This is a genomic window from Priestia sp. HNGD-A6, from assembly GCF_045784335.1.
Lineage (GTDB): Bacteria > Bacillota > Bacilli > Bacillales > Bacillaceae_H > Priestia > Priestia zanthoxyli.
This window is the reverse complement of sequence record NZ_CP138621.1, coordinates 4740431-4796936: the sequence shown is the minus strand read 5'-3', so window position 1 is coordinate 4796936 and position 56506 is coordinate 4740431. Positions and strand designations below refer to the sequence as shown.

Annotated in this window: 63 protein-coding genes and 2 pseudogenes; 27 read left to right on the top strand and 38 right to left on the bottom strand. The window is 38.6% G+C overall.

Going from position 1 to position 56506, the window contains the following annotated elements; all coding sequences use genetic code 11:
- Positions 1-3 precede the first annotated feature (3 nt).
- The 5 genes from SCI76_RS24920 to SCI76_RS24900 all read left to right on the top strand — a co-directional run bounded on the left by SCI76_RS24920 (position 4) and on the right by SCI76_RS24900 (position 4000).
- On the top strand, positions 4-318 hold the full coding sequence (locus SCI76_RS24920; RefSeq protein WP_013083854.1) for a helix-turn-helix transcriptional regulator: 315 nt from the start codon (positions 4-6) through the stop codon (positions 316-318).
- 70 nt (positions 319-388) lie between these two features.
- Positions 389-817, top strand: coding sequence for a DMT family transporter (locus SCI76_RS24915; protein ID WP_028409192.1), 429 nt, complete (start codon positions 389-391; stop codon positions 815-817).
- A gap of 12 nt (positions 818-829) precedes the next feature.
- Entirely contained in the window at positions 830-1282 is a 453-nt protein-coding gene (locus SCI76_RS24910; RefSeq protein ID WP_013057779.1) for a DMT family transporter, read from the top strand.
- 238 nt (positions 1283-1520) lie between these two features.
- Positions 1521-1976, top strand: coding sequence for a hypothetical protein (locus tag SCI76_RS24905; RefSeq protein WP_048018968.1), 456 nt, complete (start codon positions 1521-1523; stop codon positions 1974-1976).
- Positions 1977-2377: 401 nt separating this feature from the next.
- The gene (locus tag SCI76_RS24900) at positions 2378-4000 is read left to right on the top strand and encodes an APC family permease (RefSeq protein ID WP_168760991.1); all 1623 of its coding nucleotides are present in this window, start codon (positions 2378-2380) and stop codon (positions 3998-4000) included.
- 30 nt (positions 4001-4030) lie between these two features.
- Here SCI76_RS24900 and SCI76_RS24895 read toward each other — a convergent pair whose 3' ends face one another.
- The 6 genes from SCI76_RS24895 to SCI76_RS24870 form a co-directional block, all read right to left on the bottom strand.
- Positions 4031-4450, bottom strand: a complete 420-nt coding sequence (locus SCI76_RS24895) for an Rrf2 family transcriptional regulator (RefSeq protein WP_028414393.1) — start codon at positions 4448-4450, stop codon at positions 4031-4033.
- Positions 4451-4549: 99 nt separating this feature from the next.
- Complete coding sequence (locus SCI76_RS24890) at positions 4550-5194, bottom strand: hypothetical protein (protein WP_168760992.1); 645 nt, start codon at positions 5192-5194, stop codon at positions 4550-4552.
- Between the two features lie 190 nt (positions 5195-5384).
- The gene (locus SCI76_RS24885) at positions 5385-5750 is read right to left on the bottom strand and encodes a hypothetical protein (RefSeq protein ID WP_025751140.1); all 366 of its coding nucleotides are present in this window, start codon (positions 5748-5750) and stop codon (positions 5385-5387) included.
- Positions 5747-6052, bottom strand: coding sequence for an antibiotic biosynthesis monooxygenase (locus SCI76_RS24880; RefSeq protein WP_013057785.1), 306 nt, complete (start codon positions 6050-6052; stop codon positions 5747-5749). Before SCI76_RS24880 ends, SCI76_RS24885 begins: the two co-directional genes overlap by 4 nt.
- A 163-nt stretch (positions 6053-6215) precedes the next feature.
- The gene (locus SCI76_RS24875) at positions 6216-7448 is read right to left on the bottom strand and encodes an NADP-dependent malic enzyme (protein ID WP_033580580.1); all 1233 of its coding nucleotides are present in this window, start codon (positions 7446-7448) and stop codon (positions 6216-6218) included.
- A gap of 270 nt (positions 7449-7718) precedes the next feature.
- On the bottom strand, positions 7719-8513 hold the full coding sequence (locus tag SCI76_RS24870; RefSeq protein WP_168760994.1) for an aminoglycoside N(3)-acetyltransferase: 795 nt from the start codon (positions 8511-8513) through the stop codon (positions 7719-7721).
- Positions 8514-8830: 317 nt separating this feature from the next.
- On the opposite strand from SCI76_RS24870, the gene SCI76_RS24865 reads away from it, so the two are divergent.
- Together SCI76_RS24865 and SCI76_RS24860 are read left to right on the top strand one after the other, a co-directional pair.
- Positions 8831-9835 carry a DUF3231 family protein gene (locus SCI76_RS24865; RefSeq protein ID WP_045293334.1) on the top strand — a complete coding sequence of 335 codons (1005 nt, stop codon included), beginning with the start codon at positions 8831-8833 and terminating at the stop codon, positions 9833-9835.
- A 236-nt stretch (positions 9836-10071) separates the two neighbouring features.
- Entirely contained in the window at positions 10072-10605 is a 534-nt protein-coding gene (locus SCI76_RS24860; protein WP_407544645.1) for a GNAT family N-acetyltransferase, read from the top strand.
- Between the two features lie 38 nt (positions 10606-10643).
- Here SCI76_RS24860 and SCI76_RS24855 read toward each other — a convergent pair whose 3' ends face one another.
- The gene (locus tag SCI76_RS24855; protein ID WP_407544643.1) at positions 10644-11393 is read right to left on the bottom strand and encodes an SDR family NAD(P)-dependent oxidoreductase; all 750 of its coding nucleotides are present in this window, start codon (positions 11391-11393) and stop codon (positions 10644-10646) included.
- A gap of 198 nt (positions 11394-11591) precedes the next feature.
- Here SCI76_RS24855 and SCI76_RS24850 point away from each other — a divergent pair, with 198 nt between their 5' ends.
- On the top strand, positions 11592-11858 hold the full coding sequence (locus tag SCI76_RS24850) for a hypothetical protein (RefSeq protein ID WP_033580575.1): 267 nt from the start codon (positions 11592-11594) through the stop codon (positions 11856-11858).
- 49 nt (positions 11859-11907) lie between these two features.
- Here SCI76_RS24850 and cysI read toward each other — a convergent pair whose 3' ends face one another.
- Complete coding sequence (gene cysI / locus SCI76_RS24845; protein WP_048018962.1) at positions 11908-13629, bottom strand: assimilatory sulfite reductase (NADPH) hemoprotein subunit; 1722 nt, start codon at positions 13627-13629, stop codon at positions 11908-11910.
- Between the two features lie 22 nt (positions 13630-13651).
- Positions 13652-15460: an assimilatory sulfite reductase (NADPH) flavoprotein subunit gene (locus tag SCI76_RS24840; protein ID WP_047750521.1), complete on the bottom strand. Its 1809-nt coding sequence runs from the start codon at positions 15458-15460 to the stop codon at positions 13652-13654.
- A 613-nt stretch (positions 15461-16073) separates the two neighbouring features.
- Between SCI76_RS24840 and SCI76_RS24835 the strand changes: the two genes are divergently transcribed.
- Together SCI76_RS24835 and SCI76_RS24830 are read left to right on the top strand one after the other, a co-directional pair.
- Positions 16074-16256 (top strand): YolD-like family protein, encoded by a 183-nt coding sequence (locus SCI76_RS24835; RefSeq protein ID WP_013083869.1) that lies wholly within the window; start codon positions 16074-16076, stop codon positions 16254-16256.
- 25 nt (positions 16257-16281) lie between these two features.
- A complete protein-coding gene (locus SCI76_RS24830; protein WP_168760996.1) occupies positions 16282-16434 on the top strand; it encodes a hypothetical protein in 153 nt (50 codons plus the stop codon).
- Positions 16435-16469: 35 nt separating this feature from the next.
- On the opposite strand, the gene SCI76_RS24825 is transcribed toward SCI76_RS24830, so the two are convergent.
- Together SCI76_RS24825 and SCI76_RS24820 are read right to left on the bottom strand one after the other, a co-directional pair.
- Positions 16470-18077: an MDR family MFS transporter gene (locus SCI76_RS24825; protein WP_221832593.1), complete on the bottom strand. Its 1608-nt coding sequence runs from the start codon at positions 18075-18077 to the stop codon at positions 16470-16472.
- A gap of 22 nt (positions 18078-18099) precedes the next feature.
- Positions 18100-18552 (bottom strand): MarR family winged helix-turn-helix transcriptional regulator, encoded by a 453-nt coding sequence (locus tag SCI76_RS24820; protein WP_048018960.1) that lies wholly within the window; start codon positions 18550-18552, stop codon positions 18100-18102.
- 158 nt (positions 18553-18710) lie between these two features.
- On the opposite strand from SCI76_RS24820, the pseudogene SCI76_RS24815 reads away from it, so the two are divergent.
- Positions 18711-19464: pseudogene (locus tag SCI76_RS24815) on the top strand (MerR family transcriptional regulator).
- Positions 19465-19592: 128 nt separating this feature from the next.
- Here SCI76_RS24815 and SCI76_RS24810 read toward each other — a convergent pair.
- The 4 genes from SCI76_RS24810 to SCI76_RS24795 form a co-directional block, all read right to left on the bottom strand.
- Positions 19593-20126 (bottom strand): GNAT family N-acetyltransferase, encoded by a 534-nt coding sequence (locus SCI76_RS24810; protein ID WP_048018958.1) that lies wholly within the window; start codon positions 20124-20126, stop codon positions 19593-19595.
- A 44-nt stretch (positions 20127-20170) separates the two neighbouring features.
- A complete protein-coding gene (locus SCI76_RS24805) occupies positions 20171-20542 on the bottom strand; it encodes a hypothetical protein (protein ID WP_013083874.1) in 372 nt (123 codons plus the stop codon).
- 42 nt (positions 20543-20584) lie between these two features.
- Positions 20585-20776 (bottom strand): hypothetical protein, encoded by a 192-nt coding sequence (locus SCI76_RS24800; RefSeq protein WP_014459359.1) that lies wholly within the window; start codon positions 20774-20776, stop codon positions 20585-20587.
- 84 nt (positions 20777-20860) lie between these two features.
- Complete coding sequence (locus tag SCI76_RS24795; protein ID WP_028414407.1) at positions 20861-21133, bottom strand: hypothetical protein; 273 nt, start codon at positions 21131-21133, stop codon at positions 20861-20863.
- 222 nt (positions 21134-21355) lie between these two features.
- Between SCI76_RS24795 and SCI76_RS24790 the strand changes: the two genes are divergently transcribed.
- Positions 21356-21589, top strand: a complete 234-nt coding sequence (locus SCI76_RS24790) for a hypothetical protein (protein ID WP_407544637.1) — start codon at positions 21356-21358, stop codon at positions 21587-21589.
- A gap of 15 nt (positions 21590-21604) precedes the next feature.
- Entirely contained in the window at positions 21605-22714 is a 1110-nt protein-coding gene (locus tag SCI76_RS24785; RefSeq protein WP_407544635.1) for an endospore germination permease, read from the top strand.
- Positions 22715-22863: 149 nt separating this feature from the next.
- Here SCI76_RS24785 and SCI76_RS24780 read toward each other — a convergent pair whose 3' ends face one another.
- Positions 22864-23580, bottom strand: a complete 717-nt coding sequence (locus tag SCI76_RS24780) for a CPBP family intramembrane glutamic endopeptidase (RefSeq protein WP_033580570.1) — start codon at positions 23578-23580, stop codon at positions 22864-22866.
- A 219-nt stretch (positions 23581-23799) separates the two neighbouring features.
- On the opposite strand from SCI76_RS24780, the gene SCI76_RS24775 reads away from it, so the two are divergent.
- Positions 23800-24987, top strand: a complete 1188-nt coding sequence (locus tag SCI76_RS24775; protein WP_407544633.1) for a macrolide family glycosyltransferase — start codon at positions 23800-23802, stop codon at positions 24985-24987.
- A 295-nt stretch (positions 24988-25282) separates the two neighbouring features.
- Here the strand turns inward: SCI76_RS24775 and SCI76_RS24770 are convergent, their stop codons facing one another.
- Positions 25283-25600, bottom strand: a complete 318-nt coding sequence (locus SCI76_RS24770) for a hypothetical protein (protein WP_028414413.1) — start codon at positions 25598-25600, stop codon at positions 25283-25285.
- 206 nt (positions 25601-25806) lie between these two features.
- Here SCI76_RS24770 and SCI76_RS24765 point away from each other — a divergent pair, with 206 nt between their 5' ends.
- Both SCI76_RS24765 and SCI76_RS24760 read left to right on the top strand, forming a co-directional pair.
- The gene (locus SCI76_RS24765; RefSeq protein ID WP_080754499.1) at positions 25807-25926 is read left to right on the top strand and encodes a DUF4023 domain-containing protein; all 120 of its coding nucleotides are present in this window, start codon (positions 25807-25809) and stop codon (positions 25924-25926) included.
- Between the two features lie 173 nt (positions 25927-26099).
- Positions 26100-27140, top strand: a pseudogene (locus SCI76_RS24760) (alkene reductase); the annotation flags it as partial.
- A gap of 28 nt (positions 27141-27168) precedes the next feature.
- Here SCI76_RS24760 and SCI76_RS24755 read toward each other — a convergent pair.
- The 4 genes from SCI76_RS24755 to SCI76_RS24740 form a co-directional block, all read right to left on the bottom strand.
- Positions 27169-27891 carry a GDSL-type esterase/lipase family protein gene (locus SCI76_RS24755; RefSeq protein ID WP_221832589.1) on the bottom strand — a complete coding sequence of 241 codons (723 nt, stop codon included), beginning with the start codon at positions 27889-27891 and terminating at the stop codon, positions 27169-27171.
- A 245-nt stretch (positions 27892-28136) separates the two neighbouring features.
- The gene (locus SCI76_RS24750) at positions 28137-31175 is read right to left on the bottom strand and encodes an efflux RND transporter permease subunit (RefSeq protein ID WP_407544630.1); all 3039 of its coding nucleotides are present in this window, start codon (positions 31173-31175) and stop codon (positions 28137-28139) included.
- A 122-nt stretch (positions 31176-31297) separates the two neighbouring features.
- Positions 31298-31747 carry a DUF6188 family protein gene (locus tag SCI76_RS24745; protein WP_048018951.1) on the bottom strand — a complete coding sequence of 150 codons (450 nt, stop codon included), beginning with the start codon at positions 31745-31747 and terminating at the stop codon, positions 31298-31300.
- A 33-nt stretch (positions 31748-31780) separates the two neighbouring features.
- On the bottom strand, positions 31781-32356 hold the full coding sequence (locus SCI76_RS24740) for a TetR/AcrR family transcriptional regulator (RefSeq protein ID WP_028414418.1): 576 nt from the start codon (positions 32354-32356) through the stop codon (positions 31781-31783).
- 260 nt (positions 32357-32616) lie between these two features.
- On the opposite strand from SCI76_RS24740, the gene SCI76_RS24735 reads away from it, so the two are divergent.
- The gene (locus SCI76_RS24735; protein ID WP_013083888.1) at positions 32617-32910 is read left to right on the top strand and encodes a DUF3817 domain-containing protein; all 294 of its coding nucleotides are present in this window, start codon (positions 32617-32619) and stop codon (positions 32908-32910) included.
- 47 nt (positions 32911-32957) lie between these two features.
- Here the strand turns inward: SCI76_RS24735 and SCI76_RS24730 are convergent, their stop codons facing one another.
- Both SCI76_RS24730 and hutI read right to left on the bottom strand, forming a co-directional pair.
- Positions 32958-33332, bottom strand: a complete 375-nt coding sequence (locus SCI76_RS24730) for a hypothetical protein (RefSeq protein WP_028414419.1) — start codon at positions 33330-33332, stop codon at positions 32958-32960.
- 75 nt (positions 33333-33407) lie between these two features.
- The gene (hutI, locus tag SCI76_RS24725) at positions 33408-34685 is read right to left on the bottom strand and encodes an imidazolonepropionase (protein WP_028414420.1); all 1278 of its coding nucleotides are present in this window, start codon (positions 34683-34685) and stop codon (positions 33408-33410) included.
- A 413-nt stretch (positions 34686-35098) separates the two neighbouring features.
- Here hutI and SCI76_RS24720 point away from each other — a divergent pair, with 413 nt between their 5' ends.
- On the top strand, positions 35099-35362 hold the full coding sequence (locus SCI76_RS24720) for a hypothetical protein (RefSeq protein WP_013057818.1): 264 nt from the start codon (positions 35099-35101) through the stop codon (positions 35360-35362).
- A gap of 34 nt (positions 35363-35396) precedes the next feature.
- On the opposite strand, the gene SCI76_RS24715 is transcribed toward SCI76_RS24720, so the two are convergent.
- The 3 genes from SCI76_RS24715 to SCI76_RS24705 form a co-directional block, all read right to left on the bottom strand.
- Positions 35397-36224 carry an LCP family protein gene (locus SCI76_RS24715; RefSeq protein WP_048018950.1) on the bottom strand — a complete coding sequence of 276 codons (828 nt, stop codon included), beginning with the start codon at positions 36222-36224 and terminating at the stop codon, positions 35397-35399.
- Between the two features lie 133 nt (positions 36225-36357).
- Entirely contained in the window at positions 36358-36900 is a 543-nt protein-coding gene (locus tag SCI76_RS24710; RefSeq protein WP_034270305.1) for a GNAT family N-acetyltransferase, read from the bottom strand.
- Between the two features lie 101 nt (positions 36901-37001).
- On the bottom strand, positions 37002-37415 hold the full coding sequence (locus tag SCI76_RS24705) for a hypothetical protein (protein ID WP_033580565.1): 414 nt from the start codon (positions 37413-37415) through the stop codon (positions 37002-37004).
- Between the two features lie 181 nt (positions 37416-37596).
- Between SCI76_RS24705 and SCI76_RS24700 the strand changes: the two genes are divergently transcribed.
- On the top strand, positions 37597-38376 hold the full coding sequence (locus SCI76_RS24700) for an undecaprenyl-diphosphate phosphatase (protein WP_025751115.1): 780 nt from the start codon (positions 37597-37599) through the stop codon (positions 38374-38376).
- 1 nt (position 38377) lies between these two features.
- On the top strand, positions 38378-38716 hold the full coding sequence (locus SCI76_RS24695; RefSeq protein ID WP_028414424.1) for a hypothetical protein: 339 nt from the start codon (positions 38378-38380) through the stop codon (positions 38714-38716).
- Positions 38717-38745: 29 nt separating this feature from the next.
- On the opposite strand, the gene qoxD is transcribed toward SCI76_RS24695, so the two are convergent.
- The 7 genes from qoxD to SCI76_RS24660 form a co-directional block, all read right to left on the bottom strand.
- Positions 38746-39054 carry a cytochrome aa3 quinol oxidase subunit IV gene (gene qoxD, locus SCI76_RS24690; RefSeq protein ID WP_013057824.1) on the bottom strand — a complete coding sequence of 103 codons (309 nt, stop codon included), beginning with the start codon at positions 39052-39054 and terminating at the stop codon, positions 38746-38748.
- A gap of 3 nt (positions 39055-39057) precedes the next feature.
- Positions 39058-39666, bottom strand: a complete 609-nt coding sequence (gene qoxC, locus SCI76_RS24685; RefSeq protein WP_013057825.1) for a cytochrome aa3 quinol oxidase subunit III — start codon at positions 39664-39666, stop codon at positions 39058-39060.
- Positions 39666-41609: a cytochrome aa3 quinol oxidase subunit I gene (gene qoxB / locus SCI76_RS24680; RefSeq protein ID WP_013083896.1), complete on the bottom strand. Its 1944-nt coding sequence runs from the start codon at positions 41607-41609 to the stop codon at positions 39666-39668. Before qoxB ends, qoxC begins: the two co-directional genes overlap by 1 nt.
- A 46-nt stretch (positions 41610-41655) precedes the next feature.
- Positions 41656-42609, bottom strand: coding sequence for a cytochrome aa3 quinol oxidase subunit II (gene qoxA / locus SCI76_RS24675; RefSeq protein ID WP_013057827.1), 954 nt, complete (start codon positions 42607-42609; stop codon positions 41656-41658).
- A gap of 566 nt (positions 42610-43175) precedes the next feature.
- Positions 43176-43754, bottom strand: a complete 579-nt coding sequence (locus SCI76_RS24670) for a hypothetical protein (RefSeq protein WP_013057828.1) — start codon at positions 43752-43754, stop codon at positions 43176-43178.
- Positions 43755-44061: 307 nt separating this feature from the next.
- Entirely contained in the window at positions 44062-44409 is a 348-nt protein-coding gene (locus SCI76_RS24665) for a rhodanese sulfurtransferase (protein WP_033580561.1), read from the bottom strand.
- Positions 44410-44888: 479 nt separating this feature from the next.
- Positions 44889-45041, bottom strand: coding sequence for a hypothetical protein (locus tag SCI76_RS24660; RefSeq protein ID WP_168761006.1), 153 nt, complete (start codon positions 45039-45041; stop codon positions 44889-44891).
- Positions 45042-45548: 507 nt separating this feature from the next.
- Between SCI76_RS24660 and SCI76_RS24655 the strand changes: the two genes are divergently transcribed.
- The 6 genes from SCI76_RS24655 to SCI76_RS24630 all read left to right on the top strand — a co-directional run bounded on the left by SCI76_RS24655 (position 45549) and on the right by SCI76_RS24630 (position 51035).
- Positions 45549-45977: a PAS domain-containing protein gene (locus SCI76_RS24655; protein ID WP_231099202.1), complete on the top strand. Its 429-nt coding sequence runs from the start codon at positions 45549-45551 to the stop codon at positions 45975-45977.
- A gap of 301 nt (positions 45978-46278) precedes the next feature.
- Entirely contained in the window at positions 46279-46638 is a 360-nt protein-coding gene (locus SCI76_RS24650; RefSeq protein ID WP_028414427.1) for a metalloregulator ArsR/SmtB family transcription factor, read from the top strand.
- A 31-nt stretch (positions 46639-46669) separates the two neighbouring features.
- Complete coding sequence (locus tag SCI76_RS24645) at positions 46670-49228, top strand: heavy metal translocating P-type ATPase (RefSeq protein ID WP_063247337.1); 2559 nt, start codon at positions 46670-46672, stop codon at positions 49226-49228.
- 58 nt (positions 49229-49286) lie between these two features.
- Complete coding sequence (locus SCI76_RS24640; RefSeq protein ID WP_028414429.1) at positions 49287-49907, top strand: class I SAM-dependent methyltransferase; 621 nt, start codon at positions 49287-49289, stop codon at positions 49905-49907.
- 84 nt (positions 49908-49991) lie between these two features.
- Positions 49992-50498, top strand: a complete 507-nt coding sequence (locus tag SCI76_RS24635) for a PCYCGC motif-containing (lipo)protein (protein WP_080968589.1) — start codon at positions 49992-49994, stop codon at positions 50496-50498.
- 219 nt (positions 50499-50717) lie between these two features.
- Positions 50718-51035: a DUF3243 domain-containing protein gene (locus SCI76_RS24630; RefSeq protein WP_013083905.1), complete on the top strand. Its 318-nt coding sequence runs from the start codon at positions 50718-50720 to the stop codon at positions 51033-51035.
- Positions 51036-51081: 46 nt separating this feature from the next.
- Here SCI76_RS24630 and SCI76_RS24625 read toward each other — a convergent pair whose 3' ends face one another.
- The 5 genes from SCI76_RS24625 to SCI76_RS24605 form a co-directional block, all read right to left on the bottom strand.
- Positions 51082-51927 carry an N-acetylmuramoyl-L-alanine amidase gene (locus SCI76_RS24625; protein WP_048018945.1) on the bottom strand — a complete coding sequence of 282 codons (846 nt, stop codon included), beginning with the start codon at positions 51925-51927 and terminating at the stop codon, positions 51082-51084.
- A 271-nt stretch (positions 51928-52198) separates the two neighbouring features.
- The gene (locus SCI76_RS24620) at positions 52199-52822 is read right to left on the bottom strand and encodes a LysE family translocator (RefSeq protein WP_033580556.1); all 624 of its coding nucleotides are present in this window, start codon (positions 52820-52822) and stop codon (positions 52199-52201) included.
- A 158-nt stretch (positions 52823-52980) separates the two neighbouring features.
- Entirely contained in the window at positions 52981-53115 is a 135-nt protein-coding gene (locus SCI76_RS24615; RefSeq protein ID WP_255901545.1) for a hypothetical protein, read from the bottom strand.
- Positions 53116-53251: 136 nt separating this feature from the next.
- On the bottom strand, positions 53252-54895 hold the full coding sequence (locus SCI76_RS24610; protein WP_047750503.1) for an APC family permease: 1644 nt from the start codon (positions 54893-54895) through the stop codon (positions 53252-53254).
- Positions 54896-55278: 383 nt separating this feature from the next.
- Positions 55279-55836, bottom strand: a complete 558-nt coding sequence (locus tag SCI76_RS24605; protein WP_047750502.1) for a thioredoxin family protein — start codon at positions 55834-55836, stop codon at positions 55279-55281.
- A gap of 351 nt (positions 55837-56187) precedes the next feature.
- Between SCI76_RS24605 and SCI76_RS24600 the strand changes: the two genes are divergently transcribed.
- The gene (locus SCI76_RS24600; protein WP_013057845.1) at positions 56188-56319 is read left to right on the top strand and encodes a hypothetical protein; all 132 of its coding nucleotides are present in this window, start codon (positions 56188-56190) and stop codon (positions 56317-56319) included.
- Positions 56320-56506: the final 187 nt, after the last annotated feature.

Genomic DNA, 56506 nt, shown 5'->3' with positions numbered 1-56506 from the left:
AGTATGAAACCTATTGATATCTTTAAAGCATTATCTAATGAAACTCGATTAAATATATTAGAGTGGTTAAAAGAACCTGAAAAGCATTTTAAAGACAAACAAGCACATTTGCCTAAGGAGGTCAGCAGCAGAGGCGGTGTTTGCGTGGGAGATATTCAAGAAAAAGCTCAGCTGTCTCAGTCAACAGTATCCAGCTATCTTTCCATGATGCAAAAAGCAGGTTTGTTAGAGTCAATTCGGCACGGTCAATGGACATACTATCGCCGAAATGAAGAAACGCTTCAAGAGCTTTCTTCATTCTTACGAAAAAAACTTTAACGAGTTTTTTTCACTCGTTATATCTATTTTTCTAGATATACAAATATAAAGAAATATTGGAGTGATAAACGTGAAGTTGTTGGTTTATTTAGTTGCGGTTTTAGGCGGCGCTGCTTTAAGTATGGAAGGCGCCATTGCCGGAGAACTCGGAAAAACAGTTGGAAAACTTGAAAGCAGTTATTATATTTTTATCATGGGAACGCTCATTTTAGGTCTGACCACTTTATTTGCTGGAAAGGGAGATCTACCTTACGTCTTAAAAGCGCCTAAGTGGAATTTAACCGGTGGATTATTAGGTACGGTTTATTTAACGATTCTAGTGATTAGTATCCCCTTTATCGGAATTGGTGTTTCAATGGTTGCGGTTATTGTGGGCCAAATGATTACAAGCATGATCATTGAGCATTTTGGTTGGCTTGGCAGCAGCAAAATTAAAATTAACAAAGAACGCGTAATGGCTATTGTATGTATGGGAATTGCGCTTGTACTTATTTTCTAGGAGGGTTTTACGATGAGTTTATTAATGGTAATACTTACCTTAATAGGAGGATTAACGCTAAGCGCTCAGTCTTCTATTAACGGTACTTTAAGTAAAAAAACAGGTACGTTTGAAACAGCTTTTTTAACCTTTGCAACAGGTGCCATGATTTTAACGATTGTCGTGGTCTTCTTTGGACAAGGAAACATTCTCTCTGTTTTTGATGTCCCTAAATGGCAGCTTACTTGCGCTTTATTCGGAGCATCTTATTTGTTTCTAACCGTTTTAGCCGTTCCTAAAATTGGCGTAACAGCAGCTAATATTTCAACTGTTATCGGTCAGTTATTTGCAAGTATGATTATCGACCATTTTGGCTGGTTTGGAAGCAAAGAAGTACCCTTTGATCTATCCCGCTGGATTGGTGTAGCATTTATGTTATTAGCTCTTTATTTTATTTTCAAGGGCAATAAGAAAACAGCAGCATAAAATATTCAGGAAAATAGCCAAGTGTCCCTATGTAAAGGCGCACTTGGCTATTTTTGTACGTAAACCGCGTTTGAATTTTCAATCAATTATTTAGAACATATTTTATTTAAACGAAATTGGTTTTTAATCAGGTGAATTTCATAAAAAACTGTGCATACCTTCATGCCTTTGTTCAAAAGATAAAGATGCAGATCTAGAAAATCAGCTACATAAACGAACAGGTAAGGTGGGTTTTTTCGTGGGAAAATTTTTGTTTTTAGCAGCCTTTGTCTTTTTTTGTTTTACGCTTTCCATTTCCGCAGAAGAAAATATACCAGAAGAAAATATAGAATCACACGTAAGTCAGCCTGTTGTAAAAGATTTTATTTATCAATCTCTTGAACCTTGGGTACATCGAGATATTACTTCTCATTATGAGAAGGTGTACGGTAAACAGCATAAAAAAGTAAAAGTTCGCCCGATTAAAAAAGATGATATCGGAATACAAATGGGTGAAATACAGCCAGGTAAAGGCGGTAAGTTCACTCATATTGTGCGGGTAAAAATCTTAAACTTGAAAGTAAAACCTGAGGGAGAAGATGAATTCTTTGCAACGGATACGCTTATTTACAAAGTGAATATCAACGACCTTTCTGCTGAAAATGATGTAGAAAACGTCGTAAAATTACTCGAGTATAAACATCAAGAAAGATAAAGGCTCAAAAAGCCAATTCTTACCCCTTTTGAAGGTATTTATTCCGCTATTCAAAAGGGGCTTTATTATGAAGTGTGTTTTCTCTTCACAATTTTAGGGAATATAACTACCACTTATCCCCTAATTTTTTCATATTGCTAGTGCATAAGATACGAACTTGATAACTTTTTGTCGGTTTTTATCTATTTCTGTAGGGTTTCCTGTAGGATGAAAAAGAAAGTAAAGCGCTTTAATTGCTATGACAGAAAGGTTGAGGATAGCTGTCCTGCATAACTGGAAATTAATAGGTAGTAAGAACTGCATGTAACGACAAAAGTTGACAGCGAAAGATTTCAGAATAATAATAATAAAGCAACAACGTTTAAACGAAAGACTTATTTTACATGAAAGGTGTTAGTCAGATGAACAATTTACATCGAAGAATGGGAACATTCGCGTTAACCATGACGGGACTTGGATCAATTATTGGTTCCGGCTGGTTATTTGGAGCGTGGCGAGCAGCTCAAATTGCAGGGCCGGCAGCTATTTTATCATGGGTCATTGGAATGGTCGTTATTTTATTTATTGCACTTTCTTACAGTGAATTAGGATCCATGTTTCCCGAAGCCGGCGGGATGGTCAAGTATACGCAGTACTCACACGGTTCGTTTATTGGTTTTATTGCTGCTTGGGCAAACTGGATTGCGATTGTATCCGTTATTCCAGTCGAAGCAGTAGCTTCTGTACAGTATATGAGTTCGTGGCCTTGGAAGTGGGCACAGTGGACAAGCCACCTCGTAGAAAAAGGAACGTTAACTGGCGAAGGATTAGCTATCGCTACTGTGCTATTGATTATTTACTTTTTACTGAATTATTGGACAGTTGGACTATTTTCCAAAGCCAACTCGTTAATTACTATTTTTAAAATTGTTATACCAGGACTTACAATCGGAGCACTTTTATTTGTAGGCTTTCACGGCGAGAACTTCACTTCTGGAAGCAGCATCGCACCAAACGGCTGGGCTAGCGTGCTTACAGCAGTTGCTACGTCTGGGATTGTGTTTGCTTTTAACGGTTTTCAAAGCCCTATTAATATGGCGGGAGAAGCGAAAAATCCGGGCCGCTCTATTCCGATTGCGGTAGTAGGCTCAATTTTAGTTGCTACAGTCATTTATTTGCTTCTACAAATTGCATTTATCGGGGCAGTAAATCCTTCTGATATTGCGAAGGGATGGAGTCATTTAAACTTTAACTCTCCGTTTGCAGATTTAGCCATTGCCCTTAACATTAACTGGCTTGTCATTGTCCTGTATGCAGATGCGTTTGTTTCACCATCTGGAACAGGTATTACGTATACAGCTACTACTGCTCGAATGATTTATGGTATGGAACAAAATAAATATTTGCCAAGTGTCCTAGGACGCCTTCATCCGATTTATGGTGTTCCGCGTCAAGCCATGTTTTTTAACTTAGCTGTTGCTCTTGTCTTTTTGTTTTTATTTCGGGGCTGGGGCGTGCTTGCTGAAATTATTTCAGTCGCTACGCTTATCTCTTACATTACAGGTCCTGTTACGGTTATGACGCTAAGACGAACTGGCAGCGATTTATATCGTCCCCTTCGTTTAAAGGGATTAAGCATCATTGCGCCGCTTGGTTTTATTTTTGCCTCTTTAACCTTATATTGGGCGCGCTGGCCGCTAACTGGACAAGTTTTGTTTATTATTTTAATCGGCCTTCCTATTTATTTTTATTATCAAGCAAAGGCTAAATGGAAAGGTTTTCGACAGAACTTCAAAGGCGGCGTATGGATGGTTGTATACTTACTTTGTATGATGACTATTTCCTGGCTTGGAAGCGAAAAGTTTGGCGGCCTTAATGTTATTAAATACGGATGGGATATGGGAATTATTGTTGTTGTTTCTCTTCTCTTCTACACATGGGCTTTAAAAAGCGGCTTCAAAACTGAGTATTTAGAGAATGGAAGAAAAGTAAATGACTCTTTAAAAGCAGCAGTGAATGAAACAGCCGCTTCTAAAGAGTCATAACAAAAGCACCTTGCATAAGCAAGGTGCTTCTTAGTGAGCAGTTCTAACTTTTTTCAGCACGTCTTCGATCGTAATTTGGTCTAAATGCCTGATTACGCTTTGCTCACTCTCTGTAAAAATGTCGTCCATCACTGTTTGAATGTTTGATTTCACAATACAGTCAGCGTCAGGGTCGCCGCTGCACCAGTGAGGCTTCAACGTTCCTGTCGATATAACTCGGTAAATCAACCCAAGACTTATTTCAGCAGGGCTGCAGCCTAAAGTATAACCGCCGCCTAGCCCTTCTTTTGTCCGAACCAAGTTGTTTTTTCTGAGTGTACTCATTGTTTTCCGAACCCGTGCAGGATTGGTACAGATATTATAAGCAATCGATTCACTGCTTGCTCGGTGATCTGGTAAATTTGCTAGGAACACTAAGCTGTGCACGGCAATGGTAAATTCACTGTTCATCTTCCATAAACCACCTTTTTTCTTTCTCTACTGTAACGTTAAGTGAGACAGTTCGAAAAGTCAAGAGAGCAAGGAGGGAAAGAAGAACTGTAGCTTTATTTATTCACGGTCTTCTTTTTCTATACTTTCTACTTCGTTAGCTGAGTTGATTTCAAGGTATACCGTCTTTTCTTTTAAACTGCCTTTTTCTTCTTTTTCAAAATCTGTGCTTTTTTGATACGTTTTTTTGCCGTTTGGAACTTTTACCGTTATATGTTTGTTACTTTCTTCTATAAAAATACCCACAACTTTACGTTCGTTTCCATCTTGTTCGTACACGCCATCTTTATCTGCTTTTGCTTTTGGAGTTAATTCAATACTAATTGCTTCTTGTGTAGCTGCGTCAATCTCAGCTTCTACTTCTTTATTAAGCATATCTTTTAGCTGTGAGCCTTCCACTTCCATCCCAGAGCTCTTTGGTACTTTAACAAGTTGATCATCAATATTCAGCGTCATTTCTTTTTCAGCGTCTTTTTTTAACGTACCGATCAAGTCAAAATCTTCTTCTTTCCCCTTTTTAATGTCTGGGTCATTGGAATACTGCTGTAGCTTTGTCAATTCTTGACGGTCTTCAATTGGTTTTTCCTCTGCTTTATGATTGTCGGATTTTGTCTTGTTAGCTGGTTCACCTGAACAAGCTGCCGCACTTCCAATCATACATAGAGTGACTAAGGACAGGATTCCTTTTGTTAGCTGTTTTTGCATATGTATTCTCCTTTTTCTTTTTTATTTCCACCTTTATACATATGTAAAACAAAAAAGTGAAACATAACGACATCCAGGAAACCTACGCTCATCCTACCAATGAAAAAATCCGAACGGGTTGAATTCTTTATCAAGAATCAAACCCGTTCGGATTTTCTTTCAACTAAAACACTTTTGTCCTAGCTTCTTTTTAAAGCTGCTGTTGCTTCAATATATGATTCGCTTCTTCTAAGTAAGTCACATACGCCTGTACTTGTTTATCACCGTAATTATCTAGTTCAAACAGCGCTTCTTGTATAAAATTAAAATTATCAATAATATGCTGTGTTTTCATGCCTCGGCTTGTGAGTAAATTGTTTAACCATAAGGCATAGTCCGTAAAAATTTGCAGATTGTCTAACTTATATGTTGTCTCTAAATACTTCATATGATAATGATTATCTTCATGGCATCTTTCTTTGCCGCGCTCTCCGAATTTTTCGAGCAAAGAAGGTTCTAACTCGTAGATTTTCTCCGTTACTCTTTCGACGATCTTATTAACGGGAAGTGAACTCATCGTGCCACCACTTTGTACTGAGAAACTTTTGGGATGACGGCTGCCAGTTCTTGATCAGGGTACTTTTTCTCTAAATCATGAATACGCTTGAAATCTTCGCTTCGTACCCAGCTTAAATAATTCTCTTTCGTATCAAATGTAAGCTGAACGGTGAGCTCCCCTGCTCGCTTATCGTTTTGAAGAAGTAGAAAGTCTACAAATCCTGGAGCCTCGTCGACTGATTTTGAACGATTTTTATAAATTCCAATCACTTCTTCAGCTTTTTCATCCGGTACATTAAATGTTGAAAATACGGTGTACATCTTTGTTCCTCCCTTTATGATACAAAACCTGGGTTCTTTTCTCTTTATTGTACATCATATAGGAGATGAAATGGTGTTACGTTTAGATTTCACTGGGGTTACAGCAGGTCTTTAACTTAAAAGCCCTTTGAAACAGCGTTTCAAAGGGCTTTTTTATCCGTTATTAGTTTTCGATTTTTGTTAATTGTTCTGTATGTGTTTTTACACGTGCTGGATCAATTGTAATACGGGCAACGCCTGAATCCATTGCTGCTTTTGCTACAGACTCTGCTACAGCTGGCGCTACGCGAGGATCAAATGGTCCAGGGATCACGTAATCTGCGTTTAGCTCTTCTTCTGTAATAAGGGCTGCAATTGCTTCAACAGCAGCTTTTTTCATTTCTTCGTTAATATGAGTAGCGCGAACGTCTAACGCACCGCGGAAAATCCCAGGGAATGCAAGAACGTTATTTACTTGGTTAGGGAAGTCTGAACGACCTGTTCCAATAACAGCCGCTCCTGCTTCTTTTGCAGCGTCTGGCTTGATTTCGGGATTAGGATTTGCCATCGCAAAGATAATTGCATCTTCATTCATTGATTTAACCATCTCTTGAGATAATGCATCTGCTGCAGATACGCCGATAAATACATCTGCGCCTTTAATTACATCGCTTAGCGTACCGCTTTCTTTGTTTACGTTTGTATAAGAAGCCACTTCCGCTTTTACTTTGTTCATACCTTGAGGGCGTCCTTCATAAATAGCACCTCTTGTATCACACATAATCATGTCACGTACACCGTAAGAATAAAGAAGTTTTGTAATAGCAATGCCGGCAGCTCCTGCTCCGTTTAAGACAATTTTTAAGTCTTCCATTGATTTGTTTACAATTTTTAATGCATTTACAAGTCCTGCTACTGTTACGATCGCTGTACCGTGCTGATCATCATGGAACACAGGAATATCTACTTCTTTTTTCAGGCGCTCTTCAATTTCAAAGCACTGTGGAGCTGCGATATCTTCTAAGTTAATGCCTCCGAATGTATGAGCCATTAATTTCACAGTTTCAACAATTTTATCTGTATCTGTTGTATCAAGTGTAATTGGGAATGCATCTACGCCTGCAAAGCTTTTAAATAAAATTGCTTTTCCTTCCATAACGGGAAGTGAAGCCGCAGGTCCGATGTTTCCAAGACCAAGAACAGCAGTACCATTTGTCACAACGCCGACCATGTTTCCTTTCATTGTGTAATCATACACCGTTTCTGGATGTTCATGAATTTCTTTACAAGGTTCTGCTACTCCCGGAGAGTAAGCTAAGCTTAAATCTTGAGCGTTTTGAACTTCAACTTTTGATTTAACTTCTAACTTACCTTGTTTTTCTTGATGCATATGTAGTGCTTGATCACGTAGTGACATAATTGTATTCTCTCCTTTTTTTCTATACATTTAAATTTTTTAATGAATTTATTTAACACTTGCTTTTTATCTCCATAATTGTAAGACAACCTGACTGAATAAATTCACAGACAAGTGCCATTATGAAACAAGAAACATAAAAAGTAAACTATCTTGCTTAAACGACTGCTGCGCTTTGTTAATATAAAGTATAGACGTGTCGGAAACTCTTGTTTGTCTCACTTCAAGTTGTCTGATATACAGACAACTTAGAAAACATACAACTGCTCACTATAGCGCTTTCAAATACGTTTCAGCAAAATCGACGGCTTTAGGCATTGAAAAGAAGTATGCACGTGCTGAACCAATTTTTTTAACTTTTATTCCTTTTGCTTCAATAAACGCTTCACCTATCTCTTCAAACAGTCCTTCTCGAAACTCTAATTCTTTATACGTCCTCCATACTCGCTTTCCTGAATCCATAACTGGAGATCCTTTTTGAATCACGTTTCGATATGGAATTCGATATTCTGCTAGATGAAAAGAAGTATTATTCCCAAACCCGACACCTAATAATAAAACAAAGGCATGTTTTTTGTAAAGCCTTTCAAGAGGAGAATTTTCGCCTAAACTAAATTCAAGGGGATGATCTCTTAAGATGTCTTCGCTGTCCTTTCCCCAAGCGGCGAATGAATACATTGGATGGCTGCTTCTTCTTACGTCAGGATATGTTCGAAAAGTTTCCACAATTTGTCCCATCCCGCTTGTTGGTGTGTACACTGGATCATACGGGGGCATCGTTTCCCGAATAGTTTCCCACCACTCTTTTGGCACAGCCGGATTGCCCCATTCCGATGGATCCGAAAGATCGACCGACTGTGACGGCATCACGATCGTTCCTTCCTCTGTCACAGTCTCCATTAAAGCTTGAACAACGGCTACTGAACCTCCGTTTACCCACCCTAATGAAGATAGTGAAGAATGAACCATGATAGTCATCCCTTGTGTGATGCCTAACCTGCGTAAATCTTCTTTTAACGTGTCTTTCGTTCTAGGATGATCTGTTGCTTGGACAATGTGCTTCATCGTAAGCTCCTTACTTATAGTGCTACTAGAATGTGTTGCTGAACTCTAGCAATATATGTAAAACTTATGTTTCCATAATAGTAAGAATAACAACAATTGTCAAATTATTTAAAGTAATAGAAAAACTTAGTTTTATTCATATCAGTTATCATACAACTGACTTATTGGTAAGGTTTATTCCCTTCAATTATCCTACTATAATAACCGCTACTGAGGTCTTTCAATAAATTAAAAAGAAGAATATTCCTATAAATAAAAGCAATACTAAGGAAGCTATACATATTTACCTATCACTATTTTCAGGAGGAATGTGTACAATGAGCACATCAAAACTTCCGCCGCTCACGTCCTCAGAGCTTGCTAACTTATGGATGACTTATCAGGAAAAAACGATGATTTTGAGGTTCTTAGAATATTTTCTGGAAGATAAACAGGATTACAAAGAACTTTTTGAGCTATATTACAGCCGATCTTTAAAAAGTGTAGCGCAAATAAAAGAAATATTTGAGAACGAAGGCGCTGTTATCCCAATTGGTTTTACGAAAGATGACGTGAATGTAGGAGTTCCTAAGCTATACGACCATATGTTTGAAGTTATGTATATACGCTTAATGTCTCAAATTGAAACAGGACTGTTTGCTTTGCATTCGACCATGTCTTACCGAGAAGATATACGGAATTTCTTTGTAGATGCAACAGCAGAAGCACAGGACATATACAATCAATCCACACAAGTATTGTTAGAAACGGGTGTCATCGCAAAACCCCCATACGTTTCTATGCCGAAGGAAGTTCATTTTGTCCATGCGCAAAATTATATAGGCGGATTGAGCTGGTTTAGCGAAAAAAGATCGTTGAATACCATTGAAGTGTCACTTATTCAACATGCTGTTGATACAAATCTTGTAGGAATGCAGCTGATGATTGGTTTTGCTCAAGTGGCCAACAACAAAGAGGCACAGCAGCATTTTGTCAGGGGTATGAAGCTTTCGAAGAAAATTGAAACAGAATTAGGTGATATTTTACGCCATAGCTACATAGAACCTCCGGCTACTCATGCTGGAAAAGCGACGAATTCAACCGTTCCTCCTTTTTCAGATAAGCTGATGATGTACAATACGAGTCTTTTGAGTACGTTCGGTCTGGGGAGTAACGCCTTAGGAGGAGCCTTTAGTTTAAGAAGTGATTTGCCATTAAAGATGCTACAGCTTGCAAAAGACATTTACAGTTTGGCAAAAGAAGGCGGAAAAATTATGATTCAAAACGGATGGCTTGAAGAGCCTCCTCAAATTGAAGATCGCAATCAGTTAACCAAAAAATAGGTTCTTTGCTACAGGAAAGCTAGCTGCTAAACGTGCAGCTAGTCCTATTTGTTTTTTTAGTATACTGTTTTTGCTACCCTTACATAAAAATTGTTTGCGTTATTTAGAAGCTGTTCCTATCTTTTTCCTAGTCATTTAGCTCATATCTCTACTTAATTTATAACAGAAAAATAAAATAAAAGGGATTTTTTCCAAGCTGCCGAAATCTTTCTATATAAAATAGAAAGGAGAAAAATATGTTTCCTATTCTTTCTACACCTCGCACTAAACTGCGTGAAATAACAGAAGCGGATGCAGATACTATCTTTGACTGCTTTTCTCAGGAAGAAGTTATCAAATATTACGGGCAAGAAAAATTCACAACTTTCCAAGAAGCTTTGGTGCTGATTGATATTTTTGCTGAAAACTACAGAAATCAAAAAGGTTTGCGTTGGGGAATCGAACGGCTCGATACGGGGGAACTAATCGGGACAGTTGGATTGAATCAGTGGAACCAAAAGCATAAGCGCGCGGAAATTGGCTATGAGCTACACCCTCAGCACTGGGGTCACGGCTATGCTTCGGAAGCTGCTTCGGCTGTTATGGCTTATGGATTTGCTACCCTTCAGCTAGTGCGGATTGGAGCTGTTGTGTTTCTTGAAAACAAAGCATCACAGCACGTGCTTGAAAAGCTCGGGTTTCAACAAGAAGGAGTGTTAAAAAACTATATGTATCAAAACGGAAAAGCTCACGATACGTTTGTTTATAGCTCCCTGCCTCCTACATCATAAAAAAAGGATTCTTTTTAAGAAAAGAATCCTTTTTCGTTTTATTTAAACGCCGCATACCCATCATCAGCCATGATGACACTGCCGTTTACAGCTCCCGCTTCTTCTAAGGACAGCAAATAAACCATATCTGCAATTTGTTTTGGATTAGTGAGCTTTCTGCTCATCGTTTTTGCTTTCATTCCTTCAATCATACCGTTGTCTTTATAGCCTTGAATAATAGGCATATCAACAAATCCTGGCGCAACGGCGACGACGCGAATACCGTATTTAGCGAGATCTAGCGCAGCTGATTTTGTCATCATCACAACAGCTCCTTTTGTTGCATGATAAGCATACGTTCCGGGTGAGGCTAAGAAGCTAAAAATAGAGGCCGTATTGATAATGACGCCTTTAATACCTAACTCTCTCATTTTCCTGCCTGCTGCCATAATCCCATATGTAACGCCGTGCTGATTCACATTAATAATACGGTGATATTCTTCTAAGTCTTGATCTAAAATAGATGTAGGACGTCCAATCCCTGCATTGTTAAACATCACATCAATTCGTCCAAATGTATTCACCGTTTTCTCAATCAGTGCTTCCACTTCTTCAAACTTGGTGACGTCCGTTTGCACAAATAAAGCGTGGCCTCCAGCTTCTTCAATTTGTTGAAGAGTCTCTTTTCCTTTTCCTTCATCATAATCAGCAATGACCACTGCGTCTCCTTTTTGCGCGAACTTTAAGGCAGTTTCTTTGCCAATCCCGCTTGCTCCCCCTGTAATAACCGCTACTCGTTTTTGCTGCATGTTTCTCCCTCCTTGGTGAAAATTCCTTTCTTTTACATTATAGCATTCTTTTTTCTATCAGCTGTTTCTATTCATCACCTCATTGCTATGAAATTGGTTAAGTTAGGCATAGCCAAACGCCTTTTTTACTAAAAATCAGCGGGTGTACAAGCAGTTTGGCGTTTTTTGCATTTACTATAGGGTAAGGAGGTGATGGCTATGCATGAACACACGGGTAATGTATCTATTCCGCGTCCTCCGGATGTGGTGACAATTCTGTGGGAGCGAAATCCTTTGGATAGACAAGCTCCTCGTACCATCGTAGAAGCAACGGTAATTGGCCGCGCAAATCCTTGCGGACGTTTGTTAGCTCAAGGTCAGCGCTACCGCACTGCAGCTCATTGTTTACTTGACAACGGCTTTGAACAAATTACTGCTGAAAGATTAGGGGTATTTGGAGTAGCTGTATTTGTTAGAGAATACTAAAATAGAAAAAGGGACTTTTCTGTAAGTTAGAAAAGTCCCTTCATACGTATTATGCGTGGAAATTCGTGCCGTCTGTTACAGCTTCAATTACTCCAGCGCGGATGACAAAGTCACCAAAGTGCTCGCCTTCTTCTCTTTCTTTTGCATAGCGAGGAAGTAAGACGCGCAGTTCATTTAAAATTTCTTCTTCACTGATATTTTCACGGTACATTTTGCTTAAACGGCTGCCGTCAAATGCTGCTCCAAGGTACATATTGTATTTACCCGGCGCTTTACCAATAAAAGCAATTTCACCTAAAGCAGGACGCGCACAGCCGTTAGGACAGCCCGTCATACGAATCGTGATTTCTTTATCGCGAAGGCCGTTTTCATCTACAATTGCTTCAATCTTCTCAACAAGAACTGGAAGATAACGCTCAGCTTCTGCCATCGCAAGCCCGCAAGTCGGAAGCGATACGCAAGCTAATGAGCTGCGGCGAAGAGCCGAATAATGCTTGCCGTCTGTTAATCCATACTGTTCAATCAAGTCACTAATTTGCTTTTTCTTTTGAGTGGATACGTTCGCGATAATTAAATTTTGATTAGCCGTTAAACGGAAATCACCGCTATGAACTTTTGCAATTTCACGAAGACCCGTCATAAGCTTATAGTCTTCAAAGTCAGCAATACGTCCACCTTGAACAAAAAGAGTAAAGTGCCATTTTCCTTTCACACCTTTTTCCCAGCCGTAGCGGTCTCCGTTATGATCAAAGTGATAAGATTTTGCTTCGTCTAAGCTCCAGCCCAGACGGTTTTCAAGCTCTTCTTTTACCGTTTCTAATCCAAGACGATCAACCGTGTATTTAAAACGCGCGTTTTTACGCACAGAGCGGTTTCCATAATCACGTTGAATCGTAATGACTTTTTCCGCTACTTCTAGAATTTGGTCAGGTCGGCAGAAGCCAATCACTTTTGCAAGCTGAGGGTAAGTTGCTTTATCCCCGTGCGTCATACCCATACCGCCGCCGATTGCTACGTTAAATCCAACAAGCTTCTCGTCTTCTAAAATGGCAATAAAGCCAAGGTCTTGTGAATACACGTCAATATCGTTAGAAGGTGGCACAGCTACGCCAATTTTGAACTTTCTTGGCAAATAGAGCGGACCGTACATTGGTTCCACTTCTTCTTCCACTTCCGGTGTGCTAATGACTTTCTCTTCATCTAGCCAAAGTTCGTGGTACGCTCTTGTACGAGGCAATAAATAATCACTTAATTTTTTTGACCATTCGAATACTTCAGCGTGCACTTCTGACTGATATGGATTCGGATTGCACATTACGTTACGGTTTACATCTCCGCAAGCTGCAATTGTGTCTAATAAAGAAGCATGAATTTCTTGAATCGTTTTCTTCATGTTCCACTTTAAAATTCCGTGCATTTGGAACGCCTGACGAGTTGTCAGCTTTAACGTTCCATTTCCGTATTTTTGTGCTAAATCATCCATCACTAGCCACTGTTCTGGTGTTGAAACACCGCCTGGCGTACGAACGCGAAGCATGAATTGGTAAGCTGGCTCTAGCTTTTGTTTTTGACGTTCATTACGAAGATCTCGATCATCTTGTAAGTAGCTTCCGTGGAACTTCATCAAACGATTATCGTCTTCAGAAATACCTGAGCTGATGCGGTCTAGCATTGTTTCTCCTAATGTACCGCGTAAATAATTACTTTCATCTTTTATGCGCTCAACGTCACTTGGAGGACCTTCGGGCGCTTTTAAAATTTTGTTTACCATGTTGAAAATCTCCTTTCAATCCTCAGTATACATCACGCTGATAACGTTTTTGTTTCTTCATTTCAGCAAGGTAAGCTTCCGCCTCTTCGCGGCTCATCTTGCCTTCTGTTTCAACAATTTCAACTAGCGTGTTGTGCACGTCGCGTGCCATATTTGTTTTATCTCCGCACACATAAAAAGATGCGCCTTCTTCTAACCACTGGAATAATTCTTTACTATGTTCAAGCATACGGTTTTGTACGTATACTTTTTCTTCAGTATCGCGTGAAAACGCCACGTCCATTTTCGTTAGCACGCCGTCTTTTAACCACTTTTGCCACTCTGTTTGGTAAAGGAAGTCTGTTACAAAGTGCTGATCTCCAAAGAACATCCATGACTTACCTTTTGCTCCTGTTTCTTCACGCTCTTGCATAAATGAGCGGAACGGAGCCACACCTGTACCAGGTCCCACCATAATAATCGGCGTTTCTTGGTTTTGAGGAAGCTTAAAGTTTTTATTGCTTTGAAGGTATACAGGAATCGTATCACCTGGCTGCAAACGTTCTGAACATAGGACTGAACAAACACCTTTACGCTCGCGTCCATGCGCTTCGTAACGTACCGCTCCAATTGTTAGATGAACTTCGTCAGGATTTGCTGACAAGCTGCTTGCAATTGAATAAAGGCGCGCTGGCATTTTGCGTAAAATAGCTACAAACTCTTGTGCTGATACGTTCCATGGGCCGAAGTCACGAACTAAGTCAATTACATCACGGCCTTGTGTGTATGCTTTTAATTCCTCGCGATTTTCTACAAGCGCTTTTAATTTATCATTTCCAGTAAGCTCAGCTGCTTGCTTTAAAAGCGGCTTTGTTAACACGGTAATTTCAAAATTAGAGAGTAGCGCTTCTCTAAGAGGACGCGTTTCTCCTTCTTTATTAACCGTTACACTTTCACTCGCATCCCACTTGAATTCGTTAAGAAGAAGATCAACAAGCTCAGGATCATTTTCAGGATAAATACCTAAACTGTCTCCTGGTTCATACGTCAAACCTGAACCTTCTAGAGATAGTTCTAAGTGTCGCGTTTCTTTATTTGATCCGCGGCCGTTCAAGTTTAAGTTCTCAAGCACTTCTGCTTTAAAAGGATTTGTTCTTGAGTACGGGGAAGTTCCTGCAGGAGCTTCCGCCGGAACAGCTGCCGAAGCGCTGTGTCCTTTCGCTTCGCTTAATCCGTCAATAACACCTTTAAGCCATTTATTTGCGGGCTCTTCAAAATCTAAATCACAGTCAACGCGCGGATACAGTCTTTCACCGCCAAGTTCTGCTAAGCGCACATCAAATTCTTTCCCTGTTTGACAGAAAAATTCGTATGAGCTGTCTCCAAGCGACAAGACAGAAAAACGGAAATTCTCAAGCTTTGGCGCTCGACGGCCGTGAAGAAATTCGTGGAAAGATAGCGCGTTATCAGGCGGCTCTCCTTCTCCATGTGTACTTACAACAATTAATAAATTTTCAAGTTTCTTTAAATTATTTGGTTTGAAATCATTCATAGAAGATACAGTTACATTAAAACCTTTTGCTTCAAGCGTTTTGCCTGTATTTTCAGCAAGACCTTGAGCATTTCCTGTCTGTGATCCGTAAAGAATCGTTACGTCTTTTGAAATCGTCTGCTCCGCCTGAGCAGGCGCTGCTGTAGAAACGTCTGGCGTTCCTTCGGCAGACGTAGATTGAGATGCTGTTAAATAACCACTCAACCACATTTTTTGTGCTTCTGTTAATGTCGGCAGAAGGCGATTAAGCAAATCTGCTTGTTCTTGATTAAAAGGGCTGTTTACTACCTTAAGTTGCAACACTGTCCACCTCACAAAAATATATAATTTAAATATGTATGCTTTTACGAATCATCTTCAACAACATGTAATACCTGTGTCTAATTAATCAATGATGTTTCCCTTCATACATTATTATTCCTATAGATTATATCAAATTTAATTATATAAATCATTAGAAAATTCTTATCAAATTCGTCTACCTGCATTTTATCGGAGAAGAATAAATTAGTAAAATACATATAATTGATAACTAGTATTAAGATCATTAATAATTGAAGCTGTCGTTACGTTTTTTATAAATGCAGTTACTTCCATATCTGCTCATTCTACATCCTTCACACGAATATGAATATTTTGTAATTTTTAGAGAAGTTTTGTAGAAACGGTTTTCTTTCTCATCAGAATGTTACATAATAAATGTAACATTAATCCTTTTAAAAAACACTATACGCAAAAGACAGTATATTCTGAAATTTAGGACAGTTTATAGGTGAGCTAGCAACCTTTTATCCATTCATACACGGTGAAGAATATAAAGGGAAGCTTGCAGTACATACCATTCCCTTTTGCTCATCTCAAATGAAAGGACTGGCTTTTAAATCAGGTAATCTTTTTTAAGGAGGCTTCTTGAATGTTTTTACGAGAATTAACGAAAAGTGGGACGATAACTGTTTCTTACTATAAAGATGGAACGTTGCAAACGTGCAAAGGCCGCGTGCACAACTTAAATCTCCATCAGCAAATTCTATCCGTAAAAGACGAAAATGAAGCCGTTGTTTCCCTTTTGCTTTCTGATATTAAATCCATTCATTAGTATGTAAAATTAAGGAGGAATTACTATGTGGAAAGATAATAAGCAAGCGCTTACAGATTTTGTGTCGGAAGATCGGTTTGAACTGAACTTATATTTATCGTATTTGCTTGATCAAATTTCGTATGACACGTCTAAACAATCCCCTTTTCTTCGCAAGCCTAATGAAACAACTAGTTAATATAGAAAAAAAGCGCACAAATTTGTGCGCTTTTTTTAATGTGATGGCTCTACTTCAGCAATGCCTTCTTCTGGTTTTTCTTCGGCTTTTTTATTTGAAAGCTTGATCTGTCTTAAGAACAATGTGCATACCGCTCCTAAAATAATAAAAGCTAAGCCCATGAAAAAGACGCTGTGCAATGCGCTCATTAGCGAGGTCTTCAAAATAGGCACAATGCTGTCTGAAAGCGCAGCTGGAATACTCTTTAGCGCCTCAGGACTAAACAGCATCTGCAGCACACTTTCAGGATTCGTATCAATCGCTTTTTTGAACCCGTCGGCAAAAGCGCTTGCTTGAGCAGGCAATGAGTTTAAATATGGAACGAGTTTGTCAGTAAGAAGCGTACCTGATTTGGCGTTCATTATCGCTCCTAAAATGGTAATACCGAACGTTCCTCCAATTGAACGGAAAAATTGACTTGATGATGTAACAACACCGAGCTCTTCTTTTGAAAAGCTTTCTTGAAGAGCAAGCGTTAAAATTGGCATTACAAGACCCATTCCTAAACCGATTACGGCCATATAAGAAGTAGCAACAAGCTTGCTAGTATGAAGGTCTAATGTTGTTAACAAGAAGAACCCTCCTGCCATAATGAGCATACCCGTAACGATTTGAGGCTTGATTCCAACTTTATAAACAAGCTGACCTCCAATAATACTCGTTACAATCATTGAAATCATCATTGGTGTCATAATGGTACCTGATTCTGAGGCGCTGACTCCAACGATTCCTTGCATAAAGAACGGAACAAATGTAATAGCTCCGAACATACCAATGCTCATAAAAAAGCCAATGATATTTAAAAGCGTAAACGTTCGGTTCTTAAATAAATACATCGGAAGAATTGGTTCTTTAGCTTTCGTTTCCACAATAATAAAGCTTATAATCCCAGCAACAGCAAGTGCAAACAAACTAATAATCTGCCAAGAGTTCCAGTCGTAATCTTTTCCTCCAAAGCTCAGGGCAAGAAGCAAGCTTACTACTCCGATAACCATTGTGAACATACCAGCTACATCGAATTTAACAGGTCCTGTATGTTTTTTTCCTTGAAGTCCGAGCGCAATAAAAACGGTAGCGAGTATCCCTACCGGCAAGTTAATGTAAAACACCCATTTCCAGTTCAATGAATCAACAATCCATCCGCCAATTTGCGGACCGATGACAGAAGCAAGACCATAAATTCCTCCGAATACTCCTTGAAACTTTGCTCGTGCTTTTCCTGTAAATAAATCACCGATTACAATCATTGCCATCGGCATCATAACGCCGCCGCCAATTCCTTGTAATGCACGGAATAAAATAAGCTCTGTCATATTATTTGCCATCCCGCATAAAGCAGAAGCCGCCATAAAAATAATAAGTCCTGTAACATAAATTACTCTGCGTCCTACTAAATCAGCGAGCTTTCCTGCAATCGGAACAACCGTTGTTGACGTTAATAAATAGGCTGTTGTCAGCCATGTCATCATGCTTAAACCACCAAGGTCTCCTACGATTCTTGGCATAGCTGTTCCGACAATGGTTCCATCAAGTGCAGAAAAGAACATCGCAATAATTAACCCAATTAATAAAAGCGTGCGCTTTGAATTTTTTTGATTTTCCATCGTGTGTCTCTCCTCTTTTTTGTTACTGCTGCTTATCTTTATAAGAAGCAGCTGATGTTGCAAGCTTTTTCGTAATAGAAGCCATCATGGAAAGCTCTTCTTCTGTTAGATGCAAAAGGTAGCGGTCCATAATGGCTTTTCGACCATTTAGCACGTCTTCAAGTTTGCGATGCCCAAACTCCGTTAAGGTAATGTCAACAACTCTTCTGTCTTCTTTATTGTGTTCTCTTATCACAAAATTGTGCTGTTCAAGACGATCCACTAAAAGAGTCACGGCGCTCGGTTTTACATCCATTAGCTCTGCAATTTGAGAAACCTTACTGCTCCCTACTTTCTTTAAATAAGAAAGAACAAATAATTGCGTAGGAGTCATCTCATGCTCATTTAGGCTCTCCATCATTTCGGGCTGCATTTTTTCAAATAGCACTTGAAGCGATGAACGAATCTCCCCAAGATACTGATTGCTTTTTGTCACATCTATTCCTCCAGGCTTGCTTATTTATTTCATGTTATAAATAGTTAATGCTAATTAAATATAAATGCATATAAACTAAAAGTCAATTATTTCTTTTTTAGTATTGACCCTTACGCTGCGTTATATTTTATAGTAGATTTCAGAAGGGAGATGAAAGAATGAACAGAAAAGTAAAAGAAGTGGCTGACTTAGTAGGAATCAGCGTCCGCACGCTGCATCACTATGATGAAATCGGGCTATTAAAACCTGATGCTGTCAGTGAATCCGGCTACCGGCTTTATTCACCGGCTAATCTTGATATGCTTCAGCAAATATTATTTTTTAAAGAACTTGGCTTCCCTTTAAAACAAATTCAGGAGATTATAACAGACCCAACATTTAATCGCACAGAAGCGTTGATACTGCAAAAAAACATGCTGATTGAAAAACGCAGTCGGCTCGATCAAATGATTGCAACCATTAATAAAACGATTCAATATGAAAAAGGAGCGATTGAAATGAACGAAAAAGAGCGGTTTAAAGGGCTGGATTTTTCGCATAACCCATACGAAGAAGAAGCCCGGAAGCGCTGGGGAAATCAGCGAGTAGATGAAGCGAATGAAAAAGTACAAAGCTTTTCACATGAAGAACAGCAGCGCATGTCAAACGAATGGGAAAGTATCTACACTCACTTAGCTTCTCTGCGTGATCTGTCACCATCCTCTACAGAAGCTCAAAAAGCCATTGAGCAATGGTATCAATTTTTAAATAAGAACTTTGGAACGTATTCATTAGAAGCCTTTAAAGGTCTTGGAGAGATGTATGTACAAGATGAGCGGTTTACATACAGCCAACATCGATCGCTACGGAAAAGGATTAGCGAAATTCATGAACGAGGCGATGAGTACATTTGCTGATGCTAGAAAACAATAAATCAAAAGAGATTGAGATATAACTACATCAATTATATGAAGCCTACGTTCATCACCACAATGAAAAAATCCGAACGATGAATCGTTCGGATTTTCATTCACTTAACATACTTTTGTCTCAGCCTCTTTTTATAAGTGAAGACCCATAAGCATTGTATTATAGTAGACGCCATTTATATAGGTGTCTTTTTCTTTTAATCCTTCTGTTTGAAACCCTAGCTGTTTGTATAAAGAAATAGCTCTTTGATTATCTTCTCGCGTCACAAGTTCGATTTTTTTTGTTTGTTTATTCATACGTGCCCATTCAATCAGCTCAATCATTAGCTGTCTTCCTAGCCCTAGCCCGCTATAAGCATTCTCTACCACGATACCAAGGGTACCCACATGCTTATTACGCGGGTTTTGAGACGAGGTGATGGATGCAATACTAATGATTTTCTCTTCTTTTTCAGTCACGACTATAAGAGAGTTTTGCTCTTGTTTTACAGAAGCTAAAAACACTTCATACTCTGAAACTGGTCTAAGAAACTCCCCTTCTCCAAATGAAAGAAAATCACTTTCTCCTCCCACTCGATTGTAAAAAGCAATCATTTTCTCTGCGTCTTTTGATTCTGCTTCTCGAATGGTGACGCCTATACCATTCTTTAATGTACGTAAACTCATATATCTATCTTCCTTTTAGTTATTCTTGTTTGCCTATATGGGTTTTAGCGCTGTTTTTCTCTCCACTGACCTAACCACATGCGATTCCCTAAAGCCGTAAAATCATTTTCGTCGGCGTAGCGTTCAATGACGGAAAGCGCGTTGTCCTCAAGCATTGGTGAATAGCTCATAATTTCTAAAATATGATGTGCAGCCCATAGGTCAATTCGATAAGTAGGATTCGTCAGCAGTGTTGAAAATTCAAAGAGCATGCCTGGATAGTATAAATGAATGAGCTGCGCAATTTTTTTCATATCTTCTGCAGCTCGGTTTCCTTTTTTTACAGATTTTTTATCTCGATAATCGATTTCATAATGAATTTTTGCGCTTTTTTGATAAAGATCAACTAGCGTTTCGTACGTACGATGTTTCTGCATTTCTCATCTTCCTTTGCTTCTAGATTTCCTCGTTTGAAGATGCTATAGTTCATTTTTAGGTTTCATATACTCAAATAAATGCAGCAAAAATATGATGCTTCCGCCAATGCACATCACAAAACTTAACGTAGCAGGATACTGAATAAAGAAACCGACAACACCAAAAATCAGCATAGCAAGCGCTCCTATCATCATAAACAGATGATAAGCCGGTGTATTTTCTTCATTATTCATACATAACTCCTTTTCACTATTTTTTAAGTTATTAAAAAGATATGACACTTCTTTTGGACTATGATCTTTTATTTTGCTGCCGCTTTATTTCTTTAGTTTAGCACGAAGTAACGTGAGAAGGCCTCCTCCAAACATCACGCCACCCACAATTTGATACAGGTGTATGTAACTTTTTACCGTTTCAACATACAGATCTGTGTCTACATTCCCTTTACTTTCTAGCCATTTTTGGCCCATTGCCTGACCCGTTGCAACGCTTTTTAACAAAACGACCAGGCCTCCGAGCATGACAACGGCGGCGATCATAAGCTGTACCTTTTCTTTGTCATCTAGCATTTTTTTGAATTCGTCTGCCATCTATCTCTCTCCCATCCTTACCTTGTTATGTATCTACTTGTTTGTAATCATGCTGTTTTTTCTCTATTATAACGCTCAACTTGGTCATTATAACACGGTTTTGCACTGCCTTTAGTCTTACTTTTCATAAATGAAGCCATTTTGGGTGATACTATTTTTGAAACACAGGCGTCTTTAACATCCCTTCATTATTTTTGAAGGGTTACTAATTGAGGTTGATACATGCTTATATTTTTAGGGATTTTTTTACTTTGTGCGGCTGTTTGTTTAGTAGAAATACCTTATTTAAAAAAAGTGAACAGTCAAAGAGAAAAGCGAATTTTTTGGAGTTTGTTCATAGTAAGTATTTTAATTGTTAGTTTAAAATATGGCGGTGTGGAAATCCATAACCCTGGAGACGGCATTGCTTTTTTATTAAAACCTTTTAGTGATTTTTTGTTCAGTCTGTTGAAGTAAAAGGAAGTGAACAACGTGCATAGTCAGATAAAATTATCCGCAGCACAGTTTCGAATACTCGTGATTTTTTATAGTTTAGGCGACACTATTTTAGTCGTACCTGGAAGCTTAACGGCTGATTCTAAACAAGAGGCATGGATTCCAGCCATTTTGGGCGTAGGTGTAGGCGTTTTTCTTGTATGGATGTATATCAAACTTTCTAGCCTTTATCCGAATAAAACCCTTGTAGAACTAAACGAAGCCATTTTAGGCAAGTGGCTAGGAAAGTTTTTCTCTCTTTTATTTGTCGCTTCTACTCTTCTTTTTTGCAGTCAAGTTTTGTTTTACGTGGGCTCATTTCTAACAACTCGCATTATTATTCAAACGCCTATGCTTGCTGTTCATATTTTGTTTATGGGAATTGTGATTGTCGGCGTTCGTCTTGGCATTGAAACGATTGCCCGCTGTGCTGAAATTCTCTTTCCTTGGTTTGTTATTCCGTTTTTAATCTTAGTTTTTTCGATCTTCCCTCAAATTCATTATGAGAATTTGCAGCCTTTGTTAGAGGTAGGCATTAAGCCTATTATTAGATCTATTCTGGTCTTTACAAGTATTACGTCTCTCACTTTTATTGTATTGCTGACCGTTTTCCCTGCTCACGTAGGGGAACCTGATCAGCGAAACCGCGCTTTTTTTACAGGAAGCTTAATCGGCGGAGGCATTATGATTATTATTTTATTACTTGGCATTCTTGTACTTGGAAATACGTATACACGTATCGCTTTATATCCAAGCTATGAGCTTGCAAGGCGTATCGAAGTTGCCGATTTTCTGAAAAATATTGAAGTAATCATGGCCATTATGTGGTTTTTATCTCTTTATTTCAAAACGTCTCTCTACTATTATGCGACCGTTTCCGGACTCGCTCAAATTCTTGAATTAAAAAACTACCGAATTTTAACTCTTCCGCTAGGCATTATTGCCGTTACATTTTCACTTATCGTGTATCCAAGCATTCCCTATGAACAAACGTGGGACAGAGATACGTGGATTCCGTACAGTCTGTTATTTGGACTATTTTACCCTCTTGGGTTATTAATAGTTGGGAAAATTCGCGTAAAGCATTCGGCGTCTTTATCGAAATAAAAAGAAATTGAGACATAACGAAATCCATCCAATCAACAGCTAGAAGGAAGCTACATGCATGAAACTTAGATTCATCCTACCAATAAAAAAATCCGAACGATGAATTGTTCGGATTTTCCCTCAACGAAACTACTTTGTTTTACCCTCTTTTAAAAGAACACGGTTATACTCACTAATCCATTCCACAGCATATGTAAAATCATAGATGGGAAAATAGATTTTGTTCGATAATAAATAATGGCGAAAACAAGTCCCATGACGGTAGCTGTAATCGGAAAGCCAATATGTAAAAGACCGAATACAAGAGCGGAAACGAAAATGCCCACAAGCACGTGATGGCGTTTGGTTAAGAAACCACATAAAACACCTCTATAAAGCAGCTCTTCTTTAATAGGCGTGATAACTGCTACACTTATAAAAAATATCCAGCTTGAAAGCTGCGTTTGATTAAAACTGCCTTGATTTAAATCTTTTTGCTGCTGATCTGCGCTTTCTACGTTTAAAAATGAAAGCATCACGTACTGCACCGCGGCTACAATTAAAAAGCCTACCACAATATATACATACGTTTTCCCTTCTTTTAATACCGAGACGTTCCACATAGGTTTTAAAAATCTGCGCACAGGTCTATAAAGCACCGCAACCCCTAGAAAAAATGCCGCGTCTACAAGCAGAGCATATGGGCCTTCTAATAAAATTCCTGTCATATTTGAACCCATAACTTCATCGTAAATAGCTACTCCAATTCCGGCTATGATTTGCAGTCCAAAGCCCAACACGATAAATAGAAGCAATGTGAAGTAAGTAAACTCTTTTTTCTTTTTAGGCTTTAAAACCGGTTCTGAATTTGTTGATAACGTACTCAAAATAGCAACCTCCAAAAATGATTCTTTCTCTCTAGTGCTCTCAAAATTCTATCATAAACTCAGTTTAATTATGTTATTTTTTAGGAAAAAAGTTATATTTTTTCACATTTTATACACAAAGGCAGGGCTTCAAAAAATAAATGCGCTAACCAAATTAGTTGTCAACTTCCTTATATTTGATTACGCTTGAAGAAATCTTACCGAAAGTGAAGTGAAAAAATGGCAAACATTTTAATGATCAACTTTCCCGCTGAAGGTCACGTAAACCCAACGCTTGGAATGGTAAAAGCTTTTTCAGACCGAGGTGATACAGTTCATTACATTACGGCCGAGCGTTTTAAAGAGCGCCTTGAAAACGCCGGGGCTATCGTACACATTCACCCAGACTTATTAAGCGGTGTATCCATCAAGCCTGAAACTCCTCAAGGAATCAACGCTTTTTTAAACATCCACATCCAAACGTCTTTAGATACGCTGAAGCTTGTTCATATATTATCAAAAAAAATTGAATTTGATTTTGTGTTTTACGACAAGTTTGGAGCAGGCGAATTAGTGCGTGATTATTTGCGGATCCCTGGCATTGTATCATCTGCTTCTTTTTTAATGCCGAAAGACCGCTTAGCAATGATGCCTCTTCATCCTGATTCAGGCGTTCCATTTAAGCCGGATGAACAAGCTCAGTACGGGCTCAGCCTGCTTAAAAATCAGTTTGGCGTAGAACCTAAAAATCTGCTTCAATTTATGAACAATGAAGGCGAATTAACGGTCGTGTACACAAGCCGCTTTTTCCAGCCTCTTCATGAACATTTTGATGACTCGTGTTTATTTATTGGGCCAAGCTTTCCAAAGCGTCACCGCTCTCATGATTTTCCGTTAGAAAAGCTGAAAGACGAAAAAGTTCTTTATATTTCAATGGGAACGGTACTTCATGACGTAGAAGGCTTTTTCAACCTTTGCATCGACGCATTTAGCGATTTTGATGGAAAAGTTGTGATTGCAGCAGGAGACCGGGCCGATTTTAAAAGAATTAAAAAAGCGCCAGAGCATTTTATTATTTTGCCCTATGTTCCTCAGCTTGACGTGTTAAAAGAAGCGGACGTTTTTATCACGCACGGAGGCATGAACAGCGTAAACGAAGCTATTCATTTTAACGTACCGTTAGTCGTTTTACCTCATGGCAAAGATCAGCCGATCGTTGCTCAAAGGCTCGTGGAACTAAACGCCGGGTATCGCTTAGCAAAAGAAACGGTAAACGCCTCTCTTTTAAGAAGTGCCGTTGACGAAGTTGTCCGCGACGACTCCTATAAAAAAGGAATTAAAGAAATCAACGCAAGTTTCCAGCAGGCATCTGGACCGGCTGCAGCAGCCGAGCAAATTATCAATCACGTAGTGAAGCAACATTCATAAAGAAAAGGTGCACTGATGTGCACCTTTTTCGAATTAAAACAGCCATGTACAAACGGTATATACGCCAATGATTAGTATACTCATCTTACTAAGCGTACAATGAACGATAGTTAATTTTTGAAAGAGCACGGTCATGAACAAAGACCTCCTACTCCTTTAAAAGAGAAAAAGATGAAGAATAGAGGCGTTTCTTAAGCTTTATATACAATATGCCCTGCTTTTTCACCGTCTTGTATGTTCAAAAATAAGAGACCCATAGTTTGCGAAAGCATGTTAACAAAGCTATTCAAAAAAATTATGAATACAAATCCATATGACTGAAATAATCGAAAATATGATGTAAATCTGTAATCTTTATGCTATGAGTGCTGTAAGCAACGATTATTTCAGCTAGCATAAGAACAAATAAAATGGCCAATAGCACCTTAACAAGCGGAAATTGTCGGAACTGAGGAGAAAAAAGCAGCTTACTGACTGTATACAAAAACAGCAGGATAAAGTAAATCATCATGGCATTGGTCGCCTGAAGGGGCACATTCCAGACAAATATGTACACGCTGAATGTCAAAATTAAAATAAACGACATTTCTTTCCCGCTAAAAAAATCACTCATTGCGTAACACCTTTTCTTGTTCATGAATGAATAAGAAATTATAAACTCACGAAACATTAACGTTATTTTTACAACAGTATACACGATTTTCCTGTTAATTTCTATATACCGGTGTATATACGGAGCTGCTTTTAGCGGATTGGCGTCATGTTTTTGAGTGCAATGGGTTATAGTAACAGGGAAAGCTCATAAAGGAGGTATGGATAATGGAAAACACAAATCAATTTGTTCAAAAGCTGAACGACAATCAAGAAAAGCAGCGTAAAAATAAGCAGGGTCAAGCTACTGGCCACCCGGAGAAAAAACTTCCTAACAAACAGCATTAATATTGTAAAAGCTGGCTGTCAAAACAGCCGGCTTTTTTTGTGATCATTTTTTGGAAGTCGAAATGTTTGAAGATAAAACAAATCCCCTGTTACAATAAACTGAATCCGCTGCAAAAACGTTCGCAGCTATACTTTCCTCTTAAGGAGCTGAATATAAAATGAGTAAATTTGAAAAATTATTCCAACCAACAAACATTGAAGCATTTGATTTACACACTCGTACAGCAATGGCACCGATGACACGATGCTTTGCTGATCCAGAGACAGGCGTAGTCGGTCAAGACGTTGTAGACTACTACCGCCGCCGCGCAAAGGATGGTATTGGCTTAATTATTAGTGAAGGAATTGTTATCAGCGAACGCGCAAAAGGAAATCCTGGCGTTCCCGGTATCTATACACAAGAACAAATTGATTCATGGAAGCCTGTAACAGAAGCTGTTCATGAAGAAGGCGGCACGATTATCGCTCAAATTTGGCACGTTGGCCGCTTGAGTCATTCCGGGTTAATCAATGGGCATAAACCTCAGGCCCCTTCTGCTATTGCAGCACAAGGTCAAGTGCCTCGTTTCCGCAAGCCGTACGAAGAGCCTGAAGAAATGTCAAAAGAAGATATTAAAGAAGTTGTAGGACAGTACGCTCAAGCAGCTAAAAATGCCATTGAAGCAGGCTTTGACGGCGTTGAAATTCACGGTGCTCACGGCTATTTAATTGATCAATTTAATTCAGACTGGTCTAACAAACGCACCGATGAATACGGAGGCGACCTTGCACAGCGATTAACGTTTATGAAAGAAGTGATTTCTGCTGTTATTGACGCTATCGGAAAAGAACGCGTTGTGATTCGCTTCTCTCCTCATAAGCTTGATAAACCAGACTATCGCTGGGATGATACCGAAAAAGCCATTCAAACGTATACAAAAGCTTTTAAAGAAACAGGCATTGAGATTATTCACCCGTCTATGCTTGATTTTTACGAAGATGTCCAAAACGGCCAAAACCTTTATGAAATCACGCGTAAGTACTGGGATGGACCAATTATCGGCGTGGGTGATTTAACGCCTGAATCAGCTGAAAAAGCGCTTCAAGCCGGCTGGATCGACGTAGCTGCTATTGGCCGCCCGCTAATTTCAAATCCTGATTATTTACACCGCATTAAAAACGATGATGCTCTTGTCGAATACGATGCTAAAAAACATTTACCAGAGCTTATCTAAAAAAAGCGCTCCTTCCGGAGCGCCTTTTTTATTGGTTTACGTATGACTGAACTTCTTGTTTCCAAACAGCATAGCCTTGGCCTTTTAAATGAAGACCGTCCACCGTGAAACTACTTTTTAACTGATTGTTTTTGGATACTTTCGAATACAGGTCAATGTAAGAATCACTGTGTTTCTTAGCTAGACGCTCTAAATAGTTATTTAATGCTATCACATCTTTATTGTCCACTGCGTCGCCGCATTTTTTATTGTTCACGGGCAGTACACTTTGAATATAAACTTTTGTATTCGGTGATTCTTTATGAATACGCTCAAGAATTTCAGCGTAATTGGCTTTGGTTTGTTTTACAGATTTTTGCTCATTTAAATCGTTAATGCCAATCATTAAGAAAATCTTTTTTGGCTTAGCATCTGTAATGCTTTTTAAACGATGCAATACCCCTTCAGTTGTATCATCGGCTACGCCTCGATTGACAATCTGCTTATTATGAAAAAGTTCGCTCCACTCAGAGCGCTGGGTAATGCTATCACCGAGAAATACGATGGACTCTTTAGGAATACTTAATTGCTTGAACAAAGTAGTCCGTTCAATGTAATAAGGATTGTCTCTATAGCTTTGCTTAGACGAACCCTTAGATGACAGCGGATTTTTCATCGCGCTGCTGCTTGTTGCATAAAAAGCAAAAACACCTATGAAAAGGACATTTAAAATAATGGAACTGATAAATACAGCTTTCTTTGTTGAACTCACGAAAACGACACTCCTGTACTTTGTATGGTTTTTAGATAACTCTACGATGATATAGTAAAGCTTCCTGTTAACACTCTTTCCCTCCATACAAGACATTTAATCATTTTTTGTAAATAATGATTTTACATAAAAAAGAAGCGGCGCTCGAAAGCGCCGCTTCTTTTTCTATAATATAAGGGGTTAAAACGTACTTTTATTATAACATATAGTCTATGGTCATATTTTCCTCTATTAGAAAATAGTTCTTATGTCGTTTCTTTTTCCAGCTGTTTTTCTCTTTTTACTTGTCTTGCGAAGAAGAGTTCGTATACAACTGGAATAATAATTAAAGTAAGAAGAGTAGATGACGTAAGTCCTCCAATTACCGTGATGGCTAAGCCTTTTGAAATCAGCGTTCCGCTTGACGTAGTAAGCGCCAGCGGGATTAATGCAGCAATGGTAGCAAACGCCGTCATTAAAATTGGACGCAATCGCGTTTTCCCAGCTTCAATAAGGGCTTCGCGGATTGTCATGCCTTTTTGTTCACGATTTTGGGTAATTCGATCTACAAGCACAATCGCGTTTGTTGTAACGATTCCAATCAGCATTAAGAATCCAATCATGACACTGACAGACAGCGGTTCTTTTGCAATGACAAGACCAACTAACGAACCGATTGGCACAAAAATGAGTGACGATAAAATGATAAATGGAATACGCGCTTTTCCAAACGTAACGAGCATTGTTAAATACACAAGGCCGATTGCTGTTAAAATGGCTAGACCTAGAGATTGGAAGACTTCTACTGTCTCGTCGCTTCCGCCTCCTCCGTCCAAGCTCACATCTTTCGGCAAGTCTAGCTTTTTCACTCCATCTACAACATCTTTGGTCACAGCTTGAACATCATCGCCTTTGATGTCTGCTTCTACTCGTGCAAATACTTTACCGTCGAGTTTTTGAATAGAAGTGAACGTATCAATTGTACGAACGTCAGCGATATCTTTTACTAACACAGGCCCTCTCTCTGTAAACACTTGCAGGTCTTTAATTTCTTTTACTGAGGCAAGGCCTTTATCGTACGAAAGCTGAACCGCTCGTTTTGTATTATCCAATTTTAAGTCTCCAACTGATACCGGTTTGGTTTGATCAGAGATTGTACCAAGCAGCTGAAATCCAGATACTCCATACTCTGCGGCTTTATCAGGATCTACTTCTACTACAAGCTGCTTTTGCTTATCTGAGAAGTTATTTGTTACATATTTAAGACGTTTGTCTTTGTTTAAGTGGTTTTCCACTTGCTTAGCTGCCTTTTGCAAGTCATCTAAATTAGAAGAATATAAATCAACCGTCACGTTATTATTTGTAGGAGGCCCTCCTGTTGATGCTTCTTGCACATTAACTGTTGCTTTCGGTGATTCTTCTTTCGTGATGCTTTCCATTTTCTTTTGAACTTTATCAATAAACGTATCGACATTCACGCCTTCTTTTACATTCAAGAAATAGCCAACTTGGTTCGGACGTTTTACACCTGTTGAAAAGTCGCGTGATCCAACTTCCGTTGTCACGTCTGAAATTTCGTTTTGGTCCGCAAACATCTTTTCAATTTTTAAGGATACATCGTTTGTTTTTTCAAGGGACGTAGATGCCGGTAATTGAACGTTGGCTTGAAGCATTTTTTGCTCTTCATTTGGAATAAACGTAAAGCCAAGTGAAGGAACAAGCGCAAATGATCCAAACAGTAAAATAAAGGATAAAATCAAAATTTTGATTTTATGATTAAGCGACCATGCAATCGCTTTTGCATACCCGCGCTGCAGCTTTCCTTCTTTTTCTTCAGGCGGTACTTTTTTAAATGCAAACTTTGCGAGAATCGGCACGATTGTGATTGCTACAAGAAGAGATGCTAACAGTGAAAAAACAACTGTTAAAGCAAACGGCAAGAAGAACTCTCCTGTAATTCCTCCTACAAAGCCGATTGGCAAGAATACGACAACCGTTGTAATCGTAGACGAGGTAATTGCTTTTAAAATCTCTTTTGTTGACGACTCGACAAGCTCATTGCTCATGCCTTCTTCTGAACGGCGAACGCGTCTGAAAATGTTCTCAATCACAACAATACTGTCATCCACTACGCGCCCAACGGCTACAGCCATTCCACCTAGTGTCATAATATTAAGTGAAATATCAAGCTGGTTTAAGAAAATAGCTGATACTAACAGCGATAATGGAATCGATATAATCGCAATGATTGTCGCACGGAAGTTACGCAAGAAAATCAGCACGGCGAGTGACGCAAATAATGCCCCGAGCAATCCTTCGCGTACTAATGTTTCAACAGACTTTTCAATGCCGTCAGCTGAGTCAAAGCCAATTGCGTAGTCTAACTGATCGTCATATTTTTTCAAAATCTTCATCGTTTCGTTGGCCACTTCAACCGTATTAGCGTCTTGCTTTTTTGTGATGGCCATCGACAGCGCATCTTTGCCGTCATAGCGTGTATATTCGCCTTGTTCTGTTACGGCTTCGACTTTGGCAATATCGCCAAGTTTCACAGGCTGTGCTTCAGGGTTCATCGTGGATTTCAGCTGGATTTTCTTTAATGCATCGATCGTGGCAACTTTTTCTTCTACTCGCACTGGAATTTGAAGCTCTTTTCCGTTTAATGTTCCTGCTGGGAAGGAAACGGCTTTTTGATTAATTTGTTCTTTCATCCCATCAAGCGTTAAGCCAGCTTGAGCTGCTTTTTCTTTATCGACCGTAATTTGTAAAAGGTCCTCTTTCACACCGCCAACTGAGACGGAGTTAATACCTTGAATTTTATTCAATTCAGGAATCACTTCATCGTTTAATACTTTTTCAAGATTTGCATCATCTTTTGCAAACAGTGAAATGTTGAAAATCGGGAAGGAACCAAATGAAAAACGGTTTACGTCTACATTTGATGACTCTGGTAAATCTAATTCTTTTATCGACGAGTTAATTTGCTGTTCAACTTTATCTAAATCCGTATTAAACGGGAATTCTAAATTAATAATACCGACGTTTTCATACGATACGCTTTGTACGCTTTTAACGCCTTCAATTCCTTTCACTTGGTCTTCGATTTTCGACGTGACACTTTCATTTACGTCATCAGGAGAAGCCCCAGGATACGTTGCTTCAATGGACAGCTGCGGAAATTCGATATTCGGCAGTAAATCAATTTTTAGTTTTGAAAATGAATATAGCCCCGCTAAAATAAGTAAAAATGAAACGATAAACACAGCTACCGCATTTTTTAAACTAAATCTCGTCAAAAAATTCATCTTTTTCCTCCGTTACGTAACTAAGTTATTTGAGAAGCCTTCATCCTTTAATAACTGCAGACCCGTTTTATTTTTTTAACAATTTTAGAGTACCCATGGGTCAGTTTTTCGCAAAAAAAAACTCACCTCCTTTCATATGCTGATGAACTGTCTATACAAACTGAAATTTGATGGTCGCACGCTCCCCCTGGAAGCGAGATAAAAGAAAAGCCGTCTTGACCATATAAATCCCAGCCTTCAAAAAACGAGCTGTCATGAAACATGTCTAGCGCATACCCATTAGAAAACGCAATTCGAAGGATACCGATATCTTCATACCACTGTATAGAGAGAATGAGCTGGCCAAGCAGCAGCGCTTCGACTTGCTGACGCTGCTCGGCGGAATGTAGCGATTTCCAGTCGGCTTGACCAAGCAAGATGCTGCGTTTGTTTTTTAGTCTCCATGGACATTCTGCCACAAGTCCGCCTTTACTAAATCCAAGAGAAAACGGCAGGGTGTTATCTGTGTTTACCTTGGTAACGGTTTGTTCTTGAAAATATGAAAAATTAATTACTGTGCTGCTGTTACTCATCATATCCCTCCATTATCAACCAGTACCGACGAGTCATTTTTGGGTCTCAAAATAGCAGCCTTCAATGTATAAGTTCACAATGAACTCCGCATAGTTCATGATATCTTCTTCTGTTATATCATCATCGGAAACGATATCCATCCTATACCCATTTAACATGCTGCAAAACGCTTTTGAGTGTAAAAAAGCGTTTTTTATTTTTTGCTCTTCAATCAATTTAGCAACAAGCCCGTGATAATCCTCAAAAAATTGATGAAGACGCCCCATCATTTCTGGCATTTGGTGAGGGGCTTGCCAAAAAGAGTCCGGATATTTTTTAGTTTCGTAAAAAAAGAGCAGGTGATGTTTCGCAACTGAATAGAGCTTTTCGTGAAACGTTTGGCATTTATCTGTTCTTCGCTTTGCATGATACAAAAACTCATCAAACGAACGATTATTAACAGCGATATAAAGCGACTCTTTAGACGAAAAGTACAAGTAAAGCGTTCCTTTAGATACACCCGCTAGTTTAGCAATATCAATCATTTTTGCTTCATAGTAACCTTTGGATCCGAACACTTCAAAAGCAGCATCTAAAATTTTCTCCCGCTGCTGTTTTCGGTTTGTCATGGTAAAAAATCCTCTCATACGTTTTCGATACTATACATATAAAATAATTAAAATAACTTGTCAACACGTAGTGTGCTCTTTTATACATTGCATCACAAGAGTATGTCAGTTTTTCAAACAAAATACTTCTATAGCACAAATTAAAGCGTTTTCGACTTTTTTGTGACAGATACAAATGATGCTTGTATATGAAGAGCTTGCTATGGTACATTTTTGTCATCGATACAGAAATTTATTCCGTCGTTACGGGAGGAGAAAACATGGTTCTTACATCACCAATCGGTCGCCTGCGCTTAGTAGGAATTTTAGAAGGAATTTCATTTTTACTGCTGCTGGGCATTGCTATGCCGCTAAAATATGCAGCAGGCATACCCGAAGCTGTATCAGTTGTAGGCGCAGCACACGGTGCACTTTTTGTGCTGTATGCTCTTGCAGTCGTTCATGTAAAATTCGCGCATAAATGGTCAATCGGCCGCTCTTTATTTGCATTTCTTATGTCGGTTATTCCGTTTGGTCCTTTTATTTTAGAGCGCCAGCTGAAAAAAGAACAGTAAAAGAAAAGAACGTCACGGACATCATGTTTCCATGACGTTCTTTTTCCTTACTGTTCCGCACTATTTTCGCTAAAGTGGTCAATCGTTTTCCACCACTTCAGTGAGTGAGGTTTTAATAGCATTCCAATTTCTTCTGGACTAATTTGCTGATCTATAATCATTTCATGCATTGCTTGAAAGAGTCCCGTTGTAACAGCTTCTTTCACATCAGATTCACCTTCTATATACAGCTGTTCAATCGCTTCAAACACATCCGGTTCACGTTCGAGCTGGCCGTTATATTCAAGAGAGATCAAATGACCCGCTACTCGGCTTAATTCATGCTGCAGCTCTTCTTTATCGTTGAAGTTGATTTCTTCGCTTGGCTCAAAAGATGGGCAAGCTTCTTTTAGTAATGGAATAACATTTTGTTTTGTAATCATATCTAAATTCCCTGCCTTTGCATGTGTGACAAATTCTCTATTCTTTACCCTTTTCTCTTTTTCTATAAACTTGTTTTACAAAACTTTACCGTTTTCTACAACTACTTCTCCTTTTTTCACTACGCTATCAATATGATTCAAGCCATACTGATATTGAAGGGTTCGATAACTAGAGACATTAAAAATCGCTAAGTCAGCTTGTTTTCCGGCTTCAATACTCCCAATCTTATCTCCTTGATTAATAGCATGAGCTGCGTTAATAGTTGTGGCTACAAGCACTTCTTCAGGACTCATGTTCATATTCATACATGCCAGATTCATCACAAATTGCTGTGAAGTCGTTGGAGATGAACCTGGATTGCAGTCTGTAGAAAGAGTAACCGGAACGCCTAAATCGATCATTTTTCTAGCATCTGGCCATTTCATTCCAACAAATAAGGAATTCCCCGGTAAAAGTGTGGCTACGATCCGTTTTTCAGCCAGTTTCTTTAACCCTTCATCAGAAGCATACAAAAGATAATCTGCTGATATCGCTCCTACCTCTGCTGCGAGCTCTGCTCCTCTGCAGTATTCAAAGGGGTCGGCATGTATTTTAGGAAGCATGCCATGGCTTTTCCCGGCTTCGAGTATTTCTTGACATTGTTGGAATGAAAAAGCATTTGGAAGACATACAGCATCATTAAATGCTGCGAGCTTATAAGAAGAAATTTGAGGAATCATTTCGTGAATAAGTAAATTGACGTATTTCTGCGTATCTCTTTTATATGCTAAAGGTACGACGTGTGCTCCTAAGAAGGTGCTTATGACATCAACTGGGTGTGTATCATTCAGCATTTTAGCGATTTGCAGCTGCTTCAGTTCTGTTTCTAGTTCTAAGCCATATCCGCTTTTCACTTCTACAGTTGTGACCCCGTGAGCTAGAAAAGACGTAAGACGCTCATAGCTCTGCTGATAAATTCGGTACGCATACTCTTCCTGTGTCTGAACGACAGTGGAGTGAATACCTCCACCTTCTTCTAATAAATCCAAGTAAGAAGTTGGTCTTTCAAACCGCCTATAAAATTCTTCTTCACGAGAGCCAGCGTACACAGCGTGTGTATGAGGATCAATCAGACCCGGAGTTACAATTTTGTGAGAAGCATCAATAATCGTTGCATCATTTCTTTCCCTTTCATATTTTTGTTCTAGCTCTTTTGTTGTACCTACGGTCACAATTTGATCTCCTTCTATCCAGACTGAGCCATTTTCAATCACCGTCAAGTTTCTCATTTCTTTTCCAGCTAAAGGACCTTTATTTTCTTTGGCCGTTACAACTTGCGAAGCATTTTTAATCCATAGCGCTTTTTTGGACATCGTTGAATTTCCCCCTTTTCTAGCGTGTACCACGTTTTGGGGCTCCATGTTTACCGTAAACTCATTTAGATTCACCTACACATTTCGCACCTCTGCCTTCTTTCTTGTAGGTAGAAATTCGAAAAAGCATGTCCATGGTCTGAAAAGCGTGTTTTTAAGTCTTTAAAGCTAGATAACTTATATTTTTTTCAATTATATACGCTTTTAGACCCTTTTTTTCTCCGTTTTCTTACTTATTGACTCTTGTTTTATACAGATATATCCTTATATACTAAATCTTTTATCACATGTATTTTATAAACATCACGGCGAGGTCCCCTCAATAGGATAAATAATAGATTTCTAGGAAGAGAACGTTTATAATATTCTTTGAAGTTTTACTTTTAGAAAGATTCACTAATGGAGGAAGAAATATGATTGTCAACTATAAAAACCAAGCAACCGGCCATCGCATGAATAACGGCTGGAATCTTTTCTATGCGTCAAACTTAACGATGTGGCGCAAAGATGAAAAGTATTTGCTTTTAGATGAAAACCAAGATGTAGTGATGATCTTTGGCTTTAAAAAAGACGAAATCATTCTAGATAAATTGCAAACGTGGGGCTATACATTTGGTGTCCATCCAGAGAAAAAACAAATTTCCTGCTTGCAGCGTCAAGAAGAAATTGGTGAATAAAAAGAGGGCTGAAAAAATTCAGCCCTCTTTTTTATTAATGGGTTTGTTGAAACATAGCGCTCAGCTGCTTTTTTTCAGATGGTTTTACAACATAATACCATGTACCATCTACCATTTGTCCTTCTCCTTTTACCGTTACCGTTTCGAAATCAGGCCGTCCATTCTTAATGACGTTATACATCGTAAATGCATCGCTGACATCAATATTCGTTTGGATATGCTTTTTTCCGAGCGTGAGAAGACTTGGGATATTTTTCACCGTTGACATGTTCATTCCTTTATCTAATAGAGCTTCCACCACTTGACGCTGGCGATTGTTTCTTCCTAAATCACCTTTTGGGTCTTCATGTCTCATCCGTACATAGGCAAGAGCTTTTTCACCGTTCAACGCATTTTCTCCTTCAGGAAAGATAAATGAATCAAAGACAAAAGGAAACGGGTTATTCACGTTCACGCCGCCAAGTTCATCGACTACATCTTTGAACCCCTCCATATTTACTTTCACATAGTAGTCAACGTCAATATTTAAAAAATTCTCAACCGTGCGCACGGTTAAAGGAATGCCTCCGTATCGATAAGCATGGTTAATTTTCTCATCCGTCCCTTTTCCATCAATGTGCACGCGCGTATCTCTAGGGATCGGCATAACCTTTGCTTTATTATGGCTTTTATCTAAATTGACCACCATTAATACATCTGAGCGGCCCGTATCGCCTGGCCTTTCATCTACGCCCATAACGAGTACATTAAACGAATGAGGCTGCTCTTTAGCAGATGTTTGATGCTGATAGACAATTCCAAACCCAGCGGTTCCTAAAAGCAACATACATGCCGCTAAGACGCCTACTTTGTATTTTTTCATTCATACGGCCTCCTTTACACATCACTTACTCTCTATATGCCTTAATGAATGAAAATTTATACCTTCTTGAGGAAATTTAAGCACAAGTCAAAAAAGCCCGCTTGTTGGGAAGCTGGCTTTTCACTAGTAGATGTTAGCTTGATTTTTGATGCACATCACGCTGTGCCCATTCACTTTCTAGCATACTCATTTCAATTAAGCTCCAGTACTGTCCATCTACAAGCCGGACATCTCGAAGAAGGCCTTCGCGTGTAAAGCCAATTCGTTCATAAGACTGAATCGCCCGCTCGTTAAAATCAAAGACGCCGAGCGAAATTCGGTGAAGGCCCAGTTCTTCAAAACCGAAAGCTAACACTTTTTCAAACATGTGCGAGCAAAACCCTTTTCCTCTATACTTTTCACCAAGCAGTACTCGGCCAATTCTTCCTGTTTTATGATAATAATCAATATGAGCCAGGGAAATATGCCCAATAAGCTGTTCATTGTCATCTATGACAGAAAAAGCATAGGTAGAGGCACCATCTTCATTTGCATATCGAATATAGTGTTTTAACTGTCTAGGAGTAAGCGGAAAAGAAAAGCTAGAGCCGCTCCATTGCACCATAAATGACTCGGAGGGAATCCAATCCATTAGCTGTTTAAAGTCTTTTTTGGAGAACGGTCGTAGAGCTATCACATAATTCTCCCCCTTATTATTTCTGACTTTTCTAAATATATTACATTTATCATAATAAACTGTCAACTGTCTATGTAAAAAAAAGCCATCATTTCGATGACTTATAGCTGTAATGCTTTTCTGAGAAGAGTTAAATCATGAGTAAATTCAAAAAAATAGGTTCTATTTTCATTGTCAAATACCATCATGATTGGTTTTTGGTTCGGTTCAAGAACAAAAATAACTTCACTTGCCAGCGTGTTGACCGCACTATTTTCAATTTTCACGGCTGGATCAAGAGGTACTTTAACAAGATAGCCTTTTTTAGGAAGCGGACTTGCCTTTTTATATAAACCAGTAATGGACGCAATACTTTTTTCGGCTTCTTTTTGAACATTTGGAGGTTTGGGCGTTGAACGAACGACTCTGCCCGTTTCAATTTGAAACACCTCTACTTTTGGCTGTTCAGCACTTACTGCTTGCGGAAAAATAAAAGCAGCGAATACGACGCATACAGCAACCCATTTTCGTATCATTTTAAGCACCTCTTTCCATAGTGGATGAGATGGAGATAAGAATGGTCGTCTCTTCTTATACTATGACCTATTTTTACGTATTTATTTCACTAAATGAATGCCTATACTTCCATGTTTTTGTCATGTTCTCAGAACTTCCTCTATACACTACTAATAAGGACACGCTGTATGAGGTGATAAGATGTCGTGGTTTGAAGCATTTATTTTGGGAATCATTCAGGGGCTTACAGAGTTTTTACCAATAAGCAGCACGGGGCATTTGTATTTAGGGCGCCACTTATTTGGCTTAGACGATGCGGGATTGTATTTAGATACGATGCTGCACATGGGCACTCTGCTTGCTGTGTTTGTCTTTTATAAGCGTGAGCTATGGCATATTATTCGGCATCCCTTTAGCAAGCTTACAGGGCTTTTAGTGATAGGAACGATCCCTGCAGTTGCGATTGGTCTTTTGTTTAAAGACTATTTTGACAGCATTTCTAAATCTGGCCTAACGATCGGCTGGGAATTTCTTGCGACGGGACTGCTGTTATGGTTTGGTGATTCCGTAAAAAATGGCTATAAAAAAATGGATCATATTTCATACGGAGATGCTTTTTTTATCGGCTCGTTTCAAGCAGCTGCGATATTCCCTGCTGTATCCAGGTCTGGCTTAACGATGGTAGCTGCGTTAATGCGAAAATTAGACCGTGAAACAGCCGCTTATTTTTCCTTTTTATTGTCGACTCCGGCCATTTGCGGAGCAGTGTTACTTCAGTTAAAAGATGTAGTCACAGGTGAAGTCGAGCAGCTCTCCGTTTTCTTTTTATTCGTCGCTACCCTTTCATCTGCTTTATTCGGTTATGTAGCGGTAAAATGGATGATCAATTATTTAAAGCATCATTCGTTAAAAACGTTTGCGATTTACGTTTGGATATTAGGTGCAGTCGTGCTTGTTTGTCAGTTTACGGGGGTGTTTTAAAATGAAGATAAAAGTCCGGACGCTTTTTTTAGTATTGTTTTTTGCCGGCATTTTAGTCGTGACAAGCTATGTTGATAACAATTCCCAGCAGTCGTTTGACAGCTTATCTCACCTTTCACTTGATGGAGGAGCTGTTGAAACTTCTGCTGATGAAGACGCTGCGGAACAATTAAATATGTCGGTCAAAGAAGTTCATGTTAAAACAGAAAAAAGAGGCGGATACCGAATTGAAGTATACGAACAAGTAAATGTTTATAGAGATGATAAAGGAAAAGTAGTAAAAAAAGTGGCTACGGGAGAATATCAAACGTTGAAATATAAACTGAATGAAAAAAAATAAACCACTTACCGAAGTAAGTGGTTTTATTTTTAATGGTTAAAGTGAGCTGCAAGAATCCACAGTGTACCAACAACGATACAAAGTGCAATAAAGAAACTGTAAAGAATATTTGCAACCTGTACTTTACCATTTTCACTTTCAGTCATGTGCATGAACATTACTAGCTGCATTGCTGCTTGTAATAACGCTAGGATCATGATAAGAGTCATTGTAATGCTTCTTGATAGATCAGCTAGCACTACTAAACCAAGCGCTGCGAATGTTAAGGCTAGTGAAAGGATAAGCCCAAATACATGACTAAGCGGAAAACCTGCTTTTTGGCCTTGTTTATTTTCCATGTCTTATCCCACCAATCCGTTCAAGTATACAAGCGTGAAGATGAAGATCCATACAACATCAAGGAAATGCCAGTATAAACCGATAATAAATACTTTACGAGCAGTAACTGGTGTTAATCCTCGTCTTACTAATTGAATAATAATACTGATTGCCCAGAATACACCGACTGTTACGTGAAGACCGTGCGTTCCAAGTAGTGTAAAGAACCCTGATAAGAAGGCACTTGTTTGCATTGTTGCACCTTCGTGAACTGCGTACATGTAAAACTCACGAATTTCGTAGAAAAGGAATCCTCCACCAAGAACAAGTGTAATAACAAACCAAACTAAAAGTCCTTTTAAATCATTATTACGCATTTTAAAGATGGCAATTCCCATCGTGAAACTACTGAATAGTAGTAACAGCGTTTCGATCATAAAATCTTTAACAACGAACAGTTCTTCTGCAGTAGGGCCACCCGCTGTACGCGTATGGTACGTTAAGTACGTTACGAACAGCGTAGAGAACAACGCGATCTCGGCACCTAAGAAAATCCAGAATCCAAGGATATTCAGGCGACTTTGTTCTTCTTGGTATTCTAACGGCAATGATTTATCTAAATGTCCTGCCATTATTTGTCACCCCCTGTAATTCCTTCAACCTTCTTGATTTCATCTACTTTTACATAGAAGCCCGGATCATAATCAAATGAACGAGCAAGCATACAAGCAAAAATACCTGCTAATCCAACGATTGCCATTGGAATCCATTCAAATACTAAGCCAAATCCACCGATAAACCAGAAAATACCTGAGATAAACGGCACACCAGAGTTGCTTGGTAAGTGAATTGGTTTTAAGTCTTCTGCTTTAATTTCTGTTTCATTACGTTTTTTCATGTGCCAGAATGCATCCATTTCTTTCACATGAGGAATTACTGCAAAGTTGTAAGCTTGAACTGGTGATTTAGTCCACCACTCAAGTGTACGACCATCCCAAGGATCGTTTGCAGTGTCGCGTTTGTTTTTCCATGCACTGTATAATAAGTTAACTACTAATACGAAGAAGCCAAGACCCATTAAGAATGCACCGATTGTTGAAACTAAGTTTAATCCGTTCCAGCCAAGGTTGTCTGCATAAGTTTGCATACGACGAGTCATACCGTCTAAACCTAGGAAGAATTGTGGGAAGAAACATACGTTAAATCCAACAACAAAAATCCAGAATGAAATTTTTCCTAATTTTTCGTTCAACGTGTGACCGAAAATTTTCGGATACCAGAAGTATAAACCTGCGAAACAGCCAAACACTGTACCAGAGATTAATACATAGTGGAAGTGAGCGATTAGGAAGTAACTGTTATGATATTGATAATCGGCTGATGCCATCGCAAGCATAACCCCTGTTACCCCACCGATTACGAAGTTTGGAATAAACGCTAATGACCAAAGCATCGCAGTCGTAAATTTGATACGGCCTTTATACATTGTAAAGAGCCAGTTAAAGATTTTAACTCCGGTTGGTACGGCAATTAACATCGTTGTAATTGAGAAGAACGAGTTAACTGACGGTGAGTTACCCATTGTAAAGAAGTGATGCACCCATACAAGGTAACTTAAGAATGCGATACCGACCATTGATACTACCATTGCTTTATAACCGAATAAATTCTTACGAGAATGTGTACTGATAACTTCTGAGAAGACACCGAATACCGGTAAAATAACGATATATACTTCAGGGTGACCCCAAATCCAGAATAAGTTAGCCCACATCATTGGAAGACCGCCGTTAGCCATTGTAAAGAAGGCTGTTCCGAATACACGGTCAAGTGTCATAAGTGCAAGCGCTACTGTTAATACAGGGAACGCGAAAATGATAATAATTGATGTGATGAAGATTGACCAAGTAAACATTGGCATTTTCATCATTGTCATGCCAGGGGCACGCATTTTTAAAATTGTTACAAAGAAGTTGATACCAGTCATTAATGTACCAGCACCAGCAATCTGTAGTGAAACGGCATAGAAGTTATTTCCGATACCCTCACTGAATTCTTTACCTGCAAGCGGGAAGTAACTTGTCCAACCTGCATCAGGAGCTCCTCCGATTACGAAAGAAAGGTTAAATAGCATTGCTCCCATAAAGAATGTCCAGAAACTGATTGCGTTTAAGAACGGATATGCTACGTCACGCGCACCAATTTGTAATGGAACGATTACGTTCATTAGTCCGATAATAAATGGCATTGCCATGAATAAGATCATGATAACACCGTGAGCCGTGAAGACTCCGTTGTAGTGATGTTCATCTAAAATGTTCATACCCGGGAATGCAAGCTGCATACGCATCATGATTCCATCAATTCCGCCGCGGAAAAGCATTAATACAGCTGAAAGGATGTACATGACACCGAGTCTTTTATGGTCAACTGTTGTTAACCATTCTGTCCATAACCATTTCCATTTCTTGAAATATGTTAAGACAAAAACGATACCGATGACCGTCATAGCGATTGCTGCGTCAGCAGCGTAAATCATAGGTTCGCCAGTGACGAAAAATTCATCTAGCTTCATTATGTCTTCCCCCAATCATTACGTTATTTAGTGTAATAAATGAATGTTATTCATGATTTGAGTGATCCATGTTTTCCATTTCTTCATTACTCGTTTTTTCGTCTTCTTTCATCTTGCTGTGATCATGTCCTGTACCACGTTCTAGCTCTTTGCCAGGAATGTATACATCTTTTGCATGGTCAATCCATTTTAAATGTGTACCGTTGTAAGTTTGACGACCAACAACGCCTGGGCTTAGGATTTGATCATATTTCTTTTCAGTCAATTTACCAGCTGTACCTTTTACGTCACTAACCCACTCTTTGAAGTCTTTGTCCGTTTGAGCTTGAACTTCGAACTGCATTTGAGTGAAATGTTCACCCGAGAAGTTAGCACTACGTCCCATATAAGAACCAGGCTTATCAGCTTCTAAGTATAATGGCATTGACATATTGTTCATCGAATATTTTTGTCCGCCAAGTTCTGGTACCCAGAATGAGTTCATAGGTCCTTGAGCCGTTAACTCAAATTTCACTGGCGTATCTGCTGGAATGTTTACGTAGTTAACCGTCTCGATATTTTGTTCCGGATAACTGAAAATCCATTTCCAGTTTGCAGATGTAACGTGAATCACGATTGGATCTTTATCCTTTGATTCTGCCGGTACTTCTTCTGCAGAGTAGATCGCTTTAACAGTTGGCACTGCTAATAGAATTAAGATGATGATTGGGAATGCTGTCCAAATAACCTCCATCTTTAAGTTACCTTCTTGCTCAGGTGGCTCATAGTCCATGTTTTCAGGTTTTTCACGATATTTGACAAGAACAAATATAAAAATAGCAAATACGACAACAACCACGATCAACATCATCCACATAGACCAAATGATTAAATCAGATTGCGTTTTTGCAACAGGACCTTGCGGGTTCAATACAGCAAGTTTTGAACAACCGCTCAAAAATACTAGTGAAAGCGCAGATAGTAAACCTACTAGCTTCCAAAATCCTTTTTTTGGTTTCACTTAAAACTCTCCTTTCTAACAACACATGATGCGAAGCCTATATTGATGAACATTCAAAATGCGCTATCTTTCGCTAGATAACGACATTTTTATACAGACTCTCTTCCCCCTTATTTGTAGGCCACTACTATTGTAATACAAAATGACATTTTTTTCGTCCCTTTTGCTTTATTTTTTTATATTAAAAATATTCTAATATAGTGACTGTACCAATGGGGTTAGAGTGCTTCAACCTTGCGATATTCTATCACATAATTTGGTATGAATAAATGTAAATAAAAGGATTCAGCTCCCATTTCTTAACTATTTCTTTAGGAATAACTGCAAAATTAGCTTTGCATGTTTGCTTCAACATTGATATATCAATACACATCGACATAATTGAATATTTTGTGACAAATTTTCAAAGAAAATGTGACGCCCTGTATGAAACTTATTTTGCCCGTTAATTCCCCTTTGTTTTGTAGCAAATATTTGATTTTTTTGCTTAAAATTCTTTCTTTCAAAAATATGAACAAAACGTGAATTTTTTTAAAAAGCTTTTTATTATAGAAAAAAGCTGCGTGTTATTCACGCAGCTCTTGATCCATAAATTCTTTAACCGTGATATCATCCCCTGCTTTATCTAGCAGCGTTGTCGTTGCTGGAAACGGATGTTTAATATGACTCGGTATTTTTTCATACAGCACAAAATAATCACTTTTTGGAACCGCGGCATCAATTGTATATGTATCGTGCACCAAAGCCGCCTTTACGCGCTCAATTTGTTTACTTCTATTTGTTCCTGTAAACAGCGCATATGTACCTTTATTTGTATGGATATCATCATAATCCACTAAATTGCTCATTTTGGTACTGACTTCAATACGCAGGCGTTTGTTCCATCCTTGCTTCAATACGGCCATTCCTTCTTTATCACCAGGTATGGAGAATAAGGCTATGTATGTATTAGAGTGATCAACCCGTTTAAAATCTTGCAGCGTAATCCTTGCAGAACCATCAATACTTTCTTTATGCTCCCAATTTCGCAAATGCTGCTGCACACTTGCAGCATTGTTTTCAATCGGATATCGAATCATCTCATACGCAACAATTACAACCGCTATACAAATGAACAGAAATAGCAACCGCTTTATCTTTCGCACATCTATTCACCTTCCTTAGCTTACTCCCCTTTTATGTAATTGCCTAAATTATAACTTCCGATTAAACCTCTGTCTATGCACTAGGAGAACTACGTTTTTTTTTACCACAAAAGGGATTTTTCAAACCTTTTGTCATAAAAATACGCTAAAAGACTCAGTAGCTGTTGAACCAAAAGAAACCGATCTCCACTCCCCTTCTTAATCCTTAAAGCAAAAAAAGATACCCATTTTGAAATGAGTATCGCTTAGCTTATCTATTATATCCTTCTATATCAAAGTCGTTTAAGGCTTATTTGCCGTTTTTTTATTATACACATCTTTCCGCACACATGTATCCTTTGACCTGATACCCATGTTTTTTGAGCTGCCGAATGCTTAAATTTCGAGAAATACTGTCAGGAACAATTACGACCACTTCTTTATATGGAATTTCCTCATGCTGTCTCTCTAAATAAGGAAGCGGAATATGGATTGCTTTTTGACAGGGGTTTTGTTTCATTTCATGAAAATGACGAACATCTACATACGAAATCGTTGTAGAAGCACAGTCGACGGTCGTCACTTTCTTTATTCCTTGCACCGGCACATAGCGTTTATAAAAACTGTAACAAATTAATAAAAGTAAAATACCTATGCTCATATATAATATCGCCATGTTTTCCTCCCAACTAATTTCTATACCCCTGTATGTATACTATATTCAAAAGAAAGAATCAACACAGAAGTACTCTATCTCATTTCTCTCTGTAAGAAAAATGGTCTTTTTACACTTTATTATGAAACCACAATAAAGTGACGAAATCAATCATTATTTATTTTGATTTTTCGAAAGATTTAAATACTAGTAAACAGATCGTTTTTTCTTATTATAATGAAGAAACGCAGAATTTTTATCTTCATTTCCCCTTTTCTTTCCCGTTAAGGCTGAGGTTCGCTTATGAGTAATATAGTAGACCCAATGTTGCAAGAACGTCAGAAAAATGATTCTAAAAATGAAGGATGCGAGATAGGATAGTATGAACACGTGAAGCGAAAGACTATATTGTGATTGGCTCAGAAAAATACGAGTTAACTTAAAAATGCAATATACACAAAAAAGGAAAGCCTCGGAGACGAAAGCTTTCCTTTTATAGATTAATCTCCATCAAGGTTTGCACGACAATTATTATGAGACAAAGAGGTACTTTGTGCTTCATGCTGTTTTTTCTCACCCTGCATTGTCATATTTTCTTCTTCCGTGCTCCCTTTAGCAATATGTTTAGTTTTCTTTCCTTGGTTTAATGTCATGTTCATTCCCCTTTCTGGTGGATATAGTGTATGAAAATAACTCACACGCCATAAGAGGAAATGATATGAAAAAGCCCCTCTTAAATTGAGTGAGCTTTCTGCCTAAAACTGCTTTTCCTTTTATTGCTGAATCCGCATGAAAGGATATTCTCTATTTTAAACGTTCGTTTCTCGTTCCTTAGTAAGCACCAAGCTTTTACGCTCTGAGGATCAATTTTATACACAATGATAAATCGCTGTGTCAAACATCCTTTATCATCCATATAAATAATTTCAACAGGTCGTTTCGAAGAGTAGCTTTCTTGAAGTAGCCGTTCCATAGAATTCGCTCCTTTAATTTTTAGTTTACCGAACACACGTTCCTTTTTCAAGTGTTTTAAACTGAATAATTCGGTAGCTTTTACAGCTTAAAACGGGGAAAAGAGTGGGAAAAATGATAAAAATCATACAAATATTAGGTAATTGTGATATGGTAAAAGAGATTACTTAAGTTGGGAGAGGTGCATGATGGAAAGTAACATACTTAAATGGATCCCCGTTCCTTACTTTCAATTAAATCAAGAAGGTGAAATCCTGCATTTTTCTAGTCAAGCACATTCTTATTTTTCTTCAGTCTCCAGTCTGTGGAGCATTATTCATAAAGACGACCGGAAACAAGCAATGTGGATGCTGTCACAGCACTCTTCATCTAACCCCATCATCAGGCATTTGCGTTTGAGAACGAGCGATGATACATTTGTGAATTTTAAATGCACGATTCATTGGAAAAATAATGTTGGTCATTTAGTATGCACCGAAAAGAAAAATGTCAAGGATCCATTAGATGTTGTATTATCTGCTCAATCCTATCTAGAAAACTCAGACAAGCGATTAAAAGAATCGGACAAGGTGTTAAATAATGCAGCAGATTTATTATTTAATCGATTAAATCGATAACCAAATGAACATAATTTGCGCTGTATTCGTTTATTTCTCTCATTTTTAAAAGTCATTGAAAGGCTACCTATAGGGGGTGGCTTTTTGTTTTGTTCTACACGTAAAGTCATTCTCTTTTTGTCCGCACCATTTAGTCCAGAGTACATACACTAATAGGCATACTTTTCATATTTATTCTTTCTATATTTATGTTTTGCTCAGAAAAAAAGTCCGAATAATCAATAAATGTTTGAACATTTTTTTAAATTGGCATATATTATAAACAAACAATCATTTGAATGTTTGAATGAAGGAGGAAACTATGCCAAAAGACCGCTGTGATATTTATTGTTTTAACGAAGAAAAGGTGAATCGTATTAAGCCTTCTATCGATGTTGAAGCTGTTCAGGATATTTCTACGATGTTCAAAGCGTTGGGAGATGAAACGCGGCTGAAAATCGTATTAGCCCTTTATAAAGGTGAGGAATTATGTGTATGTGACGTAGCCAACATTGTAGGCTCTACGGTTGCTACTGCTTCTCATCACTTAAGACTGCTGCGAAATATAGGAATTGCCAATTATCGCAAAGAAGGAAAGTTAGCTTTTTATTCTTTAAGGGATGCACATATTAAACAAGTAATTGATATTATGTTTGCTAAAAAAGAAGATGTAACCATTTAAGTTTTTCTTACCGTATAGGGAGTGGGACACAATGAAACACGAAGATAAAAAACATCATCACCATACCGGAAGCTGCTGCAGCGGCCCTTCTTCATCAGAAATTGAGAACAGCCCCTGCTGCTCCTCTTCTTCAGAAGCCGCACCTACTGAAGAACCTTCTTCCTGTAGTACAAAGAGTCACGCACACAGTCACAGCTGCTGTTCAGATACAAGTGCGTTAACGACCGATAAAAGCCAGCATTCGTGCTGCAGCGATCACGATATAGCAACAGGCAGTGACATAGAAGAAACGGCTGAATACCGCGTGTATGGAATGGATTGTCCTTCTTGTGCTGCTACGATTGAAAAAAGTTTAAAAACGTTAAACGATATTCAACACGTAGCAATCAACTACAATACAGGAAAGCTTCAAGTGGCGGCGGCAAGTGAATCAGCTCTGTCACTCATTCCAAACTCAGTGGAAAGACTGGGCTTTAGTATTGAGCCTATTCAATCAAATAAGAAAATGAAAACGTATTTGATTGAAGGAATGGACTGTGCAGCTTGTGCAAACACGATTGTGAATCATTTAAAAACAGTTCCTGCTGTCAAAGACGTACGCGTTAACTTTTCAACGGGAAAAGCACAAATTGAACATGATAATGAAGCTGATGACATTATTAAAGAAGTATCTAAAGCTGGGTATACCGCTACTTTAGTGACCAGCAGCAGGCAGCCCGCTGAATCTCGGCACCATAAAGGCAAAAATGGTCCGATTATTTTTTCAGGTATTCTCATCGCACTAGGTTTTATCGGTTCTCATACAGGAATTGCTTCTTATATGACAACTGTACTGTACGCTATTGCCATGATTGTCAGCGGATATAAGCCGGCTAAAAGTGCTTATTACGGAATCAAAAGCCGTTCTTTAGACATGAATGTTTTAATGACCGTTGCAGCACTTGGAGCAGCTGTTATTGGTGAATGGCTTGAAGGTGCTACGGTCGTCTGGCTGTTTGCTTTAGGTGTAGCTCTGCAAACAAGATCAATTGAACAAACAAGAAACTCGATACGAGGTTTGATGGATTTAGCTCCTTCTGAAGCATGGGTAAAGGAAAACGGGCAGCTGATTAAAAAAGCTGCGGAAGATATTTCAATTGGCAGCACGATTGTCGTAAAACCAGGAGACCGAATTCCGCTCGATGGTGAAATTATAAACGGAGAATCCAGTATCAACCAAGCTCCTATTACAGGTGAATCTATTCCCGTTGATAAAGTAATGGGCGATGCTGTCTATGCCGGCACGATTAACGAAAGCGGATCGTTAGAAATTAAAGTAACAAAGCTAGTCGAAGATACGACCATTGCTAAAATCATTCATTTAGTGGAAGAAGCACAGGAGAAAAAAGCGCCGACTCAAGCATTTGTTGATAAATTTGCAACCATTTACACACCTATTGTCTTTATTTTAGCTTTATTCATTATGGTCATCCCTCCCCTGTTTGATGGTGCATGGAGCGAGTGGTTCTACAAAGGGCTTGAATTATTAGTTGTCGCTTGTCCATGCGCGCTAGTCATTTCGACTCCCGTCGCCATTGTATCTGCGATTGGAAACGCGGCGAAAAATGGCGTGCTCATTAAAGGCGGGACGTTTTTAGAAAAGGCCGGTGCAATCAATGCGATTGCTTTTGATAAAACAGGAACGCTAACAGAAGGCAAACCAGCCGTTTCAGAAGTTGTTTCCCTTGCTGCTGAAGAAAATCAGCTTTTAGCGATAACCAAAACGCTTGAAGATTATTCGAATCATCCCATCGCCCGCGCTATCGTGGATTATACTGCGGAGAAAAAAGTCGTTTCTTTACAAGGGTCAAATTTTAAAATCCTTACGGGAAAAGGCGTGCAAGCAACAATTCAAGACACGGTTTATTACGCAGGTAATGCAAAATTATTCTCAGATTTAGGAACACCTCTAACACACTGCTGGTCTCAGATTGAAAAGCTTCAAAACGAAGGTAAAACGATTATTATTGTCGGAACAGCTAAAAGTGTTCTAGGCATTATTAGCGTAGCTGATACCATCAGACATACAACCATATCTGCTTTAGAAAGCCTTAAGCAAAACGGAATGCAGCAAATTGTGATGTTAACCGGTGATAACGAAGGAACAGCTAAAATGATTGCTTCTCAGTCTCGGGTAGACCGCTATTTCGCTGATTTGCTGCCTGAAGACAAAGTAAAGGCCATACAGCAGCTTCAACATGAAGGGTATCAAACGGCTATGGTTGGAGATGGAATTAACGATGCCCCTGCCCTTGCTACTGCTGATCTTGGCATTGCAATGGGCGGTGCTGGTACTGATACAGCCATGGAAACAGCTGATATTGTCCTGATGGCAGACAATTTAGAAAAGCTTCCTCATACAATGAAGCTAAGTCGCAAAGCGTTAGCTGTTATCAAACAAAACATTTGGTTTTCTATTATTGTTAAAGTCATTGCCTTAGCCTTTATCTTCCCAGGGTGGCTTACTCTGTGGATTGCCGTCTTAAGCGATACAGGAGCAGCGCTACTTGTTATTTTAAACAGCCTTCGCTTACTCAAAATGAAAAAATAAATGGAATCTATAAGCTTTCCAGCATGCGTTGGAAAGCTTATTTTTTAGGAGGGTTTACGTGAATAACCGCTGGAACCAATTTATTTATAAGTGCTGGGCCCCTTTTTATGATGTCTTTTTTAATAACGGGATGTTTTATCGAGCCAGAAAAAAAGTCTTTCAAGATGTCCCCTTTTCGTCTGAGCAGCGCATTTTATTTGTAGGTGTTGGAACGGGTGCCGATTTAGCTTTTATTCCTCATCAAGTAAATGTAACAGCCATCGACTATTCCAGTGAAATGCTTCAAAAAGCAAAAGATAAATACAAAAACCCGTCTATAACTTTCCACCAAATGGACGCTCAGCAGCTAACATTCGACTCTTTTTCGTTTGATGTTGTTGTAGCAAGCTTAATTCTTAGCGTAGTACCTGATGCAAAGCAAGCTTTAAAAGAAATGACCAGAGTAGTAAAGCCTAAGGGAACGATCCTGATTTTTGATAAATTTGAAACTAAAAAGAAATCCGCGGCTTTTCCTAAAAAAATATTCCGCCTCTTCGTAAAATTACTAGGAACGGATATTGGCCTCTCTTTTGAACATATGCTTGAAGCAAGCCGGGATCAGCTTATCTTGAAGGAAAATTCAAGCGTCATGTTGAAAGGTATGTATCGGAAAATTATTTTGCAGAAAGTTGATGAATGACTTCAAAGACGAATGATGTCTTTTTAACGTGATGGATGTACATATTATTTTCTATCTTTAATTGAAGAAAGGATGAACATTTTGATGATGAAATCAAAGGTCATACCAGTTGTCCTTGCAGCAGGCATGGTGTCCGGCTGTGGAAACGAAAGTAAAGAAAGTTCAGCTAGCAAACATACAGAAACAACACAACATGAAGAACATCAGCCGCACACATTAGGGGATAAACGAGAAGAAACAAAAAATAGTGACACTCTCCCTTCCTTTCTGAGTGACAAGCCCGAAGATATGCAGCTTATTTATGCAGCCGCTGCTAAGCATCAAACCTTACTAGAAAACATTCCTTGCTACTGCGGATGTGGCGAAGAAGCTAATCATCAAAACAACTACGACTGTTTTATCTTTGAAAACAAAGAAAACGGCGCAGTAATGTGGGATGATCACGGAACAAAATGCGGTGTCTGCTTAGAAATAGCGGCTCAAGCTGTAGTAGACTACAGCAAAGGCAAAAGCATCGAAGACATTCGTCAAGAAATTGATCATAAATATAAGGAAGGCTATGCCACGCCTACTCCTACGCCGGAAATATGATGCTTCAGTATAAAAATCATATAAAGACTTTGATTTCTTTATTCAAAGTCTTTTTTTGTCATTTTATTATTGGTTGATAAAATCTCGTTTGACCTCACCTTTTTAAGTCCTTGTAAAACGCCATCATGTAAAAATAACACATTTGGACGTTTATTTACTGAATCCTCAGGGAATATGCTTTCTAACACCCAAATATAACCATGAGAGGAGAAAAAATCTATGAGTAATTCTGTAGAAACAAATCATTCAGCAAAAGTTGAAGGAGCCATTAATTCTATGAGCGAGGAGAAAAAAGAGGATATTCTCTCTAGCTTCGAAGGATTTAAAAGTTATCTAGGGGACAAGGTCTCAAAAGGTGAAAAGTTAGGGATGAATGAGGAACAGCTGGCTAAAACAGCTCAGAAAGTAGCTGATTATCTCGCTAAGCATGAAGAGCCTCGCAATCGAGAGGAAAACCTGCTTCACGAACTGTGGAAAGTTGGAGACAAAGAACAGCAGCATCACCTTGCCCATATGCTTGTAAGATTAGTTCAATAATAAAAAAGATGACACGCTGCCGTGTCATCTTTTTTATTTACAGATATTAAACAGCGGGAATGATAATTTGCTGCCCAATTTGCAGTTTGGTAGGATCTACGCTGGGATTTGCATCCTGCAGCTGCTGAGCAGTCATATTATACTTCTTTGCAATGCTATAGAACGTATCTCCTGCTTGTACAGTATACGTAGTGACAGGAAGAACAATCTGCTGCCCAATTTGCAGTTTGGTAGGATCTACGCCGTTATTTGCATCCTGCAGCTGCTGAACGGTGATATTATACTTCTTTGCAATGCTATAAAACGTATCTCCAGATTGAATGGTATAGAATGTAACGCTAGTAGAAGGTAAGTTTAAATACGCAGCAATTCCACGCGCGTGTGCTTCTCCCACTTCACGAAGAAACGTCGCGTTTTTTAATTTTTCAGCGTCGGCTGTTGTATCGATAAATAAGTTTTCAGTTAAAACAGCAGGCATATTTGTTTCACGCAGTACAGCATAATTAGCTGTTTTTAAACCGCGATCTGCAATCGTTCCAAATTTGCGCATGGTTGGTAAAATCTCTGCATGAAGCTCTTTTTGTAAAAGAGAAGATTGACTTCCCTCTTGTGATGGATAGCGATACGTTTCAAATCCAGTACCTCCGCCGGCATTAATGTGCATTGAAACAAATATATCTGCTCCCCATGCATTAGCTCGGTTCGCTCGATCTGATAATGAAACGAACACATCGGTTGAACGAGTTACTTGAACATCTACTAAATAGTTATGCTCTAAATACGCCCGCGCGTGTAATACAAGCTGCAGCGTAATATCTTTTTCACGCAAATTATTTCCTAAAGCGCCTGAATCTGTACCGCCGTGCCCTGCATCTAGCCATACTTTTTTCATGTGAACCTTTCCTTTCAGCCATAATATGAAAGAACTTGGGGTTAACACCGGCTTTGTCCGATGTTTTATCTCTCATTCTATATATATATGTAAGTGGACAAGAAGGGTTCGTCCTCTTAAAGGTTAGAGAACAATAACTTAAAAAACTGGATTTTACCATAAACATAAAAAATCCGAACGAATTGGATTTATCGTTCGGATCTCCCTTTAACTAACCTATGTCCACGCCTTTTAATAGAGATAAAAAGCAGGTTCGCCATCTTATCTTTTGCTATTTCTCACTAAAAGCAATTTTTAAGCCAATAAGCGTAAAGATAGAGCCTTGCACGAGATTAAGCCGCTTAGACAGCGCCGGAGATTTTCGCAAAAACTCCCCTACTTTCCCTGCAAATAGACTAATTAACGTAAAGATAATCAGCGCTTGAACTAAAAACACAGCTCCATAAACAAGCATTTGCTGTGTGGCGTGTCCGGTTGAATGATTAACAAACTGAGGTAAAAGAGCAAGAAAAAAAAGCGAAACTTTTGGATTTAGCAGGTTCATAATCACTCCTTTTTTATATAGCACCTTGTACTCAATGGCTTCTTTATTTTCAACAGCGAGAGCGGAATCTTTGGCTGTAAACGTCTTATAAGCCAGATATAATAAATAAGCTGCCCCAGCGTATTTGACAATAGCAAATGCTAAAGCTGATTGATAAATAATAGCCGACAGACCCAACGTTGCCGCTGCTATATGACCAAGCAAGCCCGTGCAAAGACCTAATGAAGTCGAAATCCCTGCATATTTACCGTTTGATATGCTTTGTGCTAAAACAAATAAGTTATCAGGACCAGGCATAACCGTAAGCAAAGCGGCTACACCTAAAAAAGAAGTGATTGATACGATATCCATAAGCCGTTCTCCCCCTGCATGATTTTGCCAACCATTATAGCATTTTTTACTATCTAGTATTCAAAAAAAGAAAATTTATCCATAAAAAAAGGATGGGACATAACTAAATCAATCTAATCTAAAGACGAATAAATTGTATACATGAGCTGAGCTGCTTGTTACACCGCTGTTGATTTCCGTGCAAGGCTTCGCTTTCCGCGGGCGGCCGCTGAGCCTCCTCGTCGCTTACGCTCCTGCGGGGTCTCACCTGTTCCGCTTTTCCCGCCGGAGTCTTCGCCTTGTCCTCCAATCAACTGCTAGAAGCAATTGAAAACATGAAATCTATCTTCAACATAACAACAAAAAACACGAACTACCAATTAAAAAATAATTAATAGTTCGCATTTGACTTTAACTGAAATACTTTTGTCCCAGCCTCATTTTTACTACTTATTTAATTTGTTTTTCTATAACTTGCTCTTTAGCCGAGGCAGTCTGTGCTTCCGCTTCTTTCATTTCATTATTAACATGAATTGCTTCTTTTAAATACTCTGTTTTGTACCCGCTTTTAAGTGCCCAAGCATAAAAGAAAAGTGCAACAATTGCAATAAGTCCCATATCCCAGCCGTATTTAATAATATTGAGTCCCCCGAATTTTTCACTTCCTATCCAGGAGATTGTCATCATACATAATAAGTAGACAATCATCCAAACGCCAGCTCGGAAGTTTTGACCAAAGCCTTTCCATTTTGATTTTGCTTGGTAATAAAAATAAATTGGCAAACCAATTAAAATAATAAATAATACCTGTCCAGTTAACGGCCATCTCGCCCAGTAAAGAGTAAGTGAAGCAAAAATAAAGCCAAGAGGCGCTATTACATTTAACCCTTTTATACGTAAAGGTCTATAAAGATCGGTCCCCGTTTTTCTTAACGTCATAGCTGTGATAGGACCAGTAAGATATGAAATTAACGTAGCTACAGAAATAATTTCGGCTAAAATTCCCCAGCCTCTAAATAAAAATAAAAAGATGAATGAGACAAATAGATTAAAAAACATGGCTTGACGAGGAACGCCGTAAAGCGGATGAACTCGTCCTAGTATATTCGGCAAGTATTTATTTTTTTCCATACCATAAATCATGCGTGACGTGGTAGCTGTATACGTAATACCTGTTCCTGATGGCGATACAAACGCATCTGCATATAAAACAATAACAAGCCAGTTAATATTTAGTGCAATCGCTAAATCGGCAAACGGCGAATTAAAGTTCAGATGACTCCATCCTTTTACAATTTCTGAAGGATTTACCGCTCCAATAAACGCAATTTGAAGCAATACATAGATCACGGTTGCAATCAAAATGGATCCTACCACGGCAATTGGAATAGAGCGTCCCGGATTTTTCGCTTCTCCCGCCATGTTAATAGGGCTTTGAAAACCGTTAAAAGCAAACACAATCCCAGACGTAGCAACAGCTGTCAACACGCTTGCCCATCCATTTGGAGCAACGCCTCCTGCAGAGGAAAAGTTTCCGCCGTGAAATCCTGCAAATAAAAGAGCACCAATTGTAAGCCCTGGAATCACAATTTTAAAAACGGTAATAAGTGAATTAGCTTTCGAAAATAAGCCTACCGTCCAATAATTTAAAAGAAAATAAATGATTAATAGCCCTGTAGCAATAGCCAAGCCTTTTCCAGTAAGAATCCCGTTTTCTACTAAACTCCCTGTCCATTTCGCCCACTCCCACGGCCATGAACTCATGTACTGAACAGAGGCAACCGCTTCAACAGGAATAACGGATACAATGGCAATCCAGTTTGCCCAAGCCGCAATAAAGCCAAGAAATGAGCCGTGCGAGTACTGCGTATACTTAACCATACCTCCTGCTTCTGGAAACATCGATCCTAGTTCACTGTAAGAAAGAGCTATAAATAAAATAACAACCATTCCAATAATCCAAGAAGCAATTGCTGCAGGGCCTGCAATTTGAGCAGCTCTCCATGCCCCAAACAGCCATCCTGATCCAATAATAGATCCAAGGCCGACCATCATGAGAGAAAACGTTCCCATTTTTCTATGTAAGTTATTCATGTATCTAACACCTTTCTTCTATATATTCTGAGAAGTGAGTTATTAAGCGCTTTCATTAAATTTAAAAAATAAAATTCATTTTGATCTCTAAAAATGCTGCTTAAAAGTACTAACCAAAAGCTTTTACATTCATTCACCCGTCCCCCTTCTTCATTTATTATTTGCTATTATATCATCATCAAGTTAAAAAAGTACGCGTTTTGAATAAAAAATATTTTTATTTTTAGAATTTTGTGCGTTTTACCAATTAAAAGTGCGCGTTTTGAACACTAACATTTATAAAAACAGCCTTTTCATTAAAGTGATATACAAACGATTTTGCTGCAATAACCAGAAAAAAAGCAGGATAAAATGAAGCGCTCATTTTACCCTGCTTTTTTAAATTATTTTACAACAGCTAACACTGTTTCTTTGAAGCTGTTATAAACATACGACCAAAGAGCCGGTTCTTCTTTATATCTTGTTCGTAACACAGAAAAGACTTCTTTTTGCTTTTCTTCAAACGAAGGATCTTCTTTTGAAGGAAGTTCGGCGCGAAGCTCATCCACGATTTGCTGAACTTGAGGAGCACGAGGACCCCATTTACCTAGTAAATTTCCTTCATTATTAAAAATTAAAATAATCGGAATAGCACGGCCGCCGTTTGTTAAGTGACGATCAATTAATTCGGTGTCCGCATCGCGCAGTGCAACACGCACATCGATACCGGCAGCTTCAGCTACTTTACGAATGATTGGGTTAATCATCATCGCATCTCCGCACCAATCTTCAGTAATTGCTAAGAAGTGAAGCTTGTGAGCTTTTAATTTGTCAGCCAGTCCATCTTTAGGAAGCTGAAATTGTTCATAAACAGCTAAACTTTCCTCTTTTAATGTACTCATGTCGTTCATATATGTTTGAATTGATTTTCCTTCTTCAAAATACTGTTGTTCTGTTTTCATCAAGATCCCTCTTTCTTTTTTGTATACGAATAGATGAGATATCCAATCTCGTTTTCGTCTTTTCTATACGCACTACTAGTATAGCTTTTAAGCACCATGAATCAAAATATAAAAGTCTGCGTGCTCATTTTGATCATGTTTTTTTATTCTGCGACGGAATTCATAAAACTTCAATTTAAAAACAGCACATTGAGATGTTATAAAAAAAGAGAATGGGGTACATGTACACTATCAATGTAACAAATTTTAAATCTTTGTGAATATTTGAGAATGTTTATTGTGTAACCGTCATCTTTTGATTATGATAATGATATGTTAGCTACTTGACTAAATATGGAGGATGAGGCGAATATGAATCAATCCCCGCATGAAAAGCGAAAAAAACGCAAACAGTTTGTAGAACGTTTAAGACTAAAAGGAATCAAAATAGAGCTGACAAAACCGCGCTCTCACTTTTCTTCACTATCCTTACTAAAATCATAACTCGTAGCCACCTTTTTCTAAAGCGGAACGGTATCGAATTTCAACTATCTATGCTAATGCTTACATATCATTTCAAAAAGAACAGCTTCTAAATGCTGTTCTTTTTTGATGTTTCTTTATATTTCTGCTCTGTCAAAAAAATTATAAACCTTTTTCTTTATTTTTCCCTTTTTTCTACCTAGGGCTT

What these genes read in the sequence shown, in the direction of transcription:
- SCI76_RS24600 (WP_013057845.1), top strand. Translation starts at nt 56,188, where the DNA reads ATGAATCAATCCCCGCATGAAAAGCGAAAAAAACGCAAACAGTTTGTA.
- SCI76_RS24770 (WP_028414413.1), bottom strand. Translation starts at nt 25,600, where the DNA reads ATGAGTGATTTTTTTAGCGGGAAAGAAATGTCGTTTATTTTAATTTTG.
- qoxD (WP_013057824.1), bottom strand. Translation starts at nt 39,054, where the DNA reads ATGGAAAATAAACAAGGCCAAAAAGCAGGTTTTCCGCTTAGTCATGTA.
- SCI76_RS24885 (WP_025751140.1), bottom strand. Translation starts at nt 5,750, where the DNA reads ATGAGTTCACTTCCCGTTAATAAGATCGTCGAAAGAGTAACGGAGAAA.
- SCI76_RS24625 (WP_048018945.1), bottom strand. Translation starts at nt 51,927, where the DNA reads ATGAAAAAAGTATGGCTAGATGCAGGGCACGGCGGTACAGATTCAGGC.
- SCI76_RS24870 (WP_168760994.1), bottom strand. Translation starts at nt 8,513, where the DNA reads ATGAAGCACATTGTCCAAGCAACAGATCATCCTAGAACGAAAGACACG.
- SCI76_RS24865 (WP_045293334.1), top strand. Translation starts at nt 8,831, where the DNA reads ATGAGCACATCAAAACTTCCGCCGCTCACGTCCTCAGAGCTTGCTAAC.
- SCI76_RS24740 (WP_028414418.1), bottom strand. Translation starts at nt 32,356, where the DNA reads ATGACAAACCGAAAACAGCAGCGGGAGAAAATTTTAGATGCTGCTTTT.
- SCI76_RS24835 (WP_013083869.1), top strand. Translation starts at nt 16,074, where the DNA reads ATGTTTTTACGAGAATTAACGAAAAGTGGGACGATAACTGTTTCTTAC.
- SCI76_RS24850 (WP_033580575.1), top strand. Translation starts at nt 11,592, where the DNA reads ATGCATGAACACACGGGTAATGTATCTATTCCGCGTCCTCCGGATGTG.
- SCI76_RS24860 (WP_407544645.1), top strand. Translation starts at nt 10,072, where the DNA reads ATGTTTCCTATTCTTTCTACACCTCGCACTAAACTGCGTGAAATAACA.
- SCI76_RS24645 (WP_063247337.1), top strand. Translation starts at nt 46,670, where the DNA reads ATGAAACACGAAGATAAAAAACATCATCACCATACCGGAAGCTGCTGC.
- SCI76_RS24825 (WP_221832593.1), bottom strand. Translation starts at nt 18,077, where the DNA reads ATGGAAAATCAAAAAAATTCAAAGCGCACGCTTTTATTAATTGGGTTA.
- SCI76_RS24795 (WP_028414407.1), bottom strand. Translation starts at nt 21,133, where the DNA reads ATGGCAGACGAATTCAAAAAAATGCTAGATGACAAAGAAAAGGTACAG.
- qoxB (WP_013083896.1), bottom strand. Translation starts at nt 41,609, where the DNA reads ATGAAGCTAGATGAATTTTTCGTCACTGGCGAACCTATGATTTACGCT.
- SCI76_RS24620 (WP_033580556.1), bottom strand. Translation starts at nt 52,822, where the DNA reads ATGGATATCGTATCAATCACTTCTTTTTTAGGTGTAGCCGCTTTGCTT.
- SCI76_RS24830 (WP_168760996.1), top strand. Translation starts at nt 16,282, where the DNA reads ATGTGGAAAGATAATAAGCAAGCGCTTACAGATTTTGTGTCGGAAGAT.
- SCI76_RS24700 (WP_025751115.1), top strand. Translation starts at nt 37,597, where the DNA reads ATGTCGTGGTTTGAAGCATTTATTTTGGGAATCATTCAGGGGCTTACA.
- SCI76_RS24735 (WP_013083888.1), top strand. Translation starts at nt 32,617, where the DNA reads ATGGTTCTTACATCACCAATCGGTCGCCTGCGCTTAGTAGGAATTTTA.
- SCI76_RS24790 (WP_407544637.1), top strand. Translation starts at nt 21,356, where the DNA reads ATGCTTATATTTTTAGGGATTTTTTTACTTTGTGCGGCTGTTTGTTTA.
- SCI76_RS24810 (WP_048018958.1), bottom strand. Translation starts at nt 20,126, where the DNA reads ATGAGTTTACGTACATTAAAGAATGGTATAGGCGTCACCATTCGAGAA.
- SCI76_RS24805 (WP_013083874.1), bottom strand. Translation starts at nt 20,542, where the DNA reads ATGCAGAAACATCGTACGTACGAAACGCTAGTTGATCTTTATCAAAAA.
- SCI76_RS24800 (WP_014459359.1), bottom strand. Translation starts at nt 20,776, where the DNA reads ATGAATAATGAAGAAAATACACCGGCTTATCATCTGTTTATGATGATA.
- SCI76_RS24910 (WP_013057779.1), top strand. Translation starts at nt 830, where the DNA reads ATGAGTTTATTAATGGTAATACTTACCTTAATAGGAGGATTAACGCTA.
- SCI76_RS24880 (WP_013057785.1), bottom strand. Translation starts at nt 6,052, where the DNA reads ATGTACACCGTATTTTCAACATTTAATGTACCGGATGAAAAAGCTGAA.
- SCI76_RS24605 (WP_047750502.1), bottom strand. Translation starts at nt 55,836, where the DNA reads ATGAAAACAGAACAACAGTATTTTGAAGAAGGAAAATCAATTCAAACA.
- hutI (WP_028414420.1), bottom strand. Translation starts at nt 34,685, where the DNA reads ATGTCCAAAAAAGCGCTATGGATTAAAAATGCTTCGCAAGTTGTAACG.
- qoxC (WP_013057825.1), bottom strand. Translation starts at nt 39,666, where the DNA reads ATGGCAGGACATTTAGATAAATCATTGCCGTTAGAATACCAAGAAGAA.
- SCI76_RS24610 (WP_047750503.1), bottom strand. Translation starts at nt 54,895, where the DNA reads ATGAATAACTTACATAGAAAAATGGGAACGTTTTCTCTCATGATGGTC.
- SCI76_RS24875 (WP_033580580.1), bottom strand. Translation starts at nt 7,448, where the DNA reads ATGTCACTACGTGATCAAGCACTACATATGCATCAAGAAAAACAAGGT.
- SCI76_RS24920 (WP_013083854.1), top strand. Translation starts at nt 4, where the DNA reads ATGAAACCTATTGATATCTTTAAAGCATTATCTAATGAAACTCGATTA.
- SCI76_RS24665 (WP_033580561.1), bottom strand. Translation starts at nt 44,409, where the DNA reads ATGGCGATATTATATATGAGCATAGGTATTTTACTTTTATTAATTTGT.
- SCI76_RS24765 (WP_080754499.1), top strand. Translation starts at nt 25,807, where the DNA reads ATGGAAAACACAAATCAATTTGTTCAAAAGCTGAACGACAATCAAGAA.
- SCI76_RS24660 (WP_168761006.1), bottom strand. Translation starts at nt 45,041, where the DNA reads ATGACATTAAACCAAGGAAAGAAAACTAAACATATTGCTAAAGGGAGC.
- SCI76_RS24705 (WP_033580565.1), bottom strand. Translation starts at nt 37,415, where the DNA reads ATGATACGAAAATGGGTTGCTGTATGCGTCGTATTCGCTGCTTTTATT.
- SCI76_RS24650 (WP_028414427.1), top strand. Translation starts at nt 46,279, where the DNA reads ATGCCAAAAGACCGCTGTGATATTTATTGTTTTAACGAAGAAAAGGTG.
- SCI76_RS24655 (WP_231099202.1), top strand. Translation starts at nt 45,549, where the DNA reads ATGGAAAGTAACATACTTAAATGGATCCCCGTTCCTTACTTTCAATTA.
- SCI76_RS24895 (WP_028414393.1), bottom strand. Translation starts at nt 4,450, where the DNA reads ATGAACAGTGAATTTACCATTGCCGTGCACAGCTTAGTGTTCCTAGCA.
- SCI76_RS24730 (WP_028414419.1), bottom strand. Translation starts at nt 33,332, where the DNA reads ATGATTACAAAACAAAATGTTATTCCATTACTAAAAGAAGCTTGCCCA.
- SCI76_RS24635 (WP_080968589.1), top strand. Translation starts at nt 49,992, where the DNA reads ATGATGAAATCAAAGGTCATACCAGTTGTCCTTGCAGCAGGCATGGTG.
- SCI76_RS24695 (WP_028414424.1), top strand. Translation starts at nt 38,378, where the DNA reads ATGAAGATAAAAGTCCGGACGCTTTTTTTAGTATTGTTTTTTGCCGGC.
- SCI76_RS24855 (WP_407544643.1), bottom strand. Translation starts at nt 11,393, where the DNA reads ATGCAGCAAAAACGAGTAGCGGTTATTACAGGGGGAGCAAGCGGGATT.
- SCI76_RS24720 (WP_013057818.1), top strand. Translation starts at nt 35,099, where the DNA reads ATGATTGTCAACTATAAAAACCAAGCAACCGGCCATCGCATGAATAAC.
- SCI76_RS24775 (WP_407544633.1), top strand. Translation starts at nt 23,800, where the DNA reads ATGGCAAACATTTTAATGATCAACTTTCCCGCTGAAGGTCACGTAAAC.
- SCI76_RS24750 (WP_407544630.1), bottom strand. Translation starts at nt 31,175, where the DNA reads ATGAATTTTTTGACGAGATTTAGTTTAAAAAATGCGGTAGCTGTGTTT.
- SCI76_RS24745 (WP_048018951.1), bottom strand. Translation starts at nt 31,747, where the DNA reads ATGAGTAACAGCAGCACAGTAATTAATTTTTCATATTTTCAAGAACAA.
- cysI (WP_048018962.1), bottom strand. Translation starts at nt 13,629, where the DNA reads ATGGTAAACAAAATTTTAAAAGCGCCCGAAGGTCCTCCAAGTGACGTT.
- SCI76_RS24900 (WP_168760991.1), top strand. Translation starts at nt 2,378, where the DNA reads ATGAACAATTTACATCGAAGAATGGGAACATTCGCGTTAACCATGACG.
- SCI76_RS24630 (WP_013083905.1), top strand. Translation starts at nt 50,718, where the DNA reads ATGAGTAATTCTGTAGAAACAAATCATTCAGCAAAAGTTGAAGGAGCC.
- SCI76_RS24890 (WP_168760992.1), bottom strand. Translation starts at nt 5,194, where the DNA reads ATGCAAAAACAGCTAACAAAAGGAATCCTGTCCTTAGTCACTCTATGT.
- SCI76_RS24715 (WP_048018950.1), bottom strand. Translation starts at nt 36,224, where the DNA reads ATGAAAAAATACAAAGTAGGCGTCTTAGCGGCATGTATGTTGCTTTTA.